56 protein-coding genes, 1 tRNA gene and 1 pseudogene (2 of these 58 cut by a window edge) are annotated in these 54,305 nt (G+C 69.1%); 38 read left to right on the plus strand and 20 right to left on the minus strand.

The window, feature by feature from the left end; genetic code table 11:
- The 5 genes in view from FHT32_RS04725 to rbsD are tightly spaced (at most 36 nt apart) and all read left to right on the plus strand, a layout consistent with a single transcriptional unit that may run on beyond the window.
- A protein-coding gene (locus FHT32_RS04725) for a sugar ABC transporter ATP-binding protein (RefSeq protein ID WP_176663445.1) crosses the window boundary here: on the plus strand, positions 1-1,354 show its 3' portion. The gene continues 248 nt to the left of window position 1, outside the view; 1,354 of the gene's 1,602 nt are visible here — the last part of the coding sequence; the start codon falls outside the window, past its left edge; it ends in the stop codon at positions 1,352-1,354.
- Positions 1,351-2,346, plus strand: coding sequence for an ABC transporter permease (locus tag FHT32_RS04730; protein ID WP_176663446.1), 996 nt, complete (start codon positions 1,351-1,353; stop codon positions 2,344-2,346). Before FHT32_RS04725 ends, FHT32_RS04730 begins: the two co-directional genes overlap by 4 nt.
- 36 nt (positions 2,347-2,382) lie before the next feature.
- Positions 2,383-3,498, plus strand: a complete 1,116-nt coding sequence (locus tag FHT32_RS04735) for a LacI family DNA-binding transcriptional regulator (RefSeq protein ID WP_176663447.1) — start codon at positions 2,383-2,385, stop codon at positions 3,496-3,498.
- Positions 3,495-4,460 carry a ribokinase gene (rbsK, locus tag FHT32_RS04740; RefSeq protein ID WP_176663448.1) on the plus strand — a complete coding sequence of 322 codons (966 nt, stop codon included), beginning with the start codon at positions 3,495-3,497 and terminating at the stop codon, positions 4,458-4,460. Before FHT32_RS04735 ends, rbsK begins: the two co-directional genes overlap by 4 nt.
- The gene (rbsD, locus tag FHT32_RS04745) at positions 4,457-4,852 is read left to right on the plus strand and encodes a D-ribose pyranase (protein ID WP_176663449.1); all 396 of its coding nucleotides are present in this window, start codon (positions 4,457-4,459) and stop codon (positions 4,850-4,852) included. The genes rbsK and rbsD overlap by 4 nt, the downstream gene beginning before the upstream one ends.
- 22 nt (positions 4,853-4,874) lie before the next feature.
- Here rbsD and FHT32_RS04750 read toward each other — a convergent pair whose 3' ends face one another.
- On the minus strand, positions 4,875-5,762 hold the full coding sequence (locus FHT32_RS04750; protein WP_176663450.1) for an MOSC N-terminal beta barrel domain-containing protein: 888 nt from the start codon (positions 5,760-5,762) through the stop codon (positions 4,875-4,877).
- 118 nt (positions 5,763-5,880) lie between these two features.
- Between FHT32_RS04750 and FHT32_RS04755 the strand changes: the two genes are divergently transcribed.
- The 3 genes from FHT32_RS04755 to FHT32_RS04765 are packed head-to-tail and all read left to right on the plus strand — an operon-like array spanning position 5,881 to position 9,609.
- Entirely contained in the window at positions 5,881-7,008 is a 1,128-nt protein-coding gene (locus tag FHT32_RS04755) for an FAD-dependent monooxygenase (protein WP_176663451.1), read from the plus strand.
- Positions 7,009-7,063: 55 nt separating this feature from the next.
- Positions 7,064-7,786, plus strand: a complete 723-nt coding sequence (locus tag FHT32_RS04760) for a DsbC family protein (RefSeq protein WP_176663452.1) — start codon at positions 7,064-7,066, stop codon at positions 7,784-7,786.
- Positions 7,786-9,609, plus strand: a complete 1,824-nt coding sequence (locus FHT32_RS04765) for a M61 family metallopeptidase (protein WP_176663453.1) — start codon at positions 7,786-7,788, stop codon at positions 9,607-9,609. Before FHT32_RS04760 ends, FHT32_RS04765 begins: the two co-directional genes overlap by 1 nt.
- A gap of 19 nt (positions 9,610-9,628) precedes the next feature.
- Here FHT32_RS04765 and FHT32_RS04770 read toward each other — a convergent pair whose 3' ends face one another.
- A complete protein-coding gene (locus FHT32_RS04770) occupies positions 9,629-10,225 on the minus strand; it encodes a DUF2325 domain-containing protein (RefSeq protein WP_256098864.1) in 597 nt (198 codons plus the stop codon).
- A 135-nt stretch (positions 10,226-10,360) separates the two neighbouring features.
- Here FHT32_RS04770 and FHT32_RS04775 point away from each other — a divergent pair, with 135 nt between their 5' ends.
- Complete coding sequence (locus FHT32_RS04775) at positions 10,361-11,140, plus strand: enoyl-CoA hydratase (RefSeq protein ID WP_176663455.1); 780 nt, start codon at positions 10,361-10,363, stop codon at positions 11,138-11,140.
- Positions 11,141-11,155: 15 nt separating this feature from the next.
- Here FHT32_RS04775 and FHT32_RS04780 read toward each other — a convergent pair whose 3' ends face one another.
- Both FHT32_RS04780 and FHT32_RS04785 read right to left on the minus strand, forming a co-directional pair.
- Positions 11,156-12,514, minus strand: a complete 1,359-nt coding sequence (locus FHT32_RS04780; RefSeq protein ID WP_176663456.1) for a hypothetical protein — start codon at positions 12,512-12,514, stop codon at positions 11,156-11,158.
- Positions 12,511-13,179, minus strand: a complete 669-nt coding sequence (locus FHT32_RS04785) for a sigma-70 family RNA polymerase sigma factor (protein WP_176663457.1) — start codon at positions 13,177-13,179, stop codon at positions 12,511-12,513. The genes FHT32_RS04780 and FHT32_RS04785 overlap by 4 nt, the downstream gene beginning before the upstream one ends.
- Before the next feature lie 136 nt (positions 13,180-13,315).
- On the opposite strand from FHT32_RS04785, the gene FHT32_RS04790 reads away from it, so the two are divergent.
- The 6 genes from FHT32_RS04790 to FHT32_RS04815 all read left to right on the plus strand — a co-directional run bounded on the left by FHT32_RS04790 (position 13,316) and on the right by FHT32_RS04815 (position 17,505).
- Positions 13,316-14,842 carry a VWA domain-containing protein gene (locus FHT32_RS04790; protein WP_176663458.1) on the plus strand — a complete coding sequence of 509 codons (1,527 nt, stop codon included), beginning with the start codon at positions 13,316-13,318 and terminating at the stop codon, positions 14,840-14,842.
- A 54-nt stretch (positions 14,843-14,896) separates the two neighbouring features.
- Positions 14,897-14,973 (plus strand) — tRNA-Met (locus FHT32_RS04795).
- A 127-nt stretch (positions 14,974-15,100) separates the two neighbouring features.
- Complete coding sequence (locus tag FHT32_RS04800) at positions 15,101-15,460, plus strand: DUF2946 family protein (RefSeq protein ID WP_176663618.1); 360 nt, start codon at positions 15,101-15,103, stop codon at positions 15,458-15,460.
- Positions 15,461-15,590: 130 nt separating this feature from the next.
- On the plus strand, positions 15,591-16,208 hold the full coding sequence (locus FHT32_RS04805) for an SCO family protein (RefSeq protein ID WP_176663459.1): 618 nt from the start codon (positions 15,591-15,593) through the stop codon (positions 16,206-16,208).
- 39 nt (positions 16,209-16,247) lie between these two features.
- Positions 16,248-16,727: a copper chaperone PCu(A)C gene (locus FHT32_RS04810; RefSeq protein WP_371132135.1), complete on the plus strand. Its 480-nt coding sequence runs from the start codon at positions 16,248-16,250 to the stop codon at positions 16,725-16,727.
- Positions 16,728-17,001: 274 nt separating this feature from the next.
- Entirely contained in the window at positions 17,002-17,505 is a 504-nt protein-coding gene (locus FHT32_RS04815) for a hypothetical protein (protein ID WP_371132128.1), read from the plus strand.
- Between the two features lie 62 nt (positions 17,506-17,567).
- On the opposite strand, the gene FHT32_RS04820 is transcribed toward FHT32_RS04815, so the two are convergent.
- Together FHT32_RS04820 and FHT32_RS04825 are read right to left on the minus strand one after the other, a co-directional pair.
- Positions 17,568-17,879: a hypothetical protein gene (locus FHT32_RS04820; RefSeq protein ID WP_176663461.1), complete on the minus strand. Its 312-nt coding sequence runs from the start codon at positions 17,877-17,879 to the stop codon at positions 17,568-17,570.
- A gap of 461 nt (positions 17,880-18,340) precedes the next feature.
- Positions 18,341-19,981: a 3-(methylthio)propionyl-CoA ligase gene (locus tag FHT32_RS04825; RefSeq protein WP_176663462.1), complete on the minus strand. Its 1,641-nt coding sequence runs from the start codon at positions 19,979-19,981 to the stop codon at positions 18,341-18,343.
- A 122-nt stretch (positions 19,982-20,103) separates the two neighbouring features.
- On the opposite strand from FHT32_RS04825, the gene FHT32_RS04830 reads away from it, so the two are divergent.
- The 5 genes from FHT32_RS04830 (at position 20,104) to FHT32_RS04850 (ending at position 23,909) form a co-directional block, all read left to right on the plus strand.
- Entirely contained in the window at positions 20,104-20,775 is a 672-nt protein-coding gene (locus FHT32_RS04830) for a nitroreductase (RefSeq protein ID WP_176663463.1), read from the plus strand.
- 112 nt (positions 20,776-20,887) lie between these two features.
- Positions 20,888-21,652, plus strand: coding sequence for an AraC family transcriptional regulator (locus tag FHT32_RS04835; RefSeq protein WP_176663464.1), 765 nt, complete (start codon positions 20,888-20,890; stop codon positions 21,650-21,652).
- A 56-nt stretch (positions 21,653-21,708) separates the two neighbouring features.
- Positions 21,709-22,626 (plus strand): DMT family transporter, encoded by a 918-nt coding sequence (locus FHT32_RS04840; protein ID WP_176663465.1) that lies wholly within the window; start codon positions 21,709-21,711, stop codon positions 22,624-22,626.
- 51 nt (positions 22,627-22,677) lie between these two features.
- A complete protein-coding gene (locus FHT32_RS04845) occupies positions 22,678-23,529 on the plus strand; it encodes a dienelactone hydrolase family protein (protein ID WP_176663466.1) in 852 nt (283 codons plus the stop codon).
- A 29-nt stretch (positions 23,530-23,558) separates the two neighbouring features.
- Positions 23,559-23,909 carry a hypothetical protein gene (locus tag FHT32_RS04850; RefSeq protein ID WP_176663467.1) on the plus strand — a complete coding sequence of 117 codons (351 nt, stop codon included), beginning with the start codon at positions 23,559-23,561 and terminating at the stop codon, positions 23,907-23,909.
- Between the two features lie 6 nt (positions 23,910-23,915).
- Here the strand turns inward: FHT32_RS04850 and FHT32_RS04855 are convergent, their stop codons facing one another.
- The 3 genes from FHT32_RS04855 to FHT32_RS04865 all read right to left on the minus strand — a co-directional run bounded on the left by FHT32_RS04855 (position 23,916) and on the right by FHT32_RS04865 (position 27,206).
- Positions 23,916-25,085, minus strand: a complete 1,170-nt coding sequence (locus tag FHT32_RS04855) for a GGDEF domain-containing protein (protein WP_176663468.1) — start codon at positions 25,083-25,085, stop codon at positions 23,916-23,918.
- Between the two features lie 113 nt (positions 25,086-25,198).
- Positions 25,199-26,377, minus strand: a complete 1,179-nt coding sequence (locus FHT32_RS04860) for an acetyl-CoA C-acetyltransferase (protein WP_176663469.1) — start codon at positions 26,375-26,377, stop codon at positions 25,199-25,201.
- A gap of 46 nt (positions 26,378-26,423) precedes the next feature.
- Positions 26,424-27,206, minus strand: a complete 783-nt coding sequence (locus FHT32_RS04865; protein WP_019656316.1) for an SDR family NAD(P)-dependent oxidoreductase — start codon at positions 27,204-27,206, stop codon at positions 26,424-26,426.
- A gap of 102 nt (positions 27,207-27,308) precedes the next feature.
- Here FHT32_RS04865 and FHT32_RS04870 point away from each other — a divergent pair, with 102 nt between their 5' ends.
- From FHT32_RS04870 to FHT32_RS04880, 3 genes are all read left to right on the plus strand, one after another.
- Positions 27,309-29,990: a LuxR C-terminal-related transcriptional regulator gene (locus FHT32_RS04870; protein WP_176663470.1), complete on the plus strand. Its 2,682-nt coding sequence runs from the start codon at positions 27,309-27,311 to the stop codon at positions 29,988-29,990.
- Positions 29,991-30,082: 92 nt separating this feature from the next.
- Positions 30,083-30,790, plus strand: coding sequence for a tetratricopeptide repeat protein (locus FHT32_RS04875; RefSeq protein ID WP_176663471.1), 708 nt, complete (start codon positions 30,083-30,085; stop codon positions 30,788-30,790).
- Between the two features lie 74 nt (positions 30,791-30,864).
- Positions 30,865-31,086 carry a hypothetical protein gene (locus FHT32_RS04880; protein ID WP_176663472.1) on the plus strand — a complete coding sequence of 74 codons (222 nt, stop codon included), beginning with the start codon at positions 30,865-30,867 and terminating at the stop codon, positions 31,084-31,086.
- A 75-nt stretch (positions 31,087-31,161) separates the two neighbouring features.
- On the opposite strand, the gene FHT32_RS34955 is transcribed toward FHT32_RS04880, so the two are convergent.
- Positions 31,162-31,575, minus strand: coding sequence for a hypothetical protein (locus tag FHT32_RS34955; RefSeq protein ID WP_256098865.1), 414 nt, complete (start codon positions 31,573-31,575; stop codon positions 31,162-31,164).
- Positions 31,576-31,622: 47 nt separating this feature from the next.
- Positions 31,623-32,405, minus strand: a pseudogene (locus FHT32_RS35375) (alpha/beta fold hydrolase); the annotation flags it as partial.
- Between the two features lie 66 nt (positions 32,406-32,471).
- Between FHT32_RS35375 and FHT32_RS04890 the strand changes: the two are divergent.
- The 3 genes from FHT32_RS04890 (at position 32,472) to FHT32_RS04900 (ending at position 34,805) form a co-directional block, all read left to right on the plus strand.
- A complete protein-coding gene (locus FHT32_RS04890; RefSeq protein ID WP_256098866.1) occupies positions 32,472-33,299 on the plus strand; it encodes an AP2 domain-containing protein in 828 nt (275 codons plus the stop codon).
- A 221-nt stretch (positions 33,300-33,520) separates the two neighbouring features.
- Positions 33,521-34,351: an AP2 domain-containing protein gene (locus tag FHT32_RS04895; protein WP_256098867.1), complete on the plus strand. Its 831-nt coding sequence runs from the start codon at positions 33,521-33,523 to the stop codon at positions 34,349-34,351.
- Positions 34,352-34,424: 73 nt separating this feature from the next.
- Positions 34,425-34,805: a hypothetical protein gene (locus FHT32_RS04900; RefSeq protein WP_176663473.1), complete on the plus strand. Its 381-nt coding sequence runs from the start codon at positions 34,425-34,427 to the stop codon at positions 34,803-34,805.
- A gap of 16 nt (positions 34,806-34,821) precedes the next feature.
- Here FHT32_RS04900 and FHT32_RS04905 read toward each other — a convergent pair whose 3' ends face one another.
- The 3 genes from FHT32_RS04905 to FHT32_RS04915 all read right to left on the minus strand — a co-directional run bounded on the left by FHT32_RS04905 (position 34,822) and on the right by FHT32_RS04915 (position 38,316).
- Positions 34,822-35,970, minus strand: coding sequence for an acyl-CoA dehydrogenase family protein (locus tag FHT32_RS04905; protein WP_176663474.1), 1,149 nt, complete (start codon positions 35,968-35,970; stop codon positions 34,822-34,824).
- A 92-nt stretch (positions 35,971-36,062) separates the two neighbouring features.
- Positions 36,063-37,142, minus strand: coding sequence for an alpha/beta fold hydrolase (locus FHT32_RS04910; protein WP_176663475.1), 1,080 nt, complete (start codon positions 37,140-37,142; stop codon positions 36,063-36,065).
- Between the two features lie 91 nt (positions 37,143-37,233).
- Positions 37,234-38,316, minus strand: coding sequence for a CaiB/BaiF CoA-transferase family protein (locus tag FHT32_RS04915; protein WP_176663476.1), 1,083 nt, complete (start codon positions 38,314-38,316; stop codon positions 37,234-37,236).
- A gap of 294 nt (positions 38,317-38,610) precedes the next feature.
- Here FHT32_RS04915 and FHT32_RS04920 point away from each other — a divergent pair, with 294 nt between their 5' ends.
- Positions 38,611-38,856: a hypothetical protein gene (locus FHT32_RS04920; protein ID WP_176663477.1), complete on the plus strand. Its 246-nt coding sequence runs from the start codon at positions 38,611-38,613 to the stop codon at positions 38,854-38,856.
- A gap of 28 nt (positions 38,857-38,884) precedes the next feature.
- Here the strand turns inward: FHT32_RS04920 and FHT32_RS04925 are convergent, their stop codons facing one another.
- Positions 38,885-39,754 (minus strand): UDP-2,3-diacylglucosamine diphosphatase, encoded by an 870-nt coding sequence (locus FHT32_RS04925; protein WP_176663478.1) that lies wholly within the window; start codon positions 39,752-39,754, stop codon positions 38,885-38,887.
- A 94-nt stretch (positions 39,755-39,848) separates the two neighbouring features.
- Here FHT32_RS04925 and FHT32_RS04930 point away from each other — a divergent pair, with 94 nt between their 5' ends.
- Positions 39,849-41,591 carry a lysoplasmalogenase family protein gene (locus FHT32_RS04930; protein WP_176663479.1) on the plus strand — a complete coding sequence of 581 codons (1,743 nt, stop codon included), beginning with the start codon at positions 39,849-39,851 and terminating at the stop codon, positions 41,589-41,591.
- A 27-nt stretch (positions 41,592-41,618) separates the two neighbouring features.
- On the opposite strand, the gene dmeF is transcribed toward FHT32_RS04930, so the two are convergent.
- Both dmeF and ruvB read right to left on the minus strand, forming a co-directional pair.
- On the minus strand, positions 41,619-42,572 hold the full coding sequence (dmeF, locus tag FHT32_RS04935; protein WP_176663480.1) for a CDF family Co(II)/Ni(II) efflux transporter DmeF: 954 nt from the start codon (positions 42,570-42,572) through the stop codon (positions 41,619-41,621).
- A gap of 5 nt (positions 42,573-42,577) precedes the next feature.
- Positions 42,578-43,642, minus strand: coding sequence for a Holliday junction branch migration DNA helicase RuvB (gene ruvB / locus FHT32_RS04940; protein WP_176663481.1), 1,065 nt, complete (start codon positions 43,640-43,642; stop codon positions 42,578-42,580).
- A gap of 169 nt (positions 43,643-43,811) precedes the next feature.
- Between ruvB and FHT32_RS04945 the strand changes: the two genes are divergently transcribed.
- The 7 genes from FHT32_RS04945 to FHT32_RS04975 are packed head-to-tail and all read left to right on the plus strand — an operon-like array spanning position 43,812 to position 50,278.
- A complete protein-coding gene (locus FHT32_RS04945) occupies positions 43,812-44,438 on the plus strand; it encodes a CDP-alcohol phosphatidyltransferase family protein (RefSeq protein WP_176663482.1) in 627 nt (208 codons plus the stop codon).
- The gene (locus tag FHT32_RS04950) at positions 44,435-46,201 is read left to right on the plus strand and encodes a bifunctional alpha/beta hydrolase/class I SAM-dependent methyltransferase (protein WP_176663483.1); all 1,767 of its coding nucleotides are present in this window, start codon (positions 44,435-44,437) and stop codon (positions 46,199-46,201) included. The genes FHT32_RS04945 and FHT32_RS04950 overlap by 4 nt, the downstream gene beginning before the upstream one ends.
- On the plus strand, positions 46,198-47,550 hold the full coding sequence (locus FHT32_RS04955; protein WP_176663484.1) for a phosphatase PAP2/dual specificity phosphatase family protein: 1,353 nt from the start codon (positions 46,198-46,200) through the stop codon (positions 47,548-47,550). The genes FHT32_RS04950 and FHT32_RS04955 overlap by 4 nt, the downstream gene beginning before the upstream one ends.
- Positions 47,540-47,986 (plus strand): hypothetical protein, encoded by a 447-nt coding sequence (locus FHT32_RS04960; protein ID WP_176663485.1) that lies wholly within the window; start codon positions 47,540-47,542, stop codon positions 47,984-47,986. The genes FHT32_RS04955 and FHT32_RS04960 overlap by 11 nt, the downstream gene beginning before the upstream one ends.
- A 53-nt stretch (positions 47,987-48,039) precedes the next feature.
- Positions 48,040-48,726 (plus strand): lysophospholipid acyltransferase family protein, encoded by a 687-nt coding sequence (locus tag FHT32_RS04965; protein ID WP_176663621.1) that lies wholly within the window; start codon positions 48,040-48,042, stop codon positions 48,724-48,726.
- A complete protein-coding gene (locus tag FHT32_RS04970; protein ID WP_176663486.1) occupies positions 48,723-49,679 on the plus strand; it encodes a phosphatidate cytidylyltransferase in 957 nt (318 codons plus the stop codon). The genes FHT32_RS04965 and FHT32_RS04970 overlap by 4 nt, the downstream gene beginning before the upstream one ends.
- On the plus strand, positions 49,676-50,278 hold the full coding sequence (locus tag FHT32_RS04975; RefSeq protein WP_176663487.1) for a YdeI family protein: 603 nt from the start codon (positions 49,676-49,678) through the stop codon (positions 50,276-50,278). Before FHT32_RS04970 ends, FHT32_RS04975 begins: the two co-directional genes overlap by 4 nt.
- Before the next feature lie 9 nt (positions 50,279-50,287).
- Here FHT32_RS04975 and ruvA read toward each other — a convergent pair whose 3' ends face one another.
- Positions 50,288-50,860, minus strand: coding sequence for a Holliday junction branch migration protein RuvA (gene ruvA / locus FHT32_RS04980; RefSeq protein WP_176663488.1), 573 nt, complete (start codon positions 50,858-50,860; stop codon positions 50,288-50,290).
- A gap of 19 nt (positions 50,861-50,879) precedes the next feature.
- Here ruvA and FHT32_RS04985 point away from each other — a divergent pair, with 19 nt between their 5' ends.
- Together FHT32_RS04985 and ybeY are read left to right on the plus strand one after the other, a co-directional pair.
- Positions 50,880-51,836, plus strand: a complete 957-nt coding sequence (locus FHT32_RS04985; protein ID WP_176663489.1) for a PhoH family protein — start codon at positions 50,880-50,882, stop codon at positions 51,834-51,836.
- 1 nt (position 51,837) lies between these two features.
- Positions 51,838-52,305, plus strand: coding sequence for an rRNA maturation RNase YbeY (gene ybeY, locus FHT32_RS04990; protein WP_176663490.1), 468 nt, complete (start codon positions 51,838-51,840; stop codon positions 52,303-52,305).
- Between the two features lie 18 nt (positions 52,306-52,323).
- Here ybeY and dtd read toward each other — a convergent pair whose 3' ends face one another.
- The gene (gene dtd, locus FHT32_RS04995; protein WP_126184774.1) at positions 52,324-52,767 is read right to left on the minus strand and encodes a D-aminoacyl-tRNA deacylase; all 444 of its coding nucleotides are present in this window, start codon (positions 52,765-52,767) and stop codon (positions 52,324-52,326) included.
- Positions 52,764-53,681, minus strand: a complete 918-nt coding sequence (locus tag FHT32_RS05000) for a cation diffusion facilitator family transporter (protein ID WP_176663491.1) — start codon at positions 53,679-53,681, stop codon at positions 52,764-52,766. The genes dtd and FHT32_RS05000 overlap by 4 nt, the downstream gene beginning before the upstream one ends.
- A 155-nt stretch (positions 53,682-53,836) precedes the next feature.
- On the opposite strand from FHT32_RS05000, the gene FHT32_RS05005 reads away from it, so the two are divergent.
- Positions 53,837-54,305: the 5' portion of a FecR domain-containing protein gene (locus tag FHT32_RS05005; RefSeq protein ID WP_256098869.1), read on the plus strand. It continues 95 nt past the right edge of the window; only the first 469 of its 564 coding nucleotides appear in the window; the start codon lies at positions 53,837-53,839; its stop codon lies off the right edge, out of view.

Genomic DNA, 54,305 nt, shown 5'->3' on the forward strand with positions numbered 1-54,305 from the left:
GGGCGTGCGCATGGTCATGCAGGAGCTCGGCCTCGTCACCACGCTGTCGGTGGCCGAGAACCTGCTGCTCGACCGCCTGCCCAACAAGACAGGCTGGATACGCAAGGCCAAGCTGCATGAGCTGGCCGCCCGCCAGCTCGCCAAGATCGGCATGCAGAACATCGATCCGGCCACGCCGGTGGCGCGGCTGGGCATCGGCCAGCAGCAGATGGTGGAGATCGCGCGCAACCTGCAGGACGACACGCGCGTGCTGGTGCTCGACGAGCCCACCGCCATGCTCACCCCGCGCGAAACCTCGCACCTCTTCGAGCAGATCGACCTGCTGAAGGCTCGCGGCGTGGCCATCGTCTACGTGTCGCACCGCCTGGAAGAACTGCAGCGCATCGCCGACCGCGTGGCGGTGCTGCGCGACGGCCGGCTGGTGGACGTGCGCGCCATGGCCGGCGTGCGCGAATCCGAGCTGGTGCAGCGCATGGTCGGCCGCGCGGTGCACGAGCACGAAGGGCGCGACCGCCGCGTTGCCGGCCCGGTGCTGCTGAGCGCGCGCGGCATCGGCCGGGCGCAGGTCGTTCGCGACGTCGACATCGACCTGCGCGCGGGCGAAGTCATGGGCCTGGCCGGCCTGGTCGGCTCGGGCCGGACCGAACTGGTGCGGCTGCTGTTCGGCGCCGATCGCGCCGATCGCGGCGAGATCACCCTTTATGAAAACAACCAGCCCGTGCAGCAGGCGCGCAAGGGCTGGCGCTCGCCGATGCAGGCCATCCGCGCCGGCATCGGCCTGGTCACCGAAGACCGCAAGTCGCAGGGCCTGCTGCTGCCGCAGTCGATCCGCGTCAACGCCACGCTGAGCGACCTGGGCGCGATCTCGCACGCCGGCTGGCTGCAGCGCGCCAGGGAGCGCGGCATCGCGCGCAAGCTGGTGGAGCTGCTGCGCATCCGCTCGCGCAGCATCGAGCAGCCGGTGGCCACGCTCAGCGGCGGCAACCAGCAGAAGGTGGTGTTCGCGCGCTGGCTGCACCGCGAATGCAAGGTGCTGCTGCTGGACGAACCCACGCGCGGCGTGGACGTGGGCGCGCGCGCCGACCTCTACGCCGAGCTCGACCGCATGACCGACGCCGGCAAGGCGCTGCTGATGGTCTCGAGCGACCTGCGCGAACTCATGGCCATGTGCGACCGCATCGGCGTGATGAGCGCCGGCCGACTCGTTGCCGTGTTCGAGCGCGGCGAGTGGACCGAACAATCGCTGCTGGCCGCAGCATTCAGCGACGCGACAGGACGCGCCGCCAACCCGCCGACGGTATCCGCCATTTCCGCCGTTCCCGCCCAGTCCCCGGTCACCGCCGACACACCATGAACGCTGCCGCCTCCCCAACCACCACTCCGAAGCCCGCGCCTTCCGCGCTCAAGGGCCAGCTCGGCACCTACCTGGGCCTGACGGTCGTGCTCGTGGGCATGATCGCCCTCTTCGGCTCGCTCAGCGAATACTTCCTGACGCGCGAGACCTTCGTCTCCATCGCCAACGAAATCCCGGCGCTGGCCGTGATGGCGGTCGGCATGACCTTCGTGCTGATCATCGCGGGCATCGACCTGTCGGTGGGCTCGGTGCTGGCGCTCAGCGCCGCCGTCACCGCCGCCGCCATCCTCGAATGGAAGCTCTCGGTGCCGCTGGCCGCCGCGCTCGGCCTGGCCACGGGCCTGGTCTGCGGTACGGTCACGGGCGCGGTGTCGGTGGCCTGGCGGCTGCCGAGCTTCATCGTGTCGCTGGGCATGCTGGAGGCGGTGCGCGGCGGCGCCTACCTCGTGACCGATTCGCGCACGCAGTACGTGGGCGACGCCATCTCGGGCCTGGCCGCGCCGTGGATCGGCGGCATCTCCGCCGCCTTCGTGCTGGCGGTGGTGCTGGTGGTCATCGGGCAGCTGGTGCTCACGCGCACCGTGTTCGGCCGCCACGTGGTGGGCATCGGCACCAACGAGGAGGCGATGCGCCTGGCGGGCGTCGATCCGCGGCCCATCCGCATCATCGTGTTCGCGGTCACCGGGCTGCTGGCCGGCCTCGCGGGCCTGATGCAGTCGGCCCGCCTCGAAGCCGCCGACCCGAACGCGGGCGTGGGCATCGAGCTGCAGGTGATCGCGGCCGTGGTCATCGGCGGCACCAGCCTGATGGGCGGGCGCGGCTCGGTCGTCAACACCTTCTTCGGCGTGCTGATCATCGCGGTGCTCGAAGCCGGCCTCGCGCAGGTGGGCGCCAGCGAACCGAGCAAGCGGATCATCACCGGCGCGGTGATCGTGGTGGCGGTCATCATCGACACCCTGCGCCAGCGCCGCGCGGAACGCCGCCTGGCCTGATCGGGCCCGGACCACACAGGAACAGGAAGAAAAACCATGGCCACCATCAAGGACGTCGCACTGAAGGCCGAGGTGTCGGTCACCACCGTCTCGCACGTGGTCAACGACACGCGCCACGTGAGCGCCAAGGTGCGCGAGCGGGTGGAGCTTGCCATCCGCGAGCTCGGCTACGTGCCCAACGCGATGGCGCGCAGCCTGAAGAGCAACACCACCTCGACGCTGGGAATGCTGATTCCCAACAGCTCGAACCCCTACTTCGCCGAGATCGTGCGCACCGTGGAAGACCGCTGCTTCGGCGCCGGCTACACGCTGGTGCTGTGCAACACCGACGACGAGCCCCGCCGCCAGAGCGTGTACCTGCAGGTGCTGGCCGAGCGCCGCATCGACGGCCTGATCGTGGTGTCGACCGGCGAGGGCGACGACGAGGCACTGGCGAAGCAGCTGCACGGCCTGCGCATGCCGGCCGTGCTGGTCGACCGCGAGATCGCCGACCCGGCCTGCGACCTGGTGGAAACCGCGCACATGCAGGGCGGCCTGCTCGCGGTGCGGCACCTGCTGTCCCTGGGCCACAGGCGCATCGCCTGCATCGGCGGGCCGGCGGGCGTGATGCCGAGCGAGCAGCGCATCGAAGGCTGGCGCATCGCGCTGGTCGAGGCCGGCGCCACGCCCAGCCTCGCCAACGGCGATTCGCTGCTGTGGCGCGGCGGCTTCACCAGCCAGGGCGGCTACGAGGCGATGCACGCCATCCTGCGCACCGAGCAGAAGCCCTCGGCCGTGTTCGTCTGCAACGACCTGATGGCCATCGGCGCACTGCGCGCGGCGCATGAAAGCGGCGTGCGCGTGCCCGACGAGCTCTCGATCGTCGGCTTCGACGACATCGAACTCTCGGCCTACACCAGCCCCCCGCTCACCACCGTGGCGCAGCCCAAGGAGCGCATCGGCGCTATGGCGGTCGACATGCTGCTCGAGCGCATCGGCGGCAAGCGCCGCGACGCGCGCAAGGTGGTGCTGCAGCCCGAACTGCGCGTGCGCGCATCGACCGCGCGGCATGCGAGCTTCCGCGAGCCCGCCGCGCCTGCCGCCGCCGGGGCCGCCGCATCCACCACAACCGAAACGCCTTCCACGCCAACCCGAAAGTCCCGCACCCCGTGAGCCTGAAGCCTTCATCCAGCAGCCCAGCCCCGGCGCCGCGCATCGTGGTGCTCGGCAGCCTCAACATGGACCTGGTGCTGCGCGTGCCGCATGCGCCGGCTGCAGGCGAAACCCTGCTGGGCCACTCGATCGCCACCATTCCCGGCGGCAAGGGCGCCAACCAGGCCGTGAGCTGCGCGCGCGAAGGTGGCCACGTGCAGATGATCGGCTGCGTCGGCGACGACGCGCACGGCGCGGCCCTGCGCGATTCGCTGCGGCGCGACGGCATCGACACCACCGCCCTGCGCACCGTGGCGGGCGAGCCCACGGGCACGGCGCTGATCGTGGTGGAAGACAGCGGCCAGAACCGCATCGTGATCATCCCGGGCGCCAACGCCAGGCTGGAGGCCGATGAAGCCGCGCTGAGGCAGCAGGTGCAAGGCGCCGCCTTCCTGGTGACGCAGTTCGAGACGCCGCTGGAACAGGTCGCGCGCGCCATTGCCGTGGCGCATGAAGCGGGCTGCAAGGTGCTGCTGAACCCTTCGCCCGTGCAGGCCATCGCCGAACCGCTGTGGCCGAAGATCGACACGCTGGTGGTCAACGAGATCGAGGCGCAGACGCTGTGCGGCCAGTCCGCCGACAGCCCGCAGGAAGCCGCGCAGGCCGGCCGGGCGCTGCGCGCCAGGGGCATCGCGCGCGTGGTCGTCACGCTGGGCTCGCGCGGCGCGGTGGCCATCGATGCGGACGGCGCACGCCATCACCCCGCGCCGCAGGTGCAGGCGGTCGACACCACGGCCGCCGGCGACACCTTCCTGGGCGCGCTCGCCGTCGCGCTGGGCGAGGGCCAGTCCTTCGACGAGGCCGTGCGCCTGGGCATCCGCGCCGCGGCGCTGTGCATCCAGCAGCCCGGCGCCCAGCCCTCCATTCCGCAGCGCGACGCCGTGCTGCGCAGCCCCATGCCCCCCGACTGGATCAAGCTTTGAAACGCACCGCCCTGCTGCACGCCGAACTCTCCCACGTGATCGCCTCGCTGGGCCACGGCGACATGCTCGTGCTCGGCGACGCCGGCCTGCCCATTCCCGACGGCCCGCGCCGCATCGATCTCGCGGTGGCCCGCGGCGTGCCGACGCTCGACGAGGTGCTGCAGGCCGTGCTGTCGGAGATGCATGTGGAAGGCATCGTGATCGCCGAAGAGGCCTTAGCCAGCAACGAAAAGAAGCTGCCGGGCTGGTACCCGCAGTCGCTGGGCATCAAGCCCCAGACCGTGTCGCACGAGGAATTCAAGCGCCGCACGGCCAAGGCCCGCGCCATGGTGCGCACGGGCGAATGCACGCCTTACGCGAACATCATCCTGACCGCTGGAGTGAAGTTCTGAGGCGCCGCCCGGGCGCCGTCATTCATTCGAACTTGTAGTTCGCGCCCACCACCTGACCCACCTTGAGCGTGTGCTCCACGCCCTGGATCACGATGCAGTTCATGCCGAAGGTGATGCCGCCGTCCACGCGCGCGTCGGCACGGTAGGTGCGCAGCGTGTTGCCGACTTCGGGGCTGCTCAGCGCGGTGGCCGGGTCGATGTCGGGGATCGGGCAGCGCGTGCAGGGCTTGACGGGGCGCAGTTCGGCCTCGCCCTCGCCGGTGGTGATGTGCAGCGCCTCGACGCGGTCCTCGTCGTGCGACTCGATGCCCGCGAGCACGATGTTCGGGCGGAAGCGCTCGATGCCCACGGGCCCGTGGCCCTGCGCCGCGAGGCGGTCGTTGAGCTCGGCCAGCGAGCCTTCGCTGGCCACCAGCAGCGCGTAGCCGTCGGCGAACTGGGTCTGCGCCTCGACGCCGTCGGTCCACTTCATGCTCGACAGGCGCCTGTGCTCGGGGTCGAAGCGCACGAGGCGCAGGGTCTGCGGCCTGCCGGGCTCGGAGAGGAAGTCGCTGAACCACTGCGCGGCGATGTCGCCCATGTCGTAGGCGGCCACCTCGTCCTTCCACACGCGCACCCGCACCGGCTTCTCGACCCGGTCGAAGGCCAGGTGCAGCGCCAGCATGCCGGGCGCGCGCAGAACCACTTCGGTGTGCTTCATCTGCGGCTTGATCAGCGCCATGCGCGGCAGCTGCCGCTGGGTGACGAACTCGCCCTGCGCGTCGACCACCATCCAGGCGCGATCGAACTCCAGCCCCGTCTCGGTCAGCAGCATTTCGGGGAGCTCGACGCCGGCGCAGGACTTCACTGGGTAGACGAACAGGCGCGAGATGGTGGCCTGGAGATCGAAGGCGGGCTGGGAAGCGGACACGGTGGGGTTTCCTTGGAATTCGGCCGCGATTGTCCCGTATCGCAGCGGCGGCAAGACCTTGGGCCACCGGGAAAAGACCCCGGGTCCGCGCCGGACGGGCAACTCCTACAATCCTTCGATGGCTCTCCCCCCCGAAGTTTGCATTCGCGGCGCCGGCATCGTCGGCCGTACGCTGGCCCTGCTGCTCGCCCGCGAGCGGGTGCGCGTCGCGCTGGTGGTGCCGCCGGCCGCGCAGGGCAAGGAAGACATCCGCGCCTATGCGCTCAATACCGCCTCGCGCGCGCTGCTCGAATCGCTGCGCGCCTGGCCCGACGCGGCCCACGCCACGGCCGTTCGCGAAATGCTGGTGCATGGCGACGAGGGCGGCCGGGTGCAGTTCAGCGCCGCGCGCCAGAAGGTCGATGCGCTGGCCTGGATCGTCGACGTGCCCGCACTTGAAAAGCAGCTCGCCGACGCGGTGCGCTTCCAGCCCCAGATCGAAGTGGTGAACGAGCCCGTGGCCGCACCGCTGACGGTGGTGTGCGAAGGCAAGTCCAGCGCCACGCGCGAAGCGCTCGGCGTGAGCTACGAGATCACGCGCTATCCGCAGCACGCGATCGCGGCGCGGCTCGAAGCCGCTCAGTCGCACGACGGCATCGCGCGCCAGTGGTTCAACGACAAGGGCGAGGTGCTCGCGCTGCTGCCGCTGGACGGCACGCACGGCAAGACGCTCGCGCTGGTGTGGTCGGCCGACCAGCTGCGCGCGCCCGAGCTTCTCGCGCAGGGCGACGAAGAGTTCGCCGCCGCGGTCACCGAGGCCAGCCACAACGCGCTCGGCGCGCTCAAGCTCACCAGCGAGCGCGCCGCCTGGCCGCTGGCCCGCGCCATCGCCGACCGCTGGACCGGCGCCATGCCCGGGCAGCCGGGTCGCTCCTGGGCGCTGGCGGGCGATGCGGCCCACACGGTGCACCCGCTCGCCGGCCAGGGCCTGAACCTGGGCCTGGCCGACGCCGCCGAACTGGCCGACGTGATCAAGAACCGCGACTACTGGCGCAGCGTGGGCGACGCGCGCCTGCTGCGCCGCTACGAGCGCGCGCGCCGCGCCGACGTGCTGCAGATGAGCCTGGCGACCGACGGGCTGCAGCAGCTGTTCGCGCACAACCTGGGCCCGCTGCAGGCACTGCGCAACTGGGGCATGCGCGGCTTCGACCGCACGCGCCTCGTCAAGCACTGGATCACCGCGCAAGCCATGGGCCTGAAGGCCTGAGGCCCATCTCTCAGACGAACTCCGACCGAATTCCGACCGAACCAACGGACACCCGATGACATTCGTACGCAACCTTCTCCTCGCCGCCTGCACGCTCGGCGCGGTCGTGGCCGCCACCGCAGGCGAGGCCGAGATCCGCAAGAACCTGCCGGCGCGCATTCCGCAGTTCCCGGCCATCGACGAGGTGTCGAAGTCGCCGATCCCGGGCGTGTACGAAGTGCGCGTGAACGGCTCGCAGATCTTCTACACCGACGAGCAGGGCAACTACCTCTTCCAGGGCAACCTGATCGACGTGAAGGCGCGCAAGAACCTGACCGAGGAGCGCGTCGAGAAGCTCAGCGCCGTCGCCTTCGACCAGCTGCCGCTGAAGGACTCGATCAAGATCGTGCGCGGCAACGGCAAGCGCAAGCTCGCGGTGTTCGAGGACCCGAACTGCGGCTACTGCAAGCGCTTCGAGAAGGACATGAAGACGGTCGACAACGTCACCGTGTACCTGTTCCTTTACCCGGTGCTGGGCCCCGATTCGAACGTCAAGTCGCGCGACATCTGGTGCAGCAAGGACAAGGGCAAGGCCTGGGGCGACTGGATGGAATCGAGCACCCGCCCGGCCACCGCGCCCGCGAGCTGCGACGTGACCGCGCTGCAGCGCAACGTCGACTTCGGCCGCAAGTACAACATCACCGGCACGCCCACGCTGATCTTCAGCGACGGCACGCGCACGCCGGGTGCCATTCCCGCGGAGCAGGTCGAGAAGCAACTCGCCGCGTCGTCCAGCTGATGGCGACGAAAGCTCAGGCGCAGCACGCGGCGGGCGTGCGCTATCGCGTCGAATGCGCGGACCCGCACGCGCACCTGTTCGCGGTCACCCTCACCATCGACGCGCCGGCCGCGCAGCAGCGCGTGTCGTTGCCGGTGTGGATTCCGGGCAGCTACCTGATTCGCGAGTTCGCCAAGAACCTGCAGGGCCTGCGCGCCACGCAGGGCCGCCGTAAGCCGGCGTTGACGCAGCTCGACAAGTGCAGCTGGCTGGTCGAATGCACGCCCGGCCAGCCGCTGGTGCTGAACTACCAGGTCTGCGCCTACGACAACTCGGTGCGCACCGCCTGGCTCGACGCCGAGCGCGGCTTCTTCAACGGCACCAGCGTGTGCCTGCGCGTCGAAGGGCAGACTGAATCGCCGCATGCGCTGGAGATCGTCGCTCCTGCCGTGGCCGACGACGCTGCGCGCTGGTCGTGCGCCACCGCGCTCGTGCCGCTGAAGGCCGACAAGCACGGCTTCGGCAGCTACAAGGCATCGGGCTACGACGAGCTGGCCGACAGCCCCGTCGAGATGGGCGCCTTCTGGAGCGCCGACTTCGAGGCCTGCGGCGTGCCGCACCGCTTCGTGGTGGCGGGTGCTGCGGCATCGTTCGACGGCGACAGGCTCATCGCCGACACCAAGGCCATCTGCGAGGCCGAGGTGCGCTTCTGGCACGGCGACAAGGTCGGCAAGCGCGGCGGTGCGAAGCCGCCGATCGACCGCTACGTGTTCATGCTCAACGTGGTCGACGACGGTTACGGCGGGCTCGAGCACCGCCACTCCACCGCGCTGATCTGCAACCGCCGCGACCTGCCGCAGCGCGGCGACAAGAAGAAGCAGGCGGAGGGCTACACCACGCTGCTGGGGCTCATCAGCCACGAGTACTTCCACACCTGGAACGTCAAGCGCATGCGGCCGGCCGAGTTCGCGCGCTACGACTACAGCCAGGAGAACTACACGCAACTGCTGTGGTTCTTCGAAGGCTTCACCAGCTACTACGACGACCTGCTGCTGCGCCGCGCGGGCCGCATCGACGACGCGGCCTACCTGCGCCTGCTGAACAAGACCATCAACCAGGTCATGCAGACGCCGGGCCGGCTGGTGCAGCCGGTGGCCGACGCGAGCTTCGACGCCTGGGTCAAGTACTACCGCCAGGACGAGCAGACGCCCAACAGCACGGTGAGCTACTACACCAAGGGCGCGCTGGTGGCGCTGTGCCTGGACCTCACGCTGCGCCACGAAGGCAAGGGCTCACTCGACGACGTGATGCGCCTGCTGTGGACGAAGAGCAATGGCGGGCCGATCTCCGAGGACGACATCGCCGCCGCACTCGAGGCCGTGGGCGGCCGATCGTACGCGCTGGAGCTGGCGCGCTGGGTGCATTCCACGGAGGAACTGCCGCTCTCGCAGCTGCTGCGCGTGCACGGCATCGCCACGCTCGAAGACCCGTCGCAGCCGGCTCAGGCGCTGGGCCTGCGCGTGGCCGAGGCCAACGGCGGCGTGCAGGTGAAGGTGGTGCTGCGCGGCGGCGCCGCCGAGAAGGCCGGCTTCTGCGCGAACGACGAGTGGATCGGCGTCGAGCTGCCCGCAGCCGGCAGGAAGGGCCAGCAGCGGCCGGCGCAGGCCTGGCGCATCGCCAAGCTCGACGATCTGGCGCTCTACCTGGGCGATGCGGCGAAGTGCACCGCCATCGTGGCGCGCGACCGCAAGCTGATCAGGCTGCCGCTGGTGCTGCCGACCGGCGCGACGACCTGGCGCCTGTTCTCGCACGACGCGAGCAAGGTGACGAACTGGCTGGCCTGACAGGCCGCCAGATCGCTCATCAGGCGCTTTCCGCCGCGGCCGGGTTCCTCACGAACATCATCGGCTGCGGCTCGCCCACCAGCACGCAGGGCTTGCCGGTGCGCCGGCAGTGGTCCTGCACGCGCCAGTAGGCGCCGTGGCTCACGCAGCCGGTCTGGCAAATCACGAGGTCGGCCGCGCGCAGGCTGGCTTCGAGCGCGGGATCGTCCGCCGCACCATCGCCGCCGTCGTGATGCAGGTAGCGGCCGCCGGCGATCTCGACCAGCTGGCGCGCGAGCGAAGGCGTCTGCGCCTCTTCCTCGTGGCCGATGCACAGCACGGCCTTCTCCCGCAGATCGGCCGGTGCCTGAGACTGCGGCGGCACCGCGAGATGGCGCTTGCTGCCCGGCGACAGCAGCGCACTGAGCCGCTTGGGCAGCGCACCGCCTGCCGAGGCGCGCGCCGCGAGCTCCTCTCGCACGATGGCAATGGCCGAATCCCTCGCCACCAGTGCGCCGCGCAGCCGCACGATCTGCGCCTCCAGCCGCTCGACGAGCGCGGCCTGTTCGACCAGCAGGCGCGAGCAGCGCTCCTGCACGCGGGCATAGGCCCGCAGCAACACGGCATGTTCTTGCATCGGGAACTCCATGGCGGGCATTCTAGATGAGAGCAATTCTCAATTTAAGCAGATCGCCGCGGATCACCCCGCCGGCCATGCTGGGTATAGTGAAGCGCGTTTTTCTTCCCCTTTCCCGTTCCCCCCGGAGACACCATGAGCTACGAAAACATCGAAGTGCGGACCGAAGCTGGCAAGGTCGGCATCATCACCCTCAACCGCCCCAAGGCACTGAACGCGCTGAACGACGCGCTCATGACCGAGCTGGGCCAGGCGCTCAAGGCCTTCGACGCCGACGACGCCATCGGCTGCATCATCCTCACGGGCAGCGAGCGCGCCTTCGCCGCCGGCGCCGACATCGCGGCGATGGCCAAGTACAGCTTCATCGACACCTACAAGGGCGACTACATCACGCGCAACTGGGAAACCATCCGCTCGATCCGCAAGCCGGTGATCGGCGCGGTGGCCGGCTTCGCGCTGGGCGGCGGCTGCGAGCTGGCGATGATGTGCGACTTCATCATCGCGGCCGACAACGCCAAGTTCGGCCAGCCCGAGATCAAGATCGGCGTGATCCCCGGCGCCGGCGGCACGCAGCGCCTGCCGCGCGCGGTGGGCAAGAGCAAGGCCATGGACATGGTGCTCACCGCCCGCATGATGGACGCCGCCGAAGCCGAGCGCGCCGGCCTCGTCAGCCGCGTGGTGCCCTTCGAGAAGCTCGCCGACGAAGCCCTGGGCGCGGCGCTGGTGATCTGCGGCTTCTCGCAGGTCTCGGTGATGGCGGCCAAGGAATCGGTCAACCGCGCCTTCGAGAGCGGCCTGAGCGACGGCGTGATGTTCGAGCGCCGCCTGTTCCACGCGCTGTTCGCCACGCAGGACCAGAAGGAAGGCATGGACGCCTTCCTGACCAAGCGCCAGCCGGACTTCAAGAACGCCTGACGGCGGAACCGCCCGTCAGCGCTGCAGCAGCGAACGCAGCGCGCCGAGCGCCTGGGCCGGCGGCGTGCCGACCAGCGCGGCGCCGCCGGGCTGCGGCGTCCAGCGCACCTGGTCGCCCGCGATCTCCAGCACCGCGACCACCGACTTGCCCCGATAGAGTTCGAGCCGCGCCTCCACCGGCGCGGCCAGCAGTTCGTCGGGCGCCGTGGCCGATCGTGCGACGGTGCCGACCAGCGCCGCCAGGCCTTCGATGTCGCCGCGCTCGCGGCGCGCGCTCTCGCCGTTGCGCGTGAAGCCCAGGGAAGTCCATCGATCCAGCGCCGAGAAAGGCGCCGCGGTCCGCGGCGCGATGGCCTTGGCCGCTGACGGGGCCGGTGCGGATGGGCGCATCGCGCCGGAGGCACTCGCGACGGCGTTGTCCTGCTGGGCGAGCGCAGGCGCGGAATCCTGGAGCGGTTCGCGATACGCCGGCGCGGCGCCAGGTGCGGGCGCAGGAACGACGGCAGCCGGCGGCACTGCCGGGGCGGCCGCCGCAGGCGCACCCGCCGCGTAGGCACGGCGCCGCTGTTCGCCTTCCACCTGTGCTTCCCGACGCTCATCGCGCGCGATGGGCGCGGGCAACGGTGCCGGTGCAGCCTGCTCGGCCACGGCCGGAGGCGGCGGAGCGGGTGCGATCGACGCAGATGGCGCGGGCGGCGCGACGGGAGCCGGAGCAACAGGTGCCGCCTGCAACAGCGGAGGCGCCGGCTCGGCTTTCCGCACGGCATCCGCGCTAGCCGTGTTGGCGGCCTCCTTGGGTGCCCGTTTGGCGGACGAGTCTGCCGACTCGCGCGCAATCCTGGCACGCTGTCCCGATTCGGGCGCTGCTGCTGCGGGCGCTCTTGCGGGTGCCGGCGCTGCTGCTGCGGGTGCTGGCTGCGTCTCTGCCTGCGCGGCGGCAGCCTCTGCGGGAGGCTCGGCTGGCTTCGGTGCAGCAGGTGCAGGCGGCGCGACAGGCGCTTGTGCCGGAGCCGGTGCAGTCGCTTCCCCCACGCGCGCCTCGCCATCGAGCCGCGCATCCGGCACGGGTTCCTTGTGCCAGAGCACCGTCACGAAAGCCGCCACCAGCACGGTGGCGAAGGCGGCGTTCCACGGCATGCGCGCATGCGGTTCGCCGCCGCCGAAGAGGCGGCGCCACCAGGGCGCGGCACTTGCGTTGTTCGCCGCCGCTCCTGCATCGACGGGGGCGGCAGCGAGGTTGTGCGCCATCTTCAGGATCGCCTCGCGCGTGCGCGGATGCGGCGTGGCCTCGCTGTCTGGCGCGTGGTCGAGCGCGCGGCGCAGCGACGGGTCGCGCAGGTCGTCGAATCCGGTGTTGTCGTTGCCGCCGCTCATGCCCGCTTCTCCAGCACCGACAGGTAGCGCTCCATGCAGCCGCGCAGTTTCTGCAGGCCGTAGCGCAGCCTGCTGCGCACGGTCTCGAAGCCGATCTCCAGGCTCGCGGCCAGCGCCTCGACGGTGAGGCCGTCTTCATGGTGCAGCAGGAACGCGGCGCGCTGCTCGGCCGGGAGTTCGTCGAGGCACGCGAGCAGGCGGCGGCCCGCGGCGCGCCAGAACGCGAGTTCCTCGGCCGAGGGATGCGACGCCGCATCGGCTGCCGCGCCGGGCACGCCGTGTTCGAGCGTGGGCACGGGGCTGTCGTCGTCGTCCGCGTGCGCTTCGAGCGCCACTTCGCGCCCGCTCACGCGCAGCCGGTCCATCGCCAGGTTGTGCGCGATGGTGAAGGCCCAGGTGCGCCATGCCGCGCCCTGCGGCGAGAAGCTCTCGCGCGCCGAGATGATGCGCACCCAGGTGTCCTGGAACACCTCGTCGGCCTGTGCCACGAGCCGCGCGCCCAGCAGCCGCTTGACGAAGCGGAACAGCCCGCCCTCGTGGCGCGCGTAAAGCACGTCGAACGCGGCGGCGTCGCCCTGGGCGTAGGCCAGCATCAACTGATCGTCGGGCATGGCCTCGCGCTCGGGGGCGTTCTTGGCTGAAGGGGCGCGGGGAAGCGCGGACATCGGAGGATTTTCACCCGAGCTTGTACGGGCCAAGAGGCGCATCGGGGTTCGGGGCGGCAAATAAATTCACGGCCGACCAACCCCGTTCGCGAAGGCCGGCCGTATCAGCCAGCACCCCATCACCCGGAGTGCCTTCATGACCCAGCCTTTCGCTCCCCGCCTTCGCCGCCCGCTCGCCGTGCTGCTGTGCGCCCAACTGCTTCTGGGCGCCAGCAGCGCCACGGAAATGCCCGCCCTCGGAAGCTCCGTGCGCTGGCCGACGCCCGCGCCAGACAGCCGCGCGCTGCCGACGCGGGCCGCGCCGAACTTCGAGGCGCCCTCCGCCACGCACTGCGCACGGCCTGTGCGGACCTACGAGACGCCGGGCATGCCGCGCGTTTCCGGCAACCTGGAAGAACGCAGGTACGCCGAAGCGTCGAAGGAATACAGGGCCAGCCCTTCGGTGAAGCCCTCGCCCACCGCGCCGAAGCCGATGCCGGCGCCTGCGGCCAGATCGGCGCCGGCCGGGGCGGCTCTTGCCGACGCCATCGCCGAAGCGCCGCCGGCCTCGATCGCGCCCGTCGCACCAGCGATTCGCGCGCCCGCCGAACTTCAAGCACCCGTGCAGGCCCAGCGCCCCGCCAACGAATCCGTCACCGCCGGCATGGTCGACGACAACGCCGACTTCGGCGAATACCTGGCCTTCCACGGCCGCACGCAGGTGCCGCATCGCGAGCGCGACGTGAGCGCGCGCTACCTGCTGCAGGTGCGCGACGCGCGTGGTGCCGTCGTGCCCGATGCCGAAGTGGCGGTGCAGGCCGCCAACGGCGCCGCGATGTGGGCCCGCACCGACGCAGGCGGGCGCGCATGGCTGCACCCCAACGCCTTCGACAAGGCGCAGAGCGCGGTCTATGAAGTCACCGTGCGCAAGAACGGCCGACTGGGCACCGCCTTCCTGCAGCGCGGCCAGAAGAACGCGGTCGACGTGGTGCTAGGCGGCAAGCCCGGCGCCGTGCCCGCGCGTGCGAAGCTCGACCTCGTCTTCCTGATCGACGCCACCGGCTCCATGGACGACGAGATCGCCAAGCTCAAGGCCACGCTGCGCACCATCGCCGACCAGGTTGCCCGCCTGCCGAGCCGCCCCGACACCTGCTTCGGGCTGGTGGCGTATCGCGACCGCGGCGACGAATTCCTGGTGCGCCGCCACGACTTCACCAACGACCTGAACGCCTTCCAGGGCGTGCTCGACGCGCTGCGCGCAGCGGGGGGCGGCGACTATCCCGAGGCGATGAACGAGGCCTTCAACGAGACCGTCCACAAGCTCAGCTGGCGCGGCAACGACACCACCCGTCTCGTGGTGCTGCTGGCCGACGCGCCGCCGCACCTCGACTACGGCGGCCCGCAGTACGACGACGACATGGTCGCCGCGCTGGGCAAGGGCATCAAGGTGTTCAGCGTGGGCGCGTCGGGGCTCGACAAGCAGGGCGAATACATCCAGCGCCAGATCGCGCAGTACACCGGCGGGCGCTTCGTGTTCCTCACCTACAAGGACGCAGCCAACCCGGCGAGCGGCTCTGGAACGCAGACCGTGCACGACGTCGGCAACTACTCGGTGCAGACGCTGGACAAGCTGATCGTTCGGCTGGTTTCGGAAGAATTGGGCAGGTTGCCGTCGGGTGGTTGAGCGGCCGCGAAAGACTGGGCTATAATCGCGGGCTCGGTGAGCAACTCACCGAACGGCTCTTTAGCTCAGTCGGTTAGAGCGATGGAATCATAATCCACAGGTCCGCGGTTCGAGTCCGTGAAGAGCCACCAAAACAACCGAAAAAGCCTTGCAGGTCAACGACTTGCAAGGCTTTTTTCTTTGCGGCGCGGCACTGGCCGATAATCTCCGGCGATGCCTGCGCCGCCTTTCCGAGCCCCGCCCAGCCGCCCCGCCGGCATGGCGTTGCCGCGGCCGGGTGTCGGCCTGATCCGCTGGGCGCTGCTGTGGTTCGCGCTCTCGCTCGGCGTTGCCATCGCCTCCCCGCTCGTGCATCCGCAGACGGTGGAGCTGGTCTGCTCCAGCGCCGGGTCGGTCAAGGCCATCGTCCATGGCGACGACGGCGTGCAGGAGATGGGCGCGGGCCACATGGACTGCCCGCTGTGCGTGCTCAGCGGCGCGCCGCCCGCGACCACGCCCACTATCGAGCTGCCGGCGTTCGCGCCGCTGGCCCGCGTGGTGCGGCCGGTTCCGTCGGCGCACGTTGCGGCGGTCGCCACCGCGCCGCTGCCGGCGCGCGGGCCTCCCTCGCTCTTCTAAGGCTTCTTCCCCAGTTTTCGCGCGCGTGATGCAGGGGCCTCCCGACGAGGCCCGTCGTTCATTTCCGCTGCGCGCGTTCCTGCAACGAATCCATCGGCGCCTCCTGCAGGCGCCGGAGCGAGTCCATCCAATGACCAGAAACGAATCCCACCCTCCGATGCAGCGGCGGCGCCTGCTGCTTTCCGCGGGCGGCCTCGCAGCCGTCGCGAGCCTTGCGGGCTGCGACAGGCTGCTGCCCGCCCGCTTCAACGGCGTCGACATCACCGGCGCCAACTATGCGCAGGACTTCCGCCTGACCGATGCCGACGGCCGCGAGCGCACGCTGGCCGACTTCAAGGGCAAGGCCGTGATGATGTTCTTCGGCTTCACGCAGTGCCCCGACGTCTGCCCCACCGCCCTCGTGCGCGCGGCAGAGATCAAAAAGCTGCTCGGCGCCGACGGCGAGCGCCTGCAGGTGATCTTCGTCACCGTCGATCCCGAGCGCGATTCGCCCGTCGTGCTCAAGGCCTACACGCAGGCCTTCGACCCGAGCTTCATCGGCCTGTACGGCGACATGCAGCGCACCAGCCAGACCGCGAAGGACTTCAAGGTGTTCTACCGGAAGGTGCCCACCGGCTCCTCGTACACCATGGACCATTCGGCCTTCAGCTATGTGTTCGACCCCAAGGGCAAGATCCGCATCGTGCTGCGCCATGAGCAGAGCGCGCAGGAATGCGCCGACGACCTGCACAGGATCCTGCAGGCCTGACTTCCATCATTCAAATCCAAGGAGATACCGACCATGACCATGAAGAACCGCATTGCACACATCCTCGCCATCACCAGCGCCGCGCTGCTCACCGCGCACGCCGCGAACGCGCAGGTCACCGTGAGTGACGCCTGGGTGCGCGCCACCGTGCCGCAGCAGAAGGCCACCGGCGCGTTCATGCAGATCAGCGCCGCGAAAGACGCGAAGCTGGTCTCCGCCAGCTCGCCCGTCACGCCCGTCGTGGAGGTGCACGAGATGGCCATGCAGGACAACGTGATGCGCATGCGCCAGATCCCCGCGCTCGAGCTGCCCGCCGGCAAGACCGTCGAGCTCAAGCCCGGCGGCTATCACGTGATGCTGCTCGACCTCAAGCAGCAGGTGAAGGAAGGCGACACCGTGCCGCTCACGCTGGTGTTCGAGGGCAAGGACGGCAAGCGCGAATCGGTCGAGGTGAAGGCGCCGGTGCGGGCGCTGAACGCCTCCGCGCAGCCTGCGGGGCACGGCGGCCACAAGCACTGATCGGCCCGAACCGGACACCCCGGACACCCCGGCGCTCCGGAGACTGGCCGGAGGAACTACCCTGTTTCGGTGATGGCGCCCGCCCCTGGGACGCACAAGAATATTGACAAATATTCACAATTCACCCCCTCCCCGGCCGGCCCCTTCGTGGAACGGATCGCGCCGGGGCTCATGAGTCGTCCAGGAAGCCGGAAGGCGTTCGCGCCGCTCCTGCCTGGGCTCGACGGCTCTGGGCGGCGTCGATGGCGAGGGAGGTGCACACAGGGGTTTTTCGGTGCCGCTCAGTTACCTCCTCCATCTGGAGCATGCTCGCCTGCCGATGCACGTGACCGACGCGCAGGACGTGCGTCGGGTCTCCGTCCTGAAGGCGACCGGCCTCATCGAGGCCGCGATCGATCCGGCCTACGACACGGGGCACGGCAGCTACAGGCTGGCGCAGGCCGCGCTGGTGGTCTGCATCACCGACGACGGTCATGCCGAGATCGAGAGGCTGCGCGGCCGTGAAGGCACCGGCGCATCGCCGAAGAAGGCGTCGAAGTCGAAGCTCGAGCCGCTCGACTACCTGCGCGCCATAGAACGTTCGGCCTTCCCCCTTCGCGTGCAGGACCGCCAGCAGATCGGCTGCGTCGAGGCGCTGAAGCAGGCCGGCTTCGTCGATGCGGTCATCAGCCCCGCGCTGGCCTGGAAGGATGCCGACGGCGGGCCGCAGGAGCTTGCGGTGATCAAGCGCATCACGCCGTTCGGGCGTGCGCAGCTCGCGCGCGGCGCAACCAGGTGATTTCGCGGCATCCTGAATTTCGGTGACCGGGCCCGAGGCCCGGTCGGTTGCGCGCTGCTTGCCTACATCCGCGCCGTTTGGAGCGCTTCGCACTGCCCTTCGATGCCGGCGTGCAGCATGCCCAGCGACGCGATCAGCAGGCGCTGGATCGACGAGCGATGAGCTTCGTCGAGCAAGGGCCGCGCTGCATCGCGGCGGCCTTCGTCCCATGCGAGCAGCTGCATCAGCGTGTGCGCGCCGTCGATCACGTCGCGCGCGTCGTTGAGGAACAAGGCACGCCGTCGCTGCTCATTGTCGAGCCCGTGAACGGGGTTCCATGCGAACGGCTTGAACTCCGCGCTTGTGGTTTGCGCGGTACTTGATGAATCGGCCATGTCGGCCCTCCCTGTCGGTTCGGCTTTGCTGCAACCGCCGCATCCGCTGTCAAACGAAGGCGGCGGCTCGAACAGGTTGACAGACCGGGAACCGCTAGGCGAAACCGGCAGGGCGCGAGCCCTCCCATCCGAGCCGCCAAAAGGAAGCCGGAATGGCAAAAGCCGCAAACCAATTGCGGAATGCGGCTTTCACCGCGGTTCTTTCAGGCTGTCAAACCTGGCCTCGCTGGTCGCGAAGCGGTCTGGAATGTAGCCGTCCGATCTACCCCCGTCAATCGACGGCGACAAGCGTGTGCCAGGCCCCGTTTGTATACATCTGCGCCCGCCTCCGCGCCTCGCGAGCCGCTGCCTATTCAACAGGCAACGTGGTGGGAAGCCACGCCAGTTCTCGCTTCGCCTCTCCACCTCCACCCACAACTCACAGAGTTGTCCACAGAAAAATCGAACAAGTCACCGAACTGTCAAACAGATGTCGTCGCAACGTAACCTTTGAACTGTTCGCGCAGCTTCGTCTTCAGCAGTTTTCCGGTGGCTGTATGCGGCAGGCTGTCGACGAAGACCACGTCTTCCGGTAGCCACCATTTCGCGACGCGCTCCGCGAGGAATGTGAGCAGTTCCTCGCGCGTGGCTTCCATGCCCGCCCGCTTGACCACGATGAGCAGCGGACGCTCCTGCCACTTCGGATGCGCGATGCCGATCACCGCCGCCTCGGCCACCGCCGGGTGCAAACTCGCCGCGTTCTCGAGATCGATGGACGAGATCCACTCGCCGCCCGACTTGATGACGTCCTTCGCGCGATCGACGAGCTGCACGTAGCCGTCCTCGTCGATGTTGGCGACGTCGCCCGTCGGAAAGAATCCTTCGGCATCGAGCACCGATCCGCCCTCGCCCTTGAAGTAACCGCTCGCAATCCACGGACCGCGCACGTGCAGGTGGCCGAAGGCCTTGCCGTCGTGCGGCAGGCGCTGGCCGTCTTCGCCGACGATCTTCAGCTCCACGCCCCACACGCCGCGGCCCTGGCGCATCTTCACGCGCATCTGCTCTTCCTTGGGCATCGACAGGTGCTTGGGCAGCAGGTTGCCGATCACGCCGATGGGGCTGGTCTCGGTCATGCCCCAGCCCTGCACGAAGTCGGCACCGAAGTCGCGCTCGAAGCGCTCGATCATGCTGCGCGGCGTGGCCGCGCCGCCCACGCCGATGCGCTTCAGGCCGATGGCGCGCGTGTCGATCTCGGGGTGCGCGTCGAAGTACTGGAACAGCATCAGCCAGATGGTCGGCACAGCCTGCGAGAAGCCGACCTTCTCGTCGCGCATCAGCTCGTAGAGGCTCTGGCCGTCCATGTGCGGGCCGGGCATGACCAGCTTCATGCCGGTCATCGCCGCCGCGTACGGCATGCCCCATGCGTTGGCGTGGAACATCGGCACCGCGAGCAGCAGCGTCATCTGCGAGTTGACGCCGAAGGTGTCGGGCGCGCACTCCATCAGCGAATGCAGCACGGTGGAGCGATGCGAATACAGCACGCCCTTCGGGTTGCCCGTGGTGCCCGAGGTGTAGCAGAGCGACGACGCGGTGCGCTCGTCGAACTCGGGCCAGTCGTAGCTCTCGCTCTGCGAACCGACGAGCTCGTCGAAGCACAGCAGGTTGGGCACGTCGATGGACGGCATGTGCGCGCGATCGGTCATCGCGATGAAGGCGCGCACCGACTTCAGCGCGGGCGCGAGCTTCTCCACCAGCGGCGCGAAGGTGGTGTCGAAGAACAGCACCTTGTCTTCCGCGTGGTTGACGATGTAGTCGATCTGCTCCGGAAAGAGCCGCGGGTTCACCGTGTGCAGCACCGCGCCCGAACCCGACACGCCGAAGTACAGCGCGAGGTGCCGCCAGGTGTTCCAGGCGAGCGTGCCCACACGGTCGCCGGGCTCGATGCCCAGCGTCTTCAGCGCATTGGCCACCTGCTTGGCGCTGCGCTGTATCTGCGCGTAGTCGGTGCGGTGCACCGGCCCCTCGACCGTGCGGCCCACGATCTCCGCGTGCGGATGGAAGGTGGCCGCATAGTCGATGAGCGACGAGATCAGCAGCGGGCGGTCTTGCATCAATCCGAACATGTCTTGTCTCCTGTACGCTGGGCGGATGCTAGGCAGGGGCCATGCCGCGCGGCATCGTCGGAACGGACGATTGAGGCCATCCGAGGGTTGCCCCTAGCATCGATCCCCAAGAGGACTTTGGAATGAACGTTCAGGACGCCATCGCCACCCGCCGCTCGGTGCGCGACTTTCTCGACACGCCGGTGCCCGGCGAAGTCATCCGCCGTGTGATCGAACAGGCGCTGCGCGCGCCTTCGGGCGGCAACCTGCAGCCCTGGCACCTGCACGTGGTGGGCGGCGAGAAGCTCGCAGAGCTCAAGGCCATCATGCGCACGCGCGTGAAGGAAGCGCCCGCCGGCGAAGGCAGCGAGTACGACATCTACCCGCGCGAGCTGGTCGCGCCCTACCGCGACCGCCGCTTCGCCGTGGGCGAGGCGATGTACGCGCGCCTGGGCATTCCGCGCGAGGACAAGGCCGCGCGCCGCGAATGGTTCGCGCGCAACTACCAGTTCTTCGGCGCACCGCTCGCGCTCTTCTGCAGCGTCGACCGCCGCATGGGCCCGCCGCAGTGGTCCGACCTGGGCATGCTGCTGCAGAACGTGATGCTGCTTCTGCGCGCCGAGGGCCTGGACAGCTGCCCGCAGGAATGCTGGGCGATCTACCCGCAGACCATCGGCAGCTTCATCGGCCTGCCGCCCGAGCGCATGCTCTTCACCGGCATGGCCATCGGCTACGCGGACCGCAGCCGGCCGATCGACGCGCTGGTGACCGAGCGGGCGGCGCTGTCGGAGGTGGCGGAGTTCGTGGGCATCTGAGCGCGGCGCTTGGCGCGCACGGCGCTCATCTTGCTCGCCTCGCGATTCCGACCGTTGCGCTGGCCGTGGTCTGCTGGATAAAGGGTGAGCCGGCGCGCAAAATGGTCAAGCCATGCCCCACGACCGCACGCTCCTCTACGCCGGACAAGATTTCACGGTGGAGCACCTGCGCTCGCATGCGAAGGACGAGCCCGGCTGGAGCGGCCCCTACACGATCGAATCGCGCCGCATCATCTTCCCTGCAGGTCGCGCGGTGCTCGATGTGCGTTGGGGCGACAGCACCTGGCAGGTCGACGCACTGACCGCCATGCATCTGGTCGATGCCATGGTCTATCAGCTGCGTCCCGTGGTGCGCGCGATGCGGCAAAGCGTAGTGGTCAGCCGGCACCGGCCGGCGCGTTCCGATGCCGCGCCTGCGTTCTGCCAGCTCTCACCGAGGTCGCTGTACCGTATTCACCTGGCGCAACGCCAGCTGCGCGCAGGCGACGGCGGTGCACCGGCCATCGCGTCGCTGGTCGCCGAACTCGAGACATCGCGCCGGCAGATGCCGCTGACCAGCACGGTCGCGAACGCCAAGCGGTTGCTCGCGGAAACCGCCGATCGCGAGGCACGGCTTTCATTGCACGAACTCGCGGACGCGGTCTCTCGCTCCCCCTTCCACCTTGCACGCAGCTTCCGCCAACAGACGGGCCTGAGCCTTCACCAGTACCGCCAGCATCTGCGCATCGCCTCCGCCCTGGAACGCCTGGCCGATGGCGACACCGATCTCGCCGGCATCGCGCACGACCTCGGCTACTGCAGCCAGAGCCACCTGGGGGCGGTATTCAGGCACGAAGTGGACGTGACGCTGGGCGAAGCCCGCAGCGCTCTGGCCTGAGGGCCGGCGCACGAATTTGATAGCCGCCAGCCGGCGCGGTCGCGAGACTCGCCGCGATGCTGGATCGCAACCTCCTCACCGGCCTGCTTGCCGCGCTGGCCGCCTCCTTCATCGGCAGTGCTTGGCAACTCGTGTCGCGGCACGGCGTGACCACCACGCTCGGACCGATCGACCTCGCGCTGCTTCGCTACGGCATTCCTGCACTTCTGCTCATGCCGCTGTGGTTCGGCCGCGAGCGCATCGCCCCGAAGGCATCGCTGCCCGTGCTCGCCGTGCTCGTCGCCGGCGGCGGACTGCCCTTCGGCCTGCTGGTGCTCGCCGGTGCGCAATGGGCACCCGCGAGCCACATGGGCATCTTCATGGCGGGCAGCCTGCCGCTCTTCACGGCCGTTGGCGCATGGTTGCACAAGCGGCAGAAGATCGAAGGCATCAGGCTCGCCGGCCTGGCCTGCATCGCGATCGGCATGGCGCTGTTCGCGGCAGACAGCTTTCGCGGCGGCACCGGCTCGACCGGCTGGCGCGGCGACCTGCTCTTCCTCGTTGCGGCCATGCTGTGGGCCGCGCACTCGCTCGCGTTCGCGCACTGCGGGCTTACGCCATGGCAGGGCGCGGCATTCGTGAATGGCTGGTCGACGCTGCTGTTGTCGATGCTCGTGCTGCCCTTCGCCGGAGTGCCGAAACTGCTGACGGCCCCATGGCCCGACGTTGCGCTGCAGGCCACGACGCAGGGCGTCGTCGCCGGCCTGCTCGGGCTGGTGGTCTACATGGTCGCCGTCGCGCGGCTGGGTGCGCCGCGTGCCTCGCTCTCGGCGGCGCTGGTGCCGGTTCTGACGACGCTGGGCGCCGCGGCCTGGATGAACGAGCCTGTCACCGGGGCGGCGTTGGTGGCACTGTCGCTGGTGGTGCCGGGGATCGTGCTGGCGAGCGGCGCGGCAGGGTGGAGACCGAGGCGGGGAGCGCGCACTGCGGGGTAGCGGCTGGGGGCCGAGGGCAGAATGCGGCAGATCGTCAGGGATGCCCGTGCAATGAAAAAACTCTTCGCTCTCGCCGTCTCGCTCGCCGTCTCGCTCGCCTTCGCTGCCGTTTCCTGCTGGGCGCAGGAACGCAGCACGGTCCGCGTGCCCACGCCATTCGTCGAGGGCGGTGCGCCGGTCACGCTGGAAATGGTGATCTACAAGCCCGAAGGCACGGGGCCTTTTCCGACCGTGGTGTTCAACCACGGCTCCACCGGCATCGGCAACAACCCGGCGCTCTTCAAGGAAACCTGGGCACCCGAGCGCCTCGCCGGATGGTTCACCCAGCGCGGCTGGCTGGTCGCATTTCCGCAGCGACGCGGGCGCGGCCAGTCGGACGGGCTCTACGACGAGGGCTTCACACCGAAGCGCGAGCACTACAGCTGCGATCCGGGCCTGTCGTTGGCCGGCTTCGAGCACGCACTTGCGGACATCGACGCAGCCGTCGCATGGCTGCAGGCGAATCCGGAGGTGGACACCCGGCGCATGGAGATCGCCGGCCATTCGCGCGGCGGGATCCTCGCCATCGCCTATGCCGGCACCCGGCCGGGCGTGTTCCGCGGTGCGATCAACTTCGTCGGCGGATGGATGAGCGACCAGTGCCCCAACAGATCGGCCGACGCGATCAATCCGGTGAGCTTCAGGCGAGGCGCGGTATTTCCCCGCCCCACGCTCTGGCTGTATGGCGAGAAGGACAGCTTCTACGCAATGGCCCACAGCCGGATGAATTTCGAAGCGTTCACGGCCGCAGGTGGCCAGGGCAGATTCGAGGCCTACACGCTGGCTCCCGGCGTGAACGGCCACATGCTGATCGTGCGACAGGACCTGTGGGGGCCGGCGGTCGAGGCCTACCTGGGGCAATGAGCGCCATGGTTTCCACCTGAATTCACACCATGCCCCGCACTCTCTACTGCTGGCGCTGCCAGACCGACATGCCGATGCTCACGGAGGAAGAGTGGCAGCTCGCGCATCCGATGAGCTACATCGCGCAGATGAATCGATACCGCGAGGAAACCGGCTGCAGCCTCGCCGAAGCCCGGGAGCGCGGCCTCGGCTACCTGACGGTGGCGGCGTACGAACGCATCACGGGCTTCAAGGAAACCAATCCGAATGCGATCCTGCATCACCGCCTGAGCCTCTACGGCCCGCCATGCCACGTGTGCAACACGCCGCTTCGTACGCCTGCAGCCCGCTACTGTGCGAGGTGCAACGCCGAGCGCATCGACGCCGAAGCCGCGGAATGAAGCCGCTCAGGCCGCCGCGATCACCCGATCCCGCCCCATGGCCTTCGCGCGGTACAGCGCCGCATCCGCCAGCGCCAGCACGTCGTCGATGCTGGAGCCGACTGTGCTGCTCGCGCCGGCCGCCACGCCGATGCTCGCGGCCATGGAGCCGACGACGGCCATGATCGAGTCCGCCGGGAAGGGCTCGCCGATGGCATGCCTCAGGCGCGCCGCGATCTCCATCGCCTCGGCCTGGCCGGCCTCGGGCAGCAGCACGACGAACTCCTCGCCGCCGTAGCGGCCGAGCACGCCCTTGTCGCCGATGGCGCGCTGCATGCGGCGCACCGCCTCGCGCAGCACGGCGTCGCCCATCTGGTGGCCGAAGCGGTCGTTGATGTCCTTGAAGTGGTCGAGGTCGACCATCAGCAGCGCGCCGCCGCGCTCGCCCGAGGAGAAGGCGCGCTCGCTGGCATCGAGCACGGCGCGGCGGTTGAGCGCGCCGGTCAGCGGGTCGCGCGTGGCGAGGTATTCGAACTCGGTGTGCACGCGGTCCGTGGCCATCAGGATGACGGCGATGGACAGCAGCAGCACGGTGAACGAGTACATGCTGATGTAGATCGACTGGACCCAGCTGCCTTCCATGAGCCCGCTGCCCGCCATGCCGGCGACCACGGACACGAAGCGCAACCCCGCCACCAGCGCCTGCGCCAGCAGCAGCCCGGTCATGAGGCGCTTGCCGAACACGTGGCCCGTGTGGCGCATGTACAGCAGCGCATGCCGGAAGAACAGCGCCGACACCGCGGCCGTGACGAACAGCAGGCGCACCTCGAAATCGGGCTTCAGGATGCCGAACCAGAACAGCACCAGCGCCAGGCCGCAGTTGAGCACCGTCCAGGCCCGCGTGTCGCCGTGGCCGAACAGGAACTTCTGGCTGCCGGCGTAGTACAGGATGCAGGCCTGGTACAGCACGAAGTTGGCGACCACGATGGTCAGGAAGTCGGGGAAGTACCCCCGCGCCGCGAAGAGCAGCGTGCTCACGAAGGCCACCAGCGGCGCGCGCGACCACTCCCCCAGGCCCTGGATGCTGCGCGGATAGCTGCGCCGCATGAAGAACACCACGAGCGCCATCATGACGCCCATGACGCCGGCGAGCAGGATGATGGAACGGGGATCGAGAATGGCTGGCGAGGCGCCCATGGCCCCCGATTATGTTGGCATCCGCCGGGCCTCGCCCTCCCGGAAACGGGCTATGGACTGCACGGCGCCGCGTCCGCAGCACGGCTGCGGAGCCCCGTCGGCGCCAGCGATGCTCACAGCCGCTCGACGATGGTCACGTTGGCCATGCCGCCGCCCTCGCACATGGTCTGAAGACCGTAGCGCTTGCCGCGCTGGCCGAGCGCGTGCACCAGCGTAGTCATGAGCTTGGTGCCCGACGCGCCCAGAGGATGCCCCAGCGCGATCGCGCCGCCGTTCACGTTGAGCCGCGCGGGGTCGGCGTCCAGCGTCTGCAGCCACGCCAGAGGCACCGGCGCGAAGGCTTCGTTGACTTCGTACAGGTCGATGTCGGAAATCTTCATGCCCGCCTTCTTCAGCGCGCGCTCCGTGGCCGGCAGCGGGGCCTCCAGCATGATCACGGGGTCGTGCCCCATCACGCTCAGGTGGTGGATGCGCGCGAGGGGTTCCACGCCCAGCGTTTTCAGGCCGCGCTCGTTCACCACCATCAGGCCGCTGGCGCCGTCGCAGATCTGGCTGGCGGTGGCCGCGGTGCAGCGCCCGCCCTCGGCGATGAGCTTCACGGCGGCGATGCTCTCCAGCGTGGCGTCGAAGCGGATGCCTTCGTCCACCGTGTGCTGCTCGCCGGGCTCGGTGCCGTCGGCCATGCGCACCGCCACGGGCACGATCTCGCGCTCGAAGTGGCCGGCCTTGGTGGCGGCGATGGCGCGCTTGTGGCTTTCCAGCGCGTAGCGGTCGAGCTCGTCCTTCTCGATGCCGTAGTTCCTCGCGATCATCTCGGCGCCGGTGAACTGGCTGAACTGCACGTCGGGGTAGCGCCTGGCCATGAGCGGGCTCACGTAGAAGCCCAGCCCGTTCTTCAGCGGCAGCGTGACGGGCATGCCCATGGGCACGCGCGTCATGCTCTCCACGCCGGCGGCGATCACGATGTCCATGGTGCCCGACATCACGGCCTGCGCCGCGAAGTGCAGCGCCTGCTGCGACGAACCGCACTGCCGGTCAACCGAGGTGGCCGGCACCGACTCGGGCAGCTTCGAGGCCAGCACCGCATTGCGCGCGATGTTGGAAGACTGCTCGCCGGCCTGGTCGACGCAGCCCATGATGACGTCCTCGACCAGCGCGGGGTCGGCGCCGGTGCGGTCCACCAGCGCGTTGAGCACCTGTGCTGCGAGGTCGGCCGGGTGCCAGCCGGCGAGGCGGCCGTTGCGGCGGCCGCCGGCGGTGCGGGCGGCGGCGACGATGAATGCTTCGCGCATGGGGAGTTCTCCTGTCTGTATATATCTGTGTGAGTGCGGGGCCCGCTCAGCGCGGCGCCATCCGGATGGCCCCGTCGAGCCGCACGCTCTCGCCGTTGAAGTAGCCGTTGGTGATCATCAGTTCCGCCAGCGTCGCGTATTCCGCCGGATTGCCCAGTCGCTTCGGGAACGGCACCGATGCCGCGAGTGCGGCCTTCACGTTGTCGGGCGCGCCCTGCAGCAGCGGCGTGTCGAAGATGCCCGGCAGGATGGTGTTCACGCGGATGCCCTCGCTCATGAGGTCGCGCGCGATGGGCAGCGTCATGCCGACGATGCCGGCCTTCGATGCGGTGTAGGCCGCCTGGCCCATCTGCCCGTCCTGCGCGGCCACCGAGGCGGTGTTGACGATGGCGCCGCGCTCGCCGTCTTCCAGCATGTCGAGCGTGAGCATGCCGGCGGCCGACTTGGCGATGCAGCGGAAGGTGCCGACCAGGTTGATCTGGATGATGCGGTCGAAATTCGCGAGCGGAAAGTGCTTGATCTCGCCGGTGGCCTTGTCGCGGCTGGCGGTCTTCACCGCGTTGCCGGTGCCGGCGCAGTTGACGAGCACGCGCTCCTGGCCGTGCGCCGCACGTGCCTTGGCGAAGGCGGCGTCCACCTGTTCCTCCGACGTGACGTCGACCTTGCAGAAGATGCCGCCGAGTTCCTTCGCCAGCGCCTCGCCCTGTTCGGCGTTGAGGTCGAAGAGCGCGACTTTCACGCCGTGGCCCGCGAGCCGGCGCGCGGTGGCTGCGCCCAGGCCCGAGGCGCCGCCGGTGACGACGGCGGCAATGCTGGAATCGAGTTGCATCTGCGGGTGTCCTTGAGGTGTCTTGAACGGTTTGTCCCTGCCCAGTTTAGGAAGCAGAATCGGCCGCACATATCGTCGGAAACGACGGGATTTCAGCGCCGCATGCAGCCGCCCACACCCCGGATCCTCGAAACCAAGCTCAATCCCCCGGCCTTCGTCGCCACGCAGGTGCCGCGCACCGCGATTGGCGAAGAGGTCGCCTCGGCGGCCGTGAAGCTGGTGCTCGTGCGCGCGCCGGCCGGCTTCGGCAAGACCACCGCCATGGCGCAGATCCGCGAGCGCATGGAGGCCCGGGGCATCGCCACCGCGTGGCTCACGCTGGACCGCGCCGACAACGACGTCTCGCGCTTCCTGGATTGCCTGGCCGAGGCCGTGCAGCGCCTGGGCGTGGAAGACCCGCGCGGCAACGGCGGCAACAACCCCTTCGATGCGGTGGCCGCGCTGGCGGCGCACGAGTCGCCCTTCACGCTCTTCCTCGACGACTTCGAGCGCGTGCAGGAGCCGGCCGTGCTGGGGCTGGTGCGCGAGATCGTCGAGCACCTGCCGCGCCGCGGGCAGATCGTGATCGGCTCGCGCAGCCTGCCCGACCTGGGCCTGGGCCGGCTGCGCGCGCGCGGGCAGCTCACCGAGATCGACACCGACCGGTTGCGCTTCAGCCTGGAAGAGACCGGCGCCTTCTTCGGCCTGCGCCAGCCGCTGCCGGCCGAGATGCTCTCGCTGCTGCACCGCAAGACCGAAGGCTGGGTGGCGGCGATCTGGCTCGCGTCGATGGCGCTGGAGCGCCACGGCGCGGGCTCGGCGGGCGCCACCGCCACTGCTTTCGTCGAGCGCTTCTCGGGCTCCGACCGCGCGGTGGCCGAGTACCTCGCCGAGGACGTGCTCGCGCACCAGCCCAAGGAGATCCGCGACTTCCTGCTGCGCACCAGCATCCTGCGGCAGCTCGACGCGTCGGTGTGCCAGGCGCTGTGCCCGCGCATGGACTGCGCAGCCATCCTCGAGCAGCTGGCCGCGTCGAACCTCTTTCTCACGCCGGTGAGCGGCGACGGCGATGCGTGGCGCTACCACAGCCTCTTCGCCGACTTCCTGCGCGCGCAGCTCGCGCGCGAGATGCCCGGCGAGCCGGCGCGGCTGCATCTTGCGGCCTCGGGCTGGTACGAATCGCATGGCCGGCCGGTGCCGGCCATCGACCACGCCATCGAGGGCGGCGACCATCCCCATGCGCTGAATCTGCTCGATCACCATGCCGCGCAGTTCCTCGAAGAGGGTCGCATGCGCATGCTGGCGCGCTGGTTCTCGGCCATTCCCGAGCACCAGCTGCGCGAGCACCCGTTCCTGCAGCCGATCTCGCTGTGGGCCACCTGCTTCACCCACGGCCCGTGGGACGCGATGCGGCAGCTCGACGAATCGGGCTGCTTCGACAGCCCCATCGCCGAGGTGCGCGCGAGCGCCCACACGCTGGTGCCGCTGCTGCTGGCCATGCAGGACCGCCACGACGAGGCCTACGAGGCCGGCCGCCAGAGCCTGGTGCGCCTGCCCACCGGCCTGGCCTTCGCCGACAGCGTGCTGCTCAACGCCATGGCGCACATCCTCGCGGTGCGCGGCGACCAGCACGAGGCGCGTCGCCTGCTCGACGCGGCCCGGCGCGAGCAGGGCAACAGCGCCTTCAACCGCATGTACACCGAGTCGCTGGCGGGCCTGTTCGACCTGCACGAAGGCCGGCTGCGGCAGGCCACCGCGCGGCTGCGCATGGCGGTCGATTCGACGCATGCGGTGTCGTACAACCACAGCCACGGCAACGCATGGGCCGGCGTGCTCTACGCGGGCGCCGTGTACGAGACCGACCAGCTCGCGCAGGCCGAGCGCCTGCTCAACGTGTACCTGCCGCTGGCGCGCGACGTGGGCCTGCCCGACCACATGATCCTGAGCCACGTGATGCGCTCGCGGCTGGCCTTCCACGCGGGCGACATCGACGCGGCCTTCCAGGCGCTCACCGAGCTCGAATACCTGGGCCACGCACGACAGCTGCCGCGCGTGGTGGCCGGCGCCAAGCTGGAGCGCTCGCGCATGCTGCTGCTGCAGGGCAACGGCCCCGCCTCGCACGACGAGCTGCTGCGCGCCGACGACCCTGCCCTGTGGCAGCGCGAGCAGCGCCAGCGCCTGCCCGCGCACGACCTCGACTACCTGGCGCTCGCCAGGGCGCGCTGGGAGATCGCATTCGGCGACGCGCGCGCGGCGCTGGGCGTTCTCGACGCCGAACTGCACGCCGCGCTCGCCGTGGCCCGCAACCGGCGCGCGCTCAAGCTCAGGGTGCTGCGCGCGCTCGCCCTGCAACGCGCCGGCGACCCGGCCGCCGCCACCGAGGAGTTCGCCGGCGTGCTGCAGGCGGCGAGCCAGGAAGGCTTCATGCGGCTGATCCTCGATGAAGGGCCCGCCGTGGGCCCGCTCGTCCATCGCTGCGCCGCGGCGATGCAGGAAAGCGCCACCGTCGACCCGATCCTCGCGGACCACCTGCAGCGGCTGCTGCAGGCCGTGGGGCCGATGCCCGCGCCGGCCGAGTCGGAAGCGCCCTCCGGCGGCGACGCGATGAAGGAACCGCTCACGCGCAAGGAAATCCGCGTGCTGCAGCTGCTGGCCGAGGGCTACTCGAACAGCGCGATGGCCGAGAAGCTCTTCGTGTCGGACAGCACGGTGCGCACGCACCTGCGCAACATCAACATGAAGCTGGATGCGAAGAGCAGGACGCAGGCGGTGGCGATCGCGCGCAGGCTGGGGGTTATCAGGTGAGCGACGGCAAGCTGCTCAGGAAAGCCTGGAGCCCTGCGAAACACATTGGCGGCACCTGATTCACCATCTGCCTTCAAAGCGATCCTGTTGCCATGTCGCCTCCTCCCTTCGACGCGATGAAAGAGTTTGCACTTCGACAAAACGGTGCACTGTCGGAACTCGAATCCGTCGACCTGAGCATCATCCCGGCAGACTCCGAGGCTGCAAGGAATACGCTGGAGCTCTTTCTGAATGCAGCCTGTCGGGGCAACTTGTTTGCGATGAGTACTTGCGCCGGTCTCTATCGGGGAGGTTGGGGTACCGCGATCGAGCCTGCGCAAGCCCTTGTCTGGGCGAGACGAGCAGCCGATGCGGGCTACCCGCCGGGCCTGTTTCAGTTGGGGCTTTGCCACGAGACTGGAGCCGGAGTCGAAAGAAATCCCGATCTTGCAATGGCATACCTGACGCAGGCAGCAGATGACGGCTACTCGATGGCGGCGCTTCACCTTGCAATTCATCATCACTCCGGCGAGGTCTGGCCGCGCAATCCGGATCGAGCGGTTCACTACGCAAGTCTTGCCTTCGAGTTGGGCGATCCATTCGCAGGCCATCTCCTGGGGAGCTGGCATGAGGCGGGCGACGGGATCCGGCAAGACAATTCGACCGCCATGCGCTGGTACCTCGCCGCCGCAAGCAAGGGGAGTCTGCTCGCGGCCAATCGGTTGGTCCTTGTCTACTCCTTCGGCCAACTCGGCGTGGTGCCTGACTACGAGCTGGCACACCAATACCTGGAGCTGGGGCAGCAAGGCACAACACCATAGGAAGATCGCCAGCAGGCGCCCCGACTCTGCCCCAGCCCCATCACGGAGACCATGGATGCCTCTTTGGATGAAACATGGATGAAGACGATCGGTTACGAGAAGAGATCAGGAAAATCGACGCGCAGGTTGCAGGCTGGGACCATGAGCAGCGAACCAGGGCTGTTGCCATGCTCCGTGCCGGACTAATTCAACAAGGCGTGGTGCTCACGACAGATGATGACGATGCCTTGAACGACTTTGTTGCAGGAAGACTGCAGCTGGACGACCTTGCCATCCAGTTCTACGGACGGATTTGAGCGCCCGGATTTCCCAGGTCATCGCGCCGAACCGCGGCAACGCCGTGACAGCATGCAGGCCCTCGCGCCCGCAGACTACTCGCCCGGCGCGATCGCCCTGCGCGCCCTGGCGGGCGAATCCGAATCCCATGCCTGCTGGAACGCCGGGCGCTGCCCGGGCTTCAGCACCAACCCCTCCGGGCCGGCCTGGCGCGTCGGCAGGGCGTGGCGGTCGATTTCCCCCTCGAGCGTGAGCGCGAGGTCGAGCGCGAAGACCGGGTCACCGATGTGCCAGGAATGGTTGAAGGTACCGTTGAACATCGACTGCGCGGGGTTCTTGGTGAGGAAGTACGAGGAACAGTCGACGTTGACCGCCTTCGAATCGGGATTGACGGGCAACCCCACCCGGCCCGCGCGGGGCGAGGTACCCAGCCGCTTGGCGTTCGAAACGCCGAGCACCTTGTCGTTGCGGTTCGAGTAGTTGGTGAGCCGCACGCTGCGGTCGAACATCGCCCTGGCCCATTCGCTGCCGGCGCCGAGCGACTCGAGGAAATGTCGCCCCCGATGAGTGCCACCTGCGCGACCTTCCAGTCGGAACGGTAGAGCGAGCCCTTCTTCTGGGCTTGGTTGAAAGCTTCCATGATCACGTAGGCACCGGTCGAATGCCCCAGCAGGTGGACGTTCACCTTGCAAGGATTCCTGTCATCGCTCTGCGCCGCGACAACCAGCTCGATCGCGTCGCCCACCATGCGCTCGGCCACCGCCGAGGCATCCGAGCGGTCTTCGATGTAGTTCAGCGTGGCGTTGTCGCTGGGCCAGTCGAAGGCGAGCACCATGCCCCGCCAGCCCTGGGCGCGCAAGGTCGCCTGCAAAGTCTCGGTGCGCCAGGTGACGGCTTCCATGTCGTTGTTGTAGCCGTGCACGAAGACGAGAACGTCGCCGGTGGTGCCGGTGATCTCGTCTTCCTGGCCGTCGGAGGCCGCGCGGACCGCCAGCCGCCACTTGTCGCGGCTCTTGACTTCGAACGATGTGTCGTACTTTCGTGTACCGGCAGGCACCCGCAGATACCTCGTGGGGCCCGGCTCCGCCACGAAACGCCCGCGGCTGTCCACGTCGCGGGTGCAGATGATGAAGTTGCTCGAAGACGTCGCCATGCTCCTGCCCTCCTCGTTGTTGCCCACACAGCATGACGACGACGGCGACGGCGGAAAACGCATGTTCAGGGGATGACAAGCGCTCACTATTACTACGGATTTCGGTGATACCCCACCGGCGCCCGCGTCCCTAGCATTTCCCCGAGTCTTCCAACTGCCGCGATAGCGCAAGCAGCGCGGCCGCATGGAAAGCCACGCGCCCGACACAGGGAGCCACCGCAAGTAACAGAGAGCGACGCAAGCCGAAGCACCATGCCCAAAGGAATCCCCAATCCCGCAGCCATGTATGGCATCTACCCCCGCAGCTGGGGCTACGAGGTGTCGATCGTGCGGAACGGCACGCGCTACTTCAAGCAGTTCGGCCGCGCCAGCTACGGCGGCGACCGGCAGGCGCTGCTCCAGGCGCAGGACTGGCGCGACGGCGTGGTGCGCAGCGTGCCGCCGGTCCCGCGGCGCGACCGGGCGGAGAAGCTGCGGATCAACAACACGACGGGCGTGTCGGGCGTGTTCTGCCAGGTCGCCCCGGGCGGCAAGGTGCGGGCCTGGGTCGCCAAGACCTACATCGGGCAGGACGAGATCCTGCGCACCGACTTCCCGGTGAACACCGTGGGCGAGGCGGCGCAGACGCTGGCCATCGAGGAGCGCGCGCGCCAGCTCGACCGCATGGACGGGCTGGCCAAGCTGCACCCCGCCGAGGAAACGATCCGCACGAGCCCGCCGGCCTTTGCGCCGGAGCAGCTGTCGCCCAAGCGCTCCAAGTCGGAGATCAGGCGCAGCACCAATTCGAGCGGCGTGAGCGGCGTGCACTTCAAGGCGCCGAACCCGGGCCATCCGGGCTACTGGCTGGCCATCACCTACACCGCCGGCAAGGGCAGCGTGAGCAAGGCCTTCTCCATCAAGGAGCACGGTGCCGAGAAGGCGAAGCTGCTGGCGATCGAGGAGCGCGAGCGCCAGCTCGAGCAGAAGCTGGTGCATCTGCAGCAGGCCGCGGCCGGCGCGCTCTCGATGGCCTACCGGCAGGAGCCCCGCCAGGGCGCCCGCCCGCACGGCCTGGCCGCCGGGGCAAGGCCGCAGCAGTGACCATGCGGTTCGCAGGGGCCGGCGCCCTTCGCGCGGCGGCCGGCGGATGCTCGCGTGCCCGCGTCGATGATATTTTTTCAGGCGCGGCCGCACACGCCGATTTGCCTTCGTGCTTCGGCCAAAATAGCCGCGAAATGCGCGCGCCGAAGAGCAGCGGGCAGGTCGGGGAGCCCATCGGAATCAGCAGCGCTGAGCACCAAAGTAGCAGCATCAAGTCGAGAATGCCCAAAGGTATCCCGAACCCGGCAGCCATGTACGGCATCTACTCCAGGTCCTGGGGTTTCGAAGTCTCCATCGTCCGCAACGGCGTGCGCCATCACAGGCTGTTCGGCAAGGCCAGCTACGGCGGCGCGGAGCAGGCGCTGCTGCACGCACAGGACTGGCGCGACCACATCGTGCGCAGCGTGCCGCCGCAGACGCGCAGCGAGCGCGCCGAGAAGCAGCGCACCAACAACAGCACCGGCGTGACGGGCGTGTTCCACCATCTCGCGCCGAACGGCCGGGTGCGCGCCTGGATGGCCAAGACCTACATCGCGCCCGACGAGATCCTGCGCACCGATTTCTCGGTGGCCGACCTCGGCGACGACGCGCAGGCGCTCGCGATCCGGGAGCGCGCGCGGCAGCTCGAGCGCATGACGGGGCTGGCGTGCATCCACCCGGCCGAGGAGGCGATCCGCATGGGGCTGTCGGCCCACCCTGCCGGGCCGCGCGAACCCAAGCGCTCGAAGTCGGAGATCACCCGGCGCAACAACACCAGCGGCGTGAGCGGCGTGCACTTCAAGACGCCCAACCCCAGCCACCCGGGCTACTGGCTCGCCATCACCTACACCGCCGGCAAGGGCAGCGTGAGCAAGGCCTTCTCGGTGAAGACGCACGGCGCCGAGGCGGCCAGGAACCTGGCCATCGCCGAGCGCGCGAGCCAGCTCGCCGACAAGCTGCGCGCGGAAGACGACGCCCTGGCCGCCGGACGGGAGCCCGCCTCGCCGGCCCCACGGCGCCAGTCGCGCGGGCGGGCCGCGACGGCCTCCGGCGCCAAGCGGAACAACGGATGAGTGCATTGCAAGGAAGCGGCTTCGCGGAAGCGGCGAAGCCCGGAAGCGGTCGTCCCGACGGAGAGGGCCGCCCATGAGACACAAGCGGATCCACCATCTGCTGCGCGTGGCATCTCACCTGCTCGACCAGGCCGCGACGGACGTGCGCGGCACCGGCCTCGACCCGGTGGACGAGAACATCCAGCGCATCGGCCGCGCGCTAATCGAGGTGATCGAGGTGCAGCGGCAGATCTACGCCGCGCAACCCGAGCTGCAGCCCAAGACGCTGGCCGCCACCACCGCGCGCGAGCACGACGCCAACCGGCTCTTCACCCAGTTCACGCTGGAAGCGCTGGAGCTGGAAGACGCGGGCGACACCGACGCGGCGCGCGAGAAATACACGCAGTTCATCGGCCTGTCGCCCTCGTACCACCACCGCGAGATCGCGCGGGCGGAGATCCGGCGGCTGTCCTGAGCAGGCCGGGGCCTGCTCAAAGAGCCCTGGCGATCACCTCCTTCATGATCTCGTTGGTGCCGCCGTAGATGCGCTGCACGCGCGCGTCGGCGTACATGCGCGCCACCATGTATTCGTTCATGAAGCCGTAGCCGCCGAAGAGCTGCAGGCACTCGTCGATCACCCGGCCCTGCGCCTCCGAGCCCCAGAGCTTGGCCATGGAGGCGGTGGCGGTGTCGAGCCTGCCGGCCACCAGGTCTTCGATGCAGCGGTCGATGAATGCGCGGCCCACCTTGATCTGCGTGGCGATCTCGGCGAGCTTGAACTTCGTGTTCTGGAACTCGGCCACCGGCTTGCCGAAGGCCTTGCGGTCGCGCACGTAGTCGAGCGTGGCCTGGTAGGCGCCTTCCATGGTGGCCAGCGCGCTCAGGCCGATGATGGTGCGTTCATAGGGCAGGTCGCTCATGAGCTGGAAGAAGCCCTGCCCCTCCACGCCGCCGAGCAGCGCGTCGGCGCCCACGCGCACGTCGTCGAAGAAGAGCTCGGAGGTGTCCTGCGCCTTCATGCCGATCTTGTCGAGCACGCGGCCCACGCGGAAGCCCTTGCAGCCCTCGGTCTCGACGATGAGGATCGACGTGCCCTTGGCGCCCTGCGTGGGGTCGGTCTTGCACACCACCAGCACCACGCCGGCCAGGAAGCCGTTGGTGATGAAGGTCTTGGAGCCGTTGACGACGTAGCCGCCTTCTTTCTTCTCGGCGCGGGTGCGCACGCCCTGCAGGTCGGAGCCCGCGCCGGGCTCGGTCATGGCGATGGCGCCGACCAGCTCGCCGCGCGCCAGGCGCGGCAGGTAGTGGCGCTTCTGCGCCTCGGTGCCGTGGTTGAGGAAGTAGTGCGCCACGATGCTGTGCACCGAGGTCGCCATGCCGGTGAGCGCGCGGCGCGACATCTCCTCGTAGAACACGGCCTCGTGCCGGAAGTCGCCGCCGGCGCCGCCGTACTCCTCGGGAATGTCGGCGCACAGCAGGCCGAGCGCGCCGGCCTTGCGCCACACCTCGTGGCCGACGTGGCCGCGCTTGCGGGCTTCCTCGTCGTGCGGCAGCACTTCGGTCTCGATGAATCGCACCACGTTGTCGCGGTACAGCTCCAGGTCTTCGTCGCTCCAGGAGCGGCGGAAATCGATGGCCATCTTGTCTTCCTTTGCTTTGCTTGTTTCCTGTCGTGTCCCGTGGCTCAGCCGACGCTCCGCTCCCTCCAGGCCCCGAAGGGCTCGCGCCGGGTTCAGCGTTGCGGCAATGACTGGATGAAATGGGCCAGCTCGCGCACATAGAAGCGCGCCATGCCGGTGGTGCCGTGGCCGCGCGTCTCGGTGCTGGCCGGGATCAGCAGCAGCTGTGCGCTCGGTACTTCCTTCAGGGCAGCCTGCGCGACGCCGGTTTCGGGCGGATTGCGTTCGTCGTCGGCCGAATTGATGGCCAGCACGGGCACCTTGATCTTCGACAGGCCCGGCGCGGCGTTGTAGTCGGCCGACGAGCCCCACTGGTAGATGAAGTCGTTGGCGTCGGCCGTCACCGGCGCGGCCAGGCGCTCGTCGACCAGCTTGTCGGCCTGCGCATGGGTGCCGGCCATGGCCTGGTAGGCCAGCGTGCCGCCATTGGTGGCAAAGACGAACATGTTGTTGGCCAGGCGCAGCGACGGCGGCTGGGTGGTGTAGTTGCCGTTGTTCCAGGCCGGGTCCTGCCTGATCGATTCCACCAGCATGCGGCGCATCATCCAGTTGCGGCTGGCCATTTCCGTGGGCTGCGAAGCCATCGGCACCAGGCCGTCGGCGAAGCCCGGATAGCTGCCGCCCCAGAGCCAGGTCTGCATGCCACCCATGGAATTGCCGATGATCAGGCGCAGGTGCTGGATGCTCATGCCTTCGGTCAGCATGCGGTATTGCGCCAGCACCATGTCGGCATAGTTGTATTGCGGGAAAGCCGCGCGCAAGCCGTCGGAAGGCTTGGTCGACTTGCCCACGCCGATGCCGTCCGGAATGATGATGAAGTATTTGCTGGCGTCCAGCGGCTGGCCAGGGCCGAACAGCTGGCCGCCGAAGTCCTTGGAGAGCATCGCACCGGCGCTCTGGTAGGTGCCGTGCAGCACCAGCACCGCCGGGTTGCTGCGGTCGCCCAGCGTGATGTAGTGCAGGCGCAGGTTCTCCAGGGTCTGGCCGGTATGGAAGTGGAAGCGCGGGGCCACCCAACTGCCTTCGACCGGTTTGGGCGGCTCGGCGGCATGCAAGGACGCGACGCACAGCAGGAGGCTGGCGGAGGTGAGCAAGAAGCGGGCAGCCTGGCGCAGGCGGGAGGTCAGGGTCATGAGGTCTCTCGGGTCTGTTTGCTTTGAAGGAAGTACGGCGCACTGCCCTCTTTCCCAGAGCTGGTACGGCGCAGACCAAAGTATGCGAGCGTCACGCCGCCGCCCAGCGGCGCAGTACCGTCGGGCCGTCGTCGCGCGCAACGGGTTGCGGCACCACGGGCGCGGTGCGGCTGAAGCGCGGCGCGGGCGCGGGCTGCACCACGCCGCCCACGTTGGCGAAGGTGCCGCGCGCAACGTTGTGAGGGTGCTCAGGCGCTTCGTCCCAGTCGAGCACGGGCGCGAAGCAGGCGTCGCTGCCTTCGAGCAGCACGCACCACTCGTCGCGCGTGCGGGTGCGGAACACGTCGGCCATGCGCAGCTTGAGCAGCGGCCAGCGGTCGGCGTCCATCTGCGCGTCGAAGGCGGTGTCGTCGGCAATGCCGCAGCGCTCGCGCAGGAGCGCGTAGAACTGCGGCTCGATGGCGCCCACGGCCACGTACTTGCCGTCGGCGCAGGCGTAGGTGTCGTAGAAGTGCGCGCCGCCGTCGAGCATGTTCTCGCCGCGCTGGTTGCTCCACTGCCCGGCCGACCTGAAGCCGTACATCATGGCCGACAGCAGCGCCGCGCCGTCGGTCATGGCGGCATCGACCACCTGGCCCTGGCCCGAACCCTTGGCCTCATGCAGCGCAGCGAGGATGCCGAAGGCCAGCAGCATCGCGCCGCCGCCGAAGTCGCCCACGTAGTTCAGCGGCGGCACCGGCGGCTCGCCCGCGCGGCCGATGGCGTGCAGCGCGCCGCTGATGGCGATGTAGTTGATGTCGTGCCCCGCCGCGTGCGCGAGCGGACCGTGCTGGCCCCAGCCGGTCATGCGGCCGTACACCAGCCGCGGGTTGCGCGCGTGGCACTCGGCGGGGCCGAGACCTAGGCGCTCCATCACGCCGGGGCGGAAGCCTTCGATGAGCACGTCGGCCCTGGCGATGGCGTCGAGCACCGATTGCGCGGCGCCTTCCGCGCGCAGGTCGACCTGCAGCGTGCTGCGCCCGCGCGCGAGGATGTCGTGCGGCGCGGTGCGCGTGCCGGGGCGCTCGATGCGGATCACCTCCGCGCCCATGTCGGCGAAGAGCATCGCGCAGAACGGACCGGGGCCGATGCCCGCCATCTCGATCACCCGCAATCCCTGCAACGGACCTGCCATCTCTGTCTCCTTCGGCGCTGCCGTGTGGAGGCATCTTGGCGCGGGGGCGCCGGGGGTGCATCGTCGGAAGCGACGAATGCGAAGGAACTCCGACGGCACGGTGCGGCCCCGCGGCCGGGGCTTCGTCGCCGGATCGGTCGAGCGCTACCCTGCTATCGGAGGCCCACGGATTTACCGCGAACTTTTGTTTCCATTCGGGATAGTCCGATGCATGAGCGCGCCGCTTCCTGCTTCAATCCGCCTGGGGAGTCGTTCGGGGCGCCGGAGAACGCGCCGCGCTGAAGGAGCACAGCAGTGAGCACTGTCATTCCCGGCTTTCCGCACAGCAGCGTCGAGCGCCTGTGCGACTACGAACTGCCGGAACAGCCCGGCGCCACGCCTGCCCTCGATCCACCCGAACCCGACGGCCCCGAGAACCTCGCGCTGGCCTGGTGGCTGTGGATGGACGAGATGGGCAAGAGCATGCTGAAGCACTACGACGCCTGGCGCGAGCAACTGGACCGGGCCACGAGCACGACAGGCCGCGACCGGAAAGGCTGAGCGCAGCCGCCCTGCTTCTTCTTGCGCCTCAGGCGGCGACGGCTTCGCGCTGCGGCGCCGCCTTCGACGGCACGGGCATGTGCTTGGCCCAGTCGATGATTTCCAGCGTGCCGTCGGCATGCTCGGCCAGGGCCGTGAGGCTCTCGACCCAGTCGCCGTCGTTGCAGTAGAGGATGCCGTCGATGTCGCGCATCTCGGCATGGTGGATGTGGCCGCAGACCACGCCCTGCGCGCCGCGCTTGCTGGCCTCGCGCGCCACGGCATTCTCGAAGTCGCCCACGTAGCTCACGGCCCGCTTCACCTTGCCCTTGAGGTACTTGGACAGCGACCAGTACGGCAGCCCCATGCGCGCGCGCAGCGAGTTGAGGTGGCGGTTGAGCTTGAGCGTGAATTCGTAGAGCGAGTCGCCCACGTAGGCCAGCCACTTGGCGCACTGGATCACGCCGTCGAACAGGTCGCCGTGGATGATCCAGAGCTTGCGCCCGTCGGCCGTCTCGTGGATCCACTCGTCGGCCACGTCGATGCCGCCGAAGTTGTGGTGCAGGTACTTGCGGGCGAATTCGTCGTGGTTGCCCGGGATGAAGATCACGCGCGTGCCCTTGCGCGCCTTGCGCAGCAGCTTCTGGATCACGTCGTTGTGCGCCTGCGGCCAGTACCAGTGCCGCTTGAGCTGCCAGCCGTCGATGATGTCGCCGACCAGGAACAGCGTCTCGCACTCGGTGTGCTTGAGGAAATCGAGCAGCGCCCGGGCCTGGCAGCCGGGGGTGCCCAGGTGCAGGTCGGAGATCCAGAGGGTGCGGAATTGCAGTGGCGGACGCCCGCGATCGTCGTCCTCGGGGTCGAGGGCCCGGGTCGCGGTGTCGCGCCATGCGCGAAGGAAAGCGTCGTCGCGTTGCATGGCCCGGTAGGCTCCCACCGCCGGGTGACCGTACGATGGCGGCCCCGTGACATCCCGGTGACTTGTCGCAGTGCAGCAACGCCACAATCGCGCGATGCGACCTGGCCAGATCATCGTCATAGCGACCCCCATCTTCTTCCTGCTGATGGGAATCGAGTTCGCAATCGGCCGCGCCCGTGCGCGCCGCGGCACCGGGCAGGACACCTACCGCCTCGCCGACGCCATCAACAGCGTCGGGCTGGGCATGCTCAGCCAGATCAGCGCGGTGCTCACCGGCCTGCTGCGCATCGGCATCTACACGGCCGTGTATTCGGCGATCTCGCTCTTTCCGCAGGAAGCGGCCAGGGAGTTCTGGACCACCTGGTACGGCTGGCTGCTGGCGCTCGTGTTCTACGACTTCTGCTACTACTGGCTGCACCGCATGGGCCACGAGTCGGCCGTGCTGTGGGCGGCGCACGTGGTGCACCACCAGAGCCAGCACTACAACCTCTCGACTGCGCTGCGCCAGACCTCCAGCGGCGCGCTGCTGGGCTGGATCTTCTACCTGCCGATGGCGGTGGCCGGCGTGCCGCCGCTGGTGTTCGGCGTGGTGGCACTCGTCGACCTGCTCTACCAATTCTGGGTGCACACCGAGCAGGTGGGCAGGCTGGGCTGGTTCGACCGCTGGTTCTGCTCGCCCTCCAACCACCGCGTGCACCACGCGGTGAACGACCGCTACCTCGACCGCAACTACGGCGGCGTGCTGATCGTGTGGGACCGCCTGTTCGGCACCTTCCGCGAGGAGGAGGAGCGCTGCGTCTACGGCACGCGCGGCGGGCTGCGCAGTTGGGACCCGCTGTGGGCCAACGCCGAGGTCTACTGGGCGCTCGCGAAGGATTCATGGCACGCGCGCAGCTGGGCCGACAAGCTGCGCGTGTGGATCAAGCCGCCGGGCTGGCGGCCGGCCGACGTGGCGGCGCGCTTTCCGAAGCCGCCCTTCGACATCGCGAAGGTGACGCGCTACGAGCCGGTGGTGAGCGCGGGCGTGCTGTGGTTCGCGGGCATCCAGTTCCTGCTGCTGGTCGGGTTCGCGGTGGTGTTCCTGTGGTTCTCCGACCTCATGCCGCTGCCGCACTCGGCCGTGTGGCTGGCCGCGCTGACGGGCATGCTGTGGGCGATCGGCGGCGTGCTGCAGGGGCGGCTGACCGTCACGGAGGTGCTGCTGATCGAGGCCGCAGCCCTGGCCACGGCCAGCGCGGCACTGGGCATCGGCTGGGTGCACTACCTGTTCAAGCCGCTGGCCCTGTCGATCGCGATCTTCCTCGCGGCCCGGCGGGCGCTCGCGGCGGGTTCAATCACCGGCTTCGACGGCCTGCTGCTGGCCGGCCTGGTCGCCTCGCTGGCGGGTGACGTGCTGCTGATGGGGCCGGGCGGAATGTTCGTGCCGGGCCTCGTGTGCTTCCTGCTGGCCCACCTGGCTTACATCGCGCTGTTCCGCATCGGCGCGGGCCTGTTTCCGCGGCCCGGGGCGCTGGCGGCCACGCTGCTGGTGGGTGCGGGGATGTACGCCTTTCTCTGGCACGGCGGGCTGCCTGCGGCGCTGCGGATTCCTGTCGGCGCCTACGTGGTGGTGATCGCCTGCATGGCGGCGCAGGCCATCGGGCGCGCGGCGGTGCTGCGCCGGACCGACCCATCGGCGGCATGGGTGGCGGTGGGCGCCTGCTTCTTCATGCTGAGCGACTCGCTGCTGGCGATCAACAAGTTCGTGATGCCGTTGCCGCTGGCGCAGCTTTGGGTGCTGGGCACGTATTACGCGGCGCAGATGTTGATCGTGCGGCACGCGCGGCCCAAGGCCTGACTTCGGCTTGCTCGCTCCCCGCTGGACCTAATCCACGCAGCGCTGGATTTCCACCGTCGAGTGGCGGATCTCCTCGTGCATCGAGAAGCAGGCCCGCACCTCGTCGGCCGTGAGCGTCGGCGAGTGCGTCACCACGGTGAGCGCGCAAGCGTAGGCGTCGCGGCCGACGCGCCACACGTGCAGGTCGGCCACGCGGGTCTCGGAGTCGGCCAGCAGGGTCTCGACGCCTTCCTTGATCTCCTGCGTGACAGGGTGGTCCATCTCGCGGTCGAGCAGCACCTTGCCGGTTTCCTTCAGCAGCCCCTTGGCCCAGACCGCCACCAGCACGGCGCCGACGATGCCCATCGCCGGGTCGAGCCAGGCCCAGCCGTAGAACCAGCCGCCCAGCAGCGCCGCGATGGCGAGCACCGAAGTGGCGGCGTCGGCCACGACGTGCAGGTAGGCCGAGCGCAGGTTCAGGTCGTGACCATGGCCGTGGTGATCGTGATGGTCGTGCGCGTGTCCGTGGTCATGGCCGTGATGATGGTGCGCCCCACCGAGCAGCCGCGCGCAAACGAGGTTGACCACCAGCCCCAGCACCGCCACCGAGATGGCCTCGGGATAGTGGATCGCCGCGGGCGACCACAGCCGCTCCAGCGAGCCCACCACCATCAGCGCCGCCACGCCCAGCAGCGCCAACGCGCTCGCGAAGCCGCCGAGCACCTCGATCTTCCAGGTGCCGAAGGCGAAGCGCGGGTCGCGCGCATAGCGTCGCGCGGCCGCGTAGGCGAAGGCGCTCAGGCCGATGGCCAGCGCGTGCGAGCTCATGTGCCAGCCGTCGGCCAAGAGCGCCATCGAGTTGAACCACCAGCCGGCGCCGATCTCGACGACCATCATCGCGAAGGTGATCCACATCACGAGGCGCGTGCTGCGCTCGGCGGAGGAGGTGTCGGCGCCGAAATGGTGGTCGTGCTGCCAGGCGCTCAGGTCATGGGTGTGCATGGGGATCAGGCTCCAAAGAGATCGGGTCCGTCGGCGCGGCCCGAGGGCGGCACCACGCCCAGGTGGCGGTAGGCGGCCAGCGTGGCGATGCGTCCGCGCGGCGTGCGCTGCAGGTAGCCCTGCTGGATGAGGTAGGGCTCGATCACGTCCTCGATGGTGTCGCGCTCCTCGCCGATGCTGGCGGCCACGTTGTCCAGCCCGACCGGGCCGCCGTCGAAGCGGTGGATGACGGCCTCCAGCAGCTTGCGGTCCATCAGGTCAAAGCCCTGCGGATCGACGTCGAGCATGGCCAGCGCGCGGTGCGCGATGTCTTCCGTGATGCGGCCGTTGCCCTTGACGTCGGCGTAGTCGCGCACGCGGCGCAGCAGCCGGTTGGCGATGCGGGGCGTGCCGCGCGAGCGGCGGGCGATCTCGAAGCCGCCGGCCGCGTCGGCCTCGACCTTGAGCAGCCCGGCGCTGCGGTGCACGATCAGCGCGAGCTCTTCGGGCGTGTAGAACTCCAGCCGCGCGACGATGCCGAAGCGGTCGCGCAGCGGGTTGGTCAGCATGCCGGCGCGGGTGGTGGCGCCCACCAGCGTGAAGGGCTGCAGGTCGAGCTTGATGCTGCGCGCCGCGGGGCCCTCGCCGATCATGATGTCGATCTGGTAGTCCTCCAGCGCGGGATACAAAATTTCTTCGACGACCGGGCTCAGCCGGTGGATCTCGTCGATGAAGAGCACGTCGTTCGGCTCCAGGTTGGTCAGCAGCGCCGCCAGGTCCTTGGGCTTCTCGAGCACCGGGCCGGAGGTCTGGCGCAGGTTGACGCCCAGTTCGGCCGCGACGATGTGCGACAGCGTGGTCTTTCCCAGGCCCGGCGGGCCGAACAGCAGCACGTGGTCGAGCGCCTCCTTCCGCTTGCGGGCGGCGCCGATGAAGATCTCGAGCTGCTCGCGCACCTTGGCCTGGCCGACGTATTCGTCGAGCAGCCTGGGGCGCAAGGCCCGCTCGATGGCCTCCTCGTTGGGCGAGGCCGGGGCCGCGGACACCACGCGTTGGGGGGCGGGCGCGAAGTCGTCTGTCTGGATGGTCATTTGGGAGGGGTGTGCGACTACAAGTTTAGTCCCGAGCGCCGCGCCGGGCCGCCCCAAGCAAGCGAGCGCCCCCTCGGGGGGTAGCGAGGACACGCAGTGCCGAGCGTGGGGGCCCGTTCTTCACTGGCAGAATGCTCCGGCCATATAACGAACGAGGGGAAGCCAGCACGTGTCGATCTACGAACTGAAGCCGCGTTTCCAGGCCCTGCTGCGGCCTCTGGTGATCCGGCTGCATGCGATGGGCGTCACCGCCAACCAGGTCACGCTGGCGGCATGCGCGGTATCGGTGGCGCTCGGGCTGTGGCTTTTCTTCGCGGCGCCCTCGCTGGCGGCCTTCGGGCTCATCCCGCTGTGGATGTTCCTGCGCATGGCCTTCAACGCCATCGACGGCATGCTGGCGCGCGAGCACAACCAGCAGAGCAAACTGGGCGCCTTCCTCAACGAACTGACCGACGTGGTCTCCGACGCGGCGCTGTACCTGCCCTTCGCGCTGGTGCAGCCCTTCAGCGGCTTCTGGGTCGGCACGGTCATCGTGCTGGCCGGGCTGAGCGAATTCGCCGGCGCGCTGGGCCCGACGGTCGGCGCCTCGCGCCGCTACGACGGTCCGCTGGGCAAGAGCGACCGGGCCTTCGTGTTCGGCGCGCTCGGCCCGTACGTGGCGCTGGGCGGGCCGCTGCCGGGCTGGACGGCCTGGCTGATGCCGCTGCTGGCCGCGCTCGTGGCCTGGACCACCATCAACCGCATCCGCCGGGCACTGGCGGAGGCAGACCACAAGAATTCCACAGGGACTCAATGACAAACACAACTCAACGCATCGCCGAAGAACTCCACTTCCAGACGCACGACGGCGAATCGCTCTTCTACCGCCGCTGGCCCGCCACGGGAGCCGCGCGGCGCGGCGCCGTGCTGCTGTTCCACCGCGGCCACGAGCACGGCGCGCGCATGGCGCACCTGGTCGACGAGCTCGACCTGCCCGACTTCGACTTCTACGCCTGGGACGCCCGCGGCCACGGCCGCTCGCCGGGCCAGCGCGGCTACAGCCCCAGCTTCGGCACCTCGGTGCGCGACGTGCAGACCTTCGTGCAGCACATCGGCGCGGTGCACGGCGTGCCCGAGCAGGACATCCACGTGGTCGCGCAGAGCGTGGGCGCGGTGCTGATCGCCACCTGGGCGCACGACTACGCGCCCAAGGTGCGCGGCCTCACGCTCGCCTCGCCGGCCTTCAAGGTCAAGCTCTACGTGCCCTTCGCGCGGCCGGGCCTGGCGCTGATGCACAAGCTGCGCGGGCTTTTCTTCGTCAACAGCTACGTGAAGGCGAAGTTCCTCACGCACGACCCGGAACGCATTGCCAGCTACGAGAGCGACCCGCTCATCAGCCGGCCCATCGCGGTCAACATCCTGCTGGGGCTGTACGAAGCCGCCGACCGCGTGGTGGCGGATGCGAATGCGATCACGCTGCCGGTGCAGCTGCTCATCTCGGGCGCCGACTGGGTGGTGCACCACAAGCCGCAGCACCAGTTCTTCGAGCGGCTGGGCAGCGCGGTCAAGACCAAGGTCGAGCTGCCGGGCTTCTTCCACGACACGCTGGGCGAGAAAGACCGCGCGCCTGCCGTGGCGCAGATCCGCGAATTCATCCTGCAGCGCTTCGACGAGCCCGCCGTGCCCGTCGACCGCCGCGAGGCGCACCTGAGCGGCGACACGGCCGACGAGTCGCGCGCGCTGGCCGAGCCGCTCTCGCCCCTGTCGCCGCGCGGCGCCTACTGGGCGATCACCCGCGCCGGACTGAAGCTGGGCGGCACGATGTCGGAGGGCATCAAGCTCGGCCACGAAACCGGCTTCGACTCGGGCAGCACGCTCGACTACGTCTATCGCAACCATCCGCAGGGCAGCTCGTTCATCGGCCGTTCCATCGACAAGACCTACCTGGAGTCGATCGGCTGGCGCGGCATCCGCCAGCGCAAGATCCACGTCGAGGAGCTGCTGCGCATCGCGATGGAGCGGCTGGCCGAGATGCACCGCGAGGTGCGCGTGATGGACATCGCCGCCGGCCACGGCCGCTACGTACTCGATGCGGTGCTGGCGAGCCCCGTCAAGGCCAGCTCGATCCTGCTGCGCGACTACAGCGACATCAACGTGCGCGACGGCCGCGCGCTCATCGCCGAGAAGGGCCTGGAAGACATCGCCCAGTTCGTGCAGGCCGACGCCTTCGACCGCATGAGCCTGGCCAGCGTCACGCCGCGGCCCACGCTGGCGGTGGTGTCGGGCCTGTACGAGCTCTTCCCCGACAACGAGATGGTGCGCCGCTCGCTCGCGGGCGTGGGCGATGCGGTGGAAGACCGTGGCTACCTGGTCTACACCGGCCAGCCCTGGCATCCGCAGCTCGAAATGATCGCGCGCGCCCTCACCAGCCACCGCCAGGGCGAAGCCTGGGTGATGCGCCGCCGCACGCAGTACGAGATGGACCAGCTGGTGGAGGAAGCCGGCTTCCGCAAGATCGACCAGCGGGTGGACGAGTGGGGCATCTTCACGGTGTCGCTGGCGGTGCGCGTCACGCAATGACGACCGCTGCGCCGGCACGGCGGCCCTGGAAGCGCGCAGCCGCCTGGCTGGTGCTGCTGGGGCCGCTGTTCTACGCGACCTACGGCTTCGCGAACTGGTGGGCCACCACGCGCGCCAATGTGCCGTCGATGGCCTTCGAGTGGGAGCGGCACGTGCCGTTCTGGCCGTGGACGATCTTCCCTTACTGGACGATCAACGTCTTCTACGCGCTGTCGCTCTTTCTAGCGCGCAGCAGGCACGCGCTCGACCGGCACGCGCTGCGGCTGCTGACGGCAACGCTCGTCGCCTGCACCTGCTTCGTGCTGTGGCCGCTGCACTTCAGCTTCGGGCAGCCGCCGGTCGACGGCGCGCCGGCCTTCCTGTTCAACGCGCTGCGTGGTTTTGACCAGCCTTTCAACCAGGCGCCGTCGCTGCATATCGCGCTGGCGGTGATCCTGTGGGACTGGTACCGGCAGTTCATCCGGCCGCTGTGGGCGCGGCTGGTGCTGCACATCTGGGCCTTCGCCATCTGCGCCTCGGTGCTGACGACCTGGCAGCACCACTTCATCGACATCCCGACCGGCGCTCTGCTGGGCCTGTTCTGCGTGTGGCTGTGGCCGCTGGAGCGCGTGGTGTCGATGCCGCGCGCATGGCGCACCACGCGCGACCCGCAGCGCTGGAAGCTGGCGGGCTTCTACGCGGTGGGTGCAGTGCTGTTCCTGGCGGCGGCGCTCTACGGCGGCGGCATCGCGCTGTGGCTCGCGTGGCCGGCCGCCTCGCTCGTGCTGGTAGCGCTGAACTATGCGGGCTTCGGTGCGCGCGGCTTCCAGATGAATGGTCGCGGCCGCATGGGCTGGGCGGCGCGCTGGATGCTGGCGCCCTACCGGCTCGGCGCCGCCGTCAATGCCCGGCTCTGGACGCGCAGCCTGCCGGCGTCGGTCGAGGTGGTGCCGGGCCTGCGGCTGGGCCGGCGGCCCACGCACGCCGAGTGGCTGGCGGCCGGCCGGCCCCGGCTGGTGAGCCTGTGCGCGGAGCTGCAGATGCCCGCCGGCGTGCCGCACGCGCGCTGCGTGCCGATCCTCGACCTGACGGTGCCGCCCGCGGTGCGCCTGCAGCGCGCGGCGGCGGTCATCGAAGGCCAGCGCAGGAACGCGGACGGTGCCACAGTGTGGGTCTGCTGCGCGCTCGGCTTCTCGCGCAGCGCGGCGGCGGTGATCGCCTGGCTGGGCCGCTACGGCGCGGCAGGCGGCGTCGCCCAGGCCGAGGACACGGTGCGCCGGGCACGGCCGCAGATCGTGCTGCGGGATGCGTGGCGGGTCTCCCTGGAGCCGTTCGAGCCCTTGCAGGAGGTGCCGCCCCATGACCGATGACAACGACAGAACCACCTGCGCCGCGCTCGCGGCGCTGCTGCGAGCCGCGGCGCTGCTGGCCCTCTGGGGCTTCGCGCTCACCTGCATCTCGGCGCTGGTGCTCGCGCTGACGCTGCGCTCGCTCTCGACCACCGCCACCATGGGCTTCGGCGCGGTCGTCATCCTCGGCGCGCTGGAGCGCTACTTCGCGTTCCGCCTGCGTTTCGACGAGGCGCTGTTCGACGGCCTCGCGCGCGGCACCGTCGCCTCGCTCGACGCGCTCGACCGCGCGCTCGCCTCCCTCGGACTGCGCGAGCCGCCACCTTCGCAGCACGCTCCCCGCCCGCTCGACGACCGCGTGCAGGGCACCCGCCAGCTCATGCAGCGCCACGCCATCGTGGTGGCCTGCCAGAGCGCCCTGTTCCTACTAGCCTTGATGACACAGGACATCTCTTGAACCCGGAAGAAAACAACGACAGGAAGATCGAGGACGACAAGCCCGAAAGCACCGTGCTGCGGCGCGGCCTCGCCATCGTGGCGGGCAAGCTCATCATCGGCGCGGCCGGGCTGCTGACCGGCGTGCGCGCCATCTGGTCGGGCTCCACGCCCAAGGCCGAGCAGACGCTGTACTTCGCCAACCACACCAGCCACGGCGACTTCGTGCTGCTGTGGGCCACGCTGCCGCCCGACCTGCGCGCGCTGACGCGGCCCGTGGCGGGGCAGGACTACTGGATGGCCTCGAAGACCCGCCAGTTCATCGGCATCGACGTGTTCAACGCACTGATGATCCGCCGCGACGGCTCGGGCCAGGGCGAGAACCCGGTCGAGCAGATGAAGCAGGCACTCGACGCCGGCGACTCGCTCATCATGTTCCCCGAGGGCACGCGCAACACCGGCGACGAGATCCTTCTGCCGCTGAAGAGCGGTCTCTTCCACCTGGCGCGCGCCTGCCCCAACGTGCGACTGGTGCCGGTGTGGATCGAGAACCTGAAACGCGTGCTGCCCAAGGGCACGCTGGTGCCGATCCCGCTGGCCTGCACGGTGCGCTACGGCGCGCCGATCTCGCTGGCCGAGGGCGAGGACAAGAACAGCTTCATCGCCCGGGCCCGCGCGGCGATGCTGGACCTGCGGCCCGAGTACGACCGGATCGAAGAGAACGGCCAAAGCGGTCAGAACAACGGAGGGGCCGCAGCATGATCGAGCTCTCTCCCTTCGCGTGGACCACGCTCAAGCTCTTCGGCGGCGTGGCCGGCGTGCTGGTGCTGGCATCGGCCATCGGCGCGCTGCTGAAGTGGCGGGTGGCGCACGGCCAGCCGCACTTGGTGATCGACAACCTCAACTCGCGCGTCAACGCCTGGTGGGTGATGGTGGCGGTGATCGGCATCGCCTTCGCCTTCGGCAAGGGCGGCGTGATCGTGCTGTTCTACCTGATCTCGTTCTATGCGCTGCGCGAGTTCATCAGCCTGGCCTACACGCGCCGCGGCGACCATGCGCCGATCGCGCTGGCCTTCTACCTCGCGCTGCCGGGGCAGTACTTCCTGATCTGGATCGACTGGTACGGGCTCTACGCCATCTACATCCCGGTGTATGCCTTCCTGCTGCTGCCCATCCTGGCGGCGGTGAGCGGCGACACGCGGCGCTTCCTGGAGCGCACCTCCAAGATCCAGTGGGGCCTGATGGTGTGCGTGTTCTGCATCAGCCACGTGCCCGCGCTGCTCACGCTGCAGATCCCGGGCTTCGAGGGCCGCAACCTGCTGCTGATCGCCTTCCTGGTGATCGTGGTGCAGGGCAGCGACGTGCTGCAGTACGTTTGGGGCAAGCTCTTCGGCAAGCGCAAGGTGGCACCCGAACTCTCGCCTTCCAAGACCTGGGAAGGCCTGATCGGCGGTGTCGCGAGCGCCACCGCGCTGGGCGCGGCGCTGTACTGGGCCACGCCCTTCAACCCGTGGCAGGCGGCGCTGATGGCGCTCACCATCTGCCTCATGGGCTTCTTCGGCGGTCTCGTGATGTCGGCCATCAAGCGCGACCGCGGCGTGAAGGACTGGGGGTCGATGATCGAGGGCCACGGCGGCATGCTCGACCGGCTCGACTCGGTGATCTTCGCGGCGCCCATCTACTTCCACGCGCTGCGCTACTGGTGGGTGCCTTGAGCAAGGCGCAAGAGACGACCGAACGCGTTGCGCACGACACGCCTGTCGAGTGCACCAATGCCGCCTCGTGGGCGCGCTGGCTCAAGCGCCACCACGCGAGCGCCGCCGGCGTGTGGCTGCGCATCGCCAAGAAGGACAGCGGCATCGCCTCCATCGACCACCCCGCGGCGCTCGAAGAAGCGCTGTGCTGGGGCTGGATCGACGGCCAGCGCAAGAGCCAGGACGAGCAGTATTTCCTGCAGCGCTTCACGCCGCGCACCAAACGCAGCACCTGGTCGCAGATCAACCGCGACAAGGTGATGAAGCTGATCGACGAAGGCCGCATGCAGCCGGCCGGCCACGCCGAGATCGAGCGCGCCAAGGCCGACGGCCGCTGGGACGCGGCCTACGAAGGCGTCGCCAAGGCCACCGTGCCGTCCGACCTGCAGGCCGCGCTCGACGCCGACAAGAAAGCCGCGAAGTTCTTCGCCACGCTCGATTCGCGCAACCGCTTCGCCGTGCTGTTCCGCACCCAGAGCGCGAAGAAGCCCGAGACCCGGGCGCGCCGCATCGCGCAGTTCGTGGAGATGCTGGCCAAGGGCGAGAAGATCTACCCCTGAACGGCCGGCCTACTTGGCCAGCGATTTCAGTGCCATCTTGATGCCCTCGCTCACCGTCACGTCCTTCGGCAGCGCCTTGAGCGCGAGCGCGGCTTCCTTGTCGCTGTAGCCCAGCGCGACCAGCGCCTGCAGGATGTCGGCCTGCGCGTCGGAGGCGGCGTGCGCCGGAAGGCCGATGTCGGCGCCGAGCTTGCCCTTGAGCTCCAGCAGCAGCCGCTCGGCGGTCTTCTTGCCGATGCCGGGGATCTTCACCAGCCGGCCCAGCTCCTGCGTAGTGATCGCCTGCGAGAGCTCTCCCACGCTCATGCCAGAGAGCAGGCCCAGCGCGGTGCGCGGGCCCACGCCAGTGATCTTGATGAGCTGGCGGAAAGCCGCGCGCTCCTCGGCGGTGCCGAAGCCGTAGAGAATCTGCGCGTCCTCGCGCACGACGAAGTGCGTGAGCAGCGACACCTTGGTGCCGACGTTCGGCAGGTTGTAGAACGTGCTCATCGGCACGTCGACCTCGTAGCCGACGCCGTTGCAGTCGACAACGACCTGCGGCGGATTGCGCTCAGCCAGGGTGCCGGTCAGTTTGCCTATCATGGGTGCCCTTTTGCTTGAAATGTCCGGCGTGATTCTGCGACACACCTTTACCCCACTGAACAATTCGCGCCTGAGCCACCTGTGCGGCCCGCTGGACGCGCACCTGCGCCGCATCGAGGAGGCGCTGGACGTGAAGATCGCGCACCGCCACGAGCAGTTCAAGGTCGAGGGCCACAAGGCCGCCGCCCAGCGCGCAATGGACGTGCTGCAGGCGCTCTACGAGATCGCGCAGCGGCCCATCGACGCGGCCGTGGTGCAGCTCACGCTGGCCGGCGACGGCGGGATGCTCGATGGCGACGAGGACGCGGCGATGCTCGTCACGCGGCGCGGCGACCTGCGGCCGCGCACGCCCACGCAGGCGATCTACCTCGACAACATCGCCAAGCACGACATCACCTTCGGCATCGGCCCGGCCGGCACCGGCAAGACGTACCTCGCGGTGGCCTGCGCGGTCGACGCGCTGGAGCGCGCCGCGGTGCAGCGCATCGTGCTGACGCGCCCGGCCGTGGAAGCAGGCGAGCGGCTGGGCTTCCTGCCGGGCGACCTGACGCAGAAGGTCGACCCGTACCTGCGCCCGCTGTACGACGCGCTCTACGACCTGATGGGCTTCGAGAAAGTGCAGAAGGCCTTCGAGCGCAACGCGCTGGAGATCGCGCCGCTGGCCTTCATGCGCGGGCGCACGCTGAACAACGCCTTCGTGATCCTCGACGAGGCGCAGAACACCACGCCGGAGCAGATGAAGATGTTCCTCACGCGCATCGGCTTCGGCGCGCGCGCGGTGGTGACGGGCGACGTGAGCCAGATCGACCTGCCCAAGAACCAGCTGAGCGGCCTGATCGACGCCGAGCGCGTGCTCAAGCGGGTGAACGGCATCGCCATGACGCACTTCACCAGCGCGGACGTGGTGCGCCATCCGCTGGTGGCGAAGATCGTCGATGCCTACGACGGCCAGCGCAAGCGCTCGGGGGGCCACTGAGATGGCGGCATCGAAGCTCCCGGCGCTTTCGCTGTCGCTGCAGTTCGGCCGCTTCAAGGGCGTGGAGCGCCATCGCGCCGCGCTGCCGCGCCACAGCGTGACGCGCTGGATACGCCATGCGCTCGACATCGACGGCGAGATCACGGTGCGCATCGTCGATGCCGACGAGGGCCAGCGCCTGAACCGCGAGTTCCGCGGCAAGGACTACGCGACCAACGTGCTCACCTTCGACTATGCGCAGCGCCCCGTCGTGATGGCCGACCTGGTGCTGTGCGCGCCGGTGGTCGCGCGCGAGGCCAAGGAGAACCGCAAGACGCTGGCCGACCACTACGCCCACCTGCTGGTGCACGGCACGCTGCACGCGCAGGGCTGGGACCACGAGACCAGCGAGGCCGACGCCGACGAGATGGAGGCGTACGAGATCGAGATCCTCGCGGGGCTGGGCGTGCGCAACCCCTACGGCAAGTAGCCGGGCGGGCGGCCGCCGCTACGCCGTCATCTGCAGCGGGATCGTGACCGGCCCGTCGTTGAGCAGGTGCACCTGCATGTCGGCGCCGAACTCGCCGGTGGCCACCACCGGATGCGCGGCGCGGGCCTGCGCCACGAAGTATTCGTAGAGCCTCCGCCCTTCGTCGGGCGGCGCGGCCTGGGTGAAGCTGGGGCGGTTGCCGGCGCTCGCATCGGCCGCCAGCGTGAACTGGCTCACCACCAGCAGGCCGCCGCCGATGTCCTGCACGCTGCGGTTCATCTTGCCGGCCTCGTCGGCAAAGATGCGCAGCTTGAGGATCTTGGCGAGCATGCGGTCGGCGAGCGCGTCCACGTCGCCGCGCTCGGCGCACAGCAGCACGAGCAGGCCCGCATCGATGGCGCCGACGGTGCGGCCGGAAATGTCTACGCGGGCATTCGCGACGCGCTGGAGAACGGCTTTCATAGGGGGTGATGTTCGCCGGCCTGGGTGGCGCGGGCTTCCATGGTCAAGGGCAACAGCTGGATGGTGACGCGCAGGCCGGGCACGGCGTCCATGAGCGCCTGCTCGAGCTCGTCGCGCATGTTGGCGGCGTGCTGCAAGGTCCAGTCGCCGGGCACGTGCATGTGCAGGTCGGCGAAGCGGCGCTGGCCGGCGCTGCGCGTGACCATGTCGTCGAAGCGCAGCCGCGTGCCTTCGGGCATGCGGGCGGCGAAGGCGTCGAGCGTGGCGCGCACGGTCGCGAGGGTCTGGGGGTCGAGGGCCTCGTCCATCAGGCCCTGGGAAGAACGCCAAACCAGCTTGACGCCCTCTCGCGCGATGTTCAGCGCGACGCCGATGGCCAGGACCGGATCGAGCCAGAGCCAGCCGGTGACCATCACGCCGACGATGCCGATCAGCACGGCCGCGGAGGTCCAGACGTCGGCCATCAGGTGGCGCCCGTCGGCCTCCAGCGCGATCGAGCGGTGGGCGCGCGCTGCGCGGAACAGCAGCAGGGCCAGCCCCGCGTTGAAGCCCGAGCTGACCACCGACAGCGCCAGGCCCCAGCCCAGCTGCTCCAGCGGCTGGGGCGACAGCAGGCGCTGCACCGAGACCCAGAGGATGGCGATGGCGGCGCCGACGATCAGGATGCCCTCGAAGCCGGAGGAGAAGTACTCGGCCTTGTGGTGGCCGTAGGGGTGGTCGTCGTCGGCCGGCCGCTCGGCGATGGTCACCATGGCGAGGGCGAAAACCGCGCTCGCGAGGTTCACGAAGGACTCCATGGCGTCCGAGATCAGGCCCATGGAATTCGTCATGTAGCCGGCCAGGCCCTTGAGCACGATCGTGATCAAGGCCACGGCAACCGACGCGCGAAGCAGCGTCTTGGGGGTAAACATCATTCGAAAGTCACCGTGAACAGTGCGGGAAGCAACGCTAAAAGCGGTAAAAGAGCGCAGAAAGAGCCTGAATTATCGGCCTCGTGTCTATATGTAACGCCTTCGCATTAATAATGTTTGGCTAACGTTGCGCAACTCTTCTCACAGAGAGCCAGATGATGAAAAACCTCGTGACCGCCCTCGGCAGCCTCGCCATCGCGGGATCCGCCATGCTGGCGCAGGCCCAGACGCCGCCGGCCGCTGCTGCGGCGCCTTCCGCTACCGTTGCTCCCACCCCCGCCCCTCCCGCCGCTCCGGCGCCTGCAGCGGCCGCGCCGGCGCCAGCCGTCAAGCCCGATCTCCAGGCCGGGTTCGTGAAGTCGGTGCGCGGCAGCGTCCAACTGCTCAACGGCGCAGGCACGGCCCGTGCAGCCAGCCCCGGCGACGCGCTGGGTGCCGTGGACCGCATCGTGACCGGCCCCGACTCCTCGGCCTCCGTGGTGCTGCGCGACGACACGACGCTGGTGGTCGGCCCTTCCTCCCGGCTCGATCTCAAGGAATTCCACTTCGACGGCACCACGCGCGACGGCGGCATGCTGCTGTCGCTGCTGCGTGGCTCCATGCGCATGATCACCGGCCTGATCGGCA

This window comes from Variovorax sp. SG517, from assembly GCF_013376045.1.
Lineage (GTDB): Bacteria > Pseudomonadota > Gammaproteobacteria > Burkholderiales > Burkholderiaceae_C > Variovorax.

What these genes read in the sequence shown, in the direction of transcription:
- FHT32_RS04730 (WP_176663446.1), top strand. Translation starts at nt 1,351, where the DNA reads ATGAACGCTGCCGCCTCCCCAACCACCACTCCGAAGCCCGCGCCTTCC.
- FHT32_RS04735 (WP_176663447.1), top strand. Translation starts at nt 2,383, where the DNA reads ATGGCCACCATCAAGGACGTCGCACTGAAGGCCGAGGTGTCGGTCACC.
- FHT32_RS04755 (WP_176663451.1), top strand. Translation starts at nt 5,881, where the DNA reads ATGGCTCTCCCCCCCGAAGTTTGCATTCGCGGCGCCGGCATCGTCGGC.
- FHT32_RS04760 (WP_176663452.1), top strand. Translation starts at nt 7,064, where the DNA reads ATGACATTCGTACGCAACCTTCTCCTCGCCGCCTGCACGCTCGGCGCG.
- FHT32_RS04765 (WP_176663453.1), top strand. Translation starts at nt 7,786, where the DNA reads ATGGCGACGAAAGCTCAGGCGCAGCACGCGGCGGGCGTGCGCTATCGC.
- FHT32_RS04770 (WP_256098864.1), bottom strand. Translation starts at nt 10,225, where the DNA reads ATGCAAGAACATGCCGTGTTGCTGCGGGCCTATGCCCGCGTGCAGGAG.
- FHT32_RS04775 (WP_176663455.1), top strand. Translation starts at nt 10,361, where the DNA reads ATGAGCTACGAAAACATCGAAGTGCGGACCGAAGCTGGCAAGGTCGGC.
- FHT32_RS04780 (WP_176663456.1), bottom strand. Translation starts at nt 12,514, where the DNA reads ATGAGCGGCGGCAACGACAACACCGGATTCGACGACCTGCGCGACCCG.
- FHT32_RS04785 (WP_176663457.1), bottom strand. Translation starts at nt 13,179, where the DNA reads ATGTCCGCGCTTCCCCGCGCCCCTTCAGCCAAGAACGCCCCCGAGCGC.
- FHT32_RS04790 (WP_176663458.1), top strand. Translation starts at nt 13,316, where the DNA reads ATGACCCAGCCTTTCGCTCCCCGCCTTCGCCGCCCGCTCGCCGTGCTG.
- FHT32_RS04800 (WP_176663618.1), top strand. Translation starts at nt 15,101, where the DNA reads ATGGCGTTGCCGCGGCCGGGTGTCGGCCTGATCCGCTGGGCGCTGCTG.
- FHT32_RS04805 (WP_176663459.1), top strand. Translation starts at nt 15,591, where the DNA reads ATGACCAGAAACGAATCCCACCCTCCGATGCAGCGGCGGCGCCTGCTG.
- FHT32_RS04810 (WP_371132135.1), top strand. Translation starts at nt 16,248, where the DNA reads ATGAAGAACCGCATTGCACACATCCTCGCCATCACCAGCGCCGCGCTG.
- FHT32_RS04820 (WP_176663461.1), bottom strand. Translation starts at nt 17,879, where the DNA reads ATGGCCGATTCATCAAGTACCGCGCAAACCACAAGCGCGGAGTTCAAG.
- FHT32_RS04825 (WP_176663462.1), bottom strand. Translation starts at nt 19,981, where the DNA reads ATGTTCGGATTGATGCAAGACCGCCCGCTGCTGATCTCGTCGCTCATC.
- FHT32_RS04830 (WP_176663463.1), top strand. Translation starts at nt 20,104, where the DNA reads ATGAACGTTCAGGACGCCATCGCCACCCGCCGCTCGGTGCGCGACTTT.
- FHT32_RS04835 (WP_176663464.1), top strand. Translation starts at nt 20,888, where the DNA reads ATGCCCCACGACCGCACGCTCCTCTACGCCGGACAAGATTTCACGGTG.
- FHT32_RS04840 (WP_176663465.1), top strand. Translation starts at nt 21,709, where the DNA reads ATGCTGGATCGCAACCTCCTCACCGGCCTGCTTGCCGCGCTGGCCGCC.
- FHT32_RS04845 (WP_176663466.1), top strand. Translation starts at nt 22,678, where the DNA reads ATGAAAAAACTCTTCGCTCTCGCCGTCTCGCTCGCCGTCTCGCTCGCC.
- FHT32_RS04850 (WP_176663467.1), top strand. Translation starts at nt 23,559, where the DNA reads ATGCCCCGCACTCTCTACTGCTGGCGCTGCCAGACCGACATGCCGATG.
- FHT32_RS04855 (WP_176663468.1), bottom strand. Translation starts at nt 25,085, where the DNA reads ATGGGCGCCTCGCCAGCCATTCTCGATCCCCGTTCCATCATCCTGCTC.
- FHT32_RS04860 (WP_176663469.1), bottom strand. Translation starts at nt 26,377, where the DNA reads ATGCGCGAAGCATTCATCGTCGCCGCCGCCCGCACCGCCGGCGGCCGC.
- FHT32_RS04865 (WP_019656316.1), bottom strand. Translation starts at nt 27,206, where the DNA reads ATGCAACTCGATTCCAGCATTGCCGCCGTCGTCACCGGCGGCGCCTCG.
- FHT32_RS04870 (WP_176663470.1), top strand. Translation starts at nt 27,309, where the DNA reads ATGCAGCCGCCCACACCCCGGATCCTCGAAACCAAGCTCAATCCCCCG.
- FHT32_RS04875 (WP_176663471.1), top strand. Translation starts at nt 30,083, where the DNA reads ATGTCGCCTCCTCCCTTCGACGCGATGAAAGAGTTTGCACTTCGACAA.
- FHT32_RS04880 (WP_176663472.1), top strand. Translation starts at nt 30,865, where the DNA reads ATGGATGAAGACGATCGGTTACGAGAAGAGATCAGGAAAATCGACGCG.
- FHT32_RS34955 (WP_256098865.1), bottom strand. Translation starts at nt 31,575, where the DNA reads ATGTTCGACCGCAGCGTGCGGCTCACCAACTACTCGAACCGCAACGAC.
- FHT32_RS04890 (WP_256098866.1), top strand. Translation starts at nt 32,472, where the DNA reads ATGCCCAAAGGAATCCCCAATCCCGCAGCCATGTATGGCATCTACCCC.
- FHT32_RS04895 (WP_256098867.1), top strand. Translation starts at nt 33,521, where the DNA reads ATGCCCAAAGGTATCCCGAACCCGGCAGCCATGTACGGCATCTACTCC.
- FHT32_RS04900 (WP_176663473.1), top strand. Translation starts at nt 34,425, where the DNA reads ATGAGACACAAGCGGATCCACCATCTGCTGCGCGTGGCATCTCACCTG.
- FHT32_RS04905 (WP_176663474.1), bottom strand. Translation starts at nt 35,970, where the DNA reads ATGGCCATCGATTTCCGCCGCTCCTGGAGCGACGAAGACCTGGAGCTG.
- FHT32_RS04910 (WP_176663475.1), bottom strand. Translation starts at nt 37,142, where the DNA reads ATGACCCTGACCTCCCGCCTGCGCCAGGCTGCCCGCTTCTTGCTCACC.
- FHT32_RS04915 (WP_176663476.1), bottom strand. Translation starts at nt 38,316, where the DNA reads ATGGCAGGTCCGTTGCAGGGATTGCGGGTGATCGAGATGGCGGGCATC.
- FHT32_RS04925 (WP_176663478.1), bottom strand. Translation starts at nt 39,754, where the DNA reads ATGCAACGCGACGACGCTTTCCTTCGCGCATGGCGCGACACCGCGACC.
- FHT32_RS04930 (WP_176663479.1), top strand. Translation starts at nt 39,849, where the DNA reads ATGCGACCTGGCCAGATCATCGTCATAGCGACCCCCATCTTCTTCCTG.
- dmeF (WP_176663480.1), bottom strand. Translation starts at nt 42,572, where the DNA reads ATGCACACCCATGACCTGAGCGCCTGGCAGCACGACCACCATTTCGGC.
- ruvB (WP_176663481.1), bottom strand. Translation starts at nt 43,642, where the DNA reads ATGACCATCCAGACAGACGACTTCGCGCCCGCCCCCCAACGCGTGGTG.
- FHT32_RS04950 (WP_176663483.1), top strand. Translation starts at nt 44,435, where the DNA reads ATGACAAACACAACTCAACGCATCGCCGAAGAACTCCACTTCCAGACG.
- FHT32_RS04955 (WP_176663484.1), top strand. Translation starts at nt 46,198, where the DNA reads ATGACGACCGCTGCGCCGGCACGGCGGCCCTGGAAGCGCGCAGCCGCC.
- FHT32_RS04960 (WP_176663485.1), top strand. Translation starts at nt 47,540, where the DNA reads ATGACCGATGACAACGACAGAACCACCTGCGCCGCGCTCGCGGCGCTG.
- FHT32_RS04970 (WP_176663486.1), top strand. Translation starts at nt 48,723, where the DNA reads ATGATCGAGCTCTCTCCCTTCGCGTGGACCACGCTCAAGCTCTTCGGC.
- ruvA (WP_176663488.1), bottom strand. Translation starts at nt 50,860, where the DNA reads ATGATAGGCAAACTGACCGGCACCCTGGCTGAGCGCAATCCGCCGCAG.
- FHT32_RS04985 (WP_176663489.1), top strand. Translation starts at nt 50,880, where the DNA reads ATGTCCGGCGTGATTCTGCGACACACCTTTACCCCACTGAACAATTCG.
- ybeY (WP_176663490.1), top strand. Translation starts at nt 51,838, where the DNA reads ATGGCGGCATCGAAGCTCCCGGCGCTTTCGCTGTCGCTGCAGTTCGGC.
- dtd (WP_126184774.1), bottom strand. Translation starts at nt 52,767, where the DNA reads ATGAAAGCCGTTCTCCAGCGCGTCGCGAATGCCCGCGTAGACATTTCC.
- FHT32_RS05000 (WP_176663491.1), bottom strand. Translation starts at nt 53,681, where the DNA reads ATGATGTTTACCCCCAAGACGCTGCTTCGCGCGTCGGTTGCCGTGGCC.